The following is a 55,442-nucleotide window of genomic DNA, read 5'->3' as shown; positions in this document are numbered from 1 at the left end:
CCACCGGGTGCGGGAGCGAGGGGGAAGGGGGCGGCGGGGACGGGGGGTCCGGCACCCTCACCCTGGGCTACTTCCCCAACATCACCCACGTCCCGGCCCTGGTCGGCGTGGAGAACGGGACCCTCGCCGAGGCCCTCGGCGACACCGCGCTGGAGACCCAGACCTTCAACGCGGGCCCCGACGCCATCAACGCCCTGTTCGCGGGGGAGGTCGACGCGACCTTCATCGGCCCCAACCCCGCCATCAACGGATGGGCGCAGTCGGACGGCACCGCGCTGCAGATCATCGCCGGGTCCACCTCCCGGGGCGCCGGACTCGTGGTCCGGCCCGGCATCGACGGTGTCGAGGACCTGCCCGGCACCACCCTCTCCACGCCGCAGCTGGGCAACACCCAGGACGTGGCGCTGCGCTGGTTCGCCCAGGAGCAGGGCTGGGAGGTCGACACCGAGGGCGGCGGCGAGCTGTCCGTCCTGCCCCAGGACAACGCCGAGATCATCGACAGCTTCGTCCTCGGCGAGATCGACGGCGCGTGGGTGCCCGAGCCGCACCTCAGCCGCCTGGTCGAGGAGGCGGACGGAGAGCTCCTCGTGGACGAGGCCGACCTGTGGCCGGAGACCGGCGGCGAGTTCGTCACCACGCACCTGATCGTCAGCGCCGAGTTCCTGGAGTCCGACCCGGAGGCGGTCGAGGACCTGCTGCGCGGCCACATCGAGACCGTCGACTGGATCAACGAGAACCCCGAGGACGCCCAGACGGCGGCCATCGCCCACCTGGAGGCCCTCACCGGCGGCGGGCTCTCCCCCGAGGTCGTCGCCTCCGCGTTCGAGAACGTGACCTTCACGGTCGACCCGATCGCCCCCTCCCTCCAGGGCGGCGCCGAGCACGCCGAGGCTGTCGGCCTCCTCGACCCGGTGGAGCTGGACGGCATCTACGCCCTGGACCCGCTCAACGGCCTCCTCGCCGAGGCGGGCCGCGACGAGGTCGCCGGGCTCGGCTGACGGACGGCGGGGGACCGCTGCCGCCCCCGGACCGGGTTCACCGGCCGGGGGCGGCGGGGCAGGGGCCCGCCCCCGAGTTCCCCGGGCCGGGATCCTGTCGGCGGACACCGCGCGGCCCGGGCCGCGCGGTCGCGGTCACGCGCTTGTGGCGACCCTCCAGTGGTGACCGTCGGGATCGGTGAAGCGCCCGGCGTAGCCGCCCCCGCCGGTCGGGGCCGCCGGGGCGGTGACCCGCCCGCCCGCGGAGTCCGCTGCGGCGAGAAGGGCGTCGACCTCCTCGCGGGAGCCGGCGGTGTGCGTGAGGGCGAGCGCGGAGAAGCCCTCGCCCTGCCCGTCGACCCCCGCGTCCCCGGCGAGCGCCCGGCGCGGCAGCAGCCCCAGGCGGCACGCGCCCGCGGAGACGGCGAAGTCGACGAACTTGTCGCCGTAGTCGTGGTCGGCGACCATGCCCAGCGCCTCGTAGAACACCTTGGACGCCTTCGGCCCTGCGACGCCGAGGAAGACGGCGGTCTCGGTCGGCCGAGGTACGGCGGGAACGGGGCCCTTGTCCTTCTTCGAGGCGGCAGCCAGCTTCCAGACGGCCCCGTCCGGCGCCCGGTGGACGGCGGCGAACTCGCCGAAGAACTCCTTCCTTGCCGGTTTGACGACCGTCGCGCCTCCGGCGGTGGCGGCGTCGAGCAGAGCCCTGACCTCGGCGGGCCGCTGGACGATCGAGGAGAGGACGTAGCCCCGGAAGCCTGAGGTCGCGGGGTCAGCCCCGCAGGCCGCAGCGAGCTCGTCGATCCGCCGGAACGCGAGCCGGCCGGTGCCGTGGAGGTCAAGTTCGGCGTTGCGTCCGTCGTCGGCCGCGGCCGAGAACGCGGACGCGTAGAAGGCGTGTGCGGCCGACACGTCCGGTACGCCCACAGTGATGATGTCGGTTGAGAGGGTCATCGGGTGCTTTCCTCGTGCTGTCGGGGGTCTGTCGAATGCGCGGGCGCGGCCCGTCCGGCTCAGGGGAGCTGGTGGACGCGGACGAGGTTGCCCGCGGGATCGCGGAAGGCGCAGTCGCGGACCCCGTAGTCCTGGTCGGCGGGTTCCTGGACGACGTCGGCGCCCGAGGCCCGGACGCGGGCGAAGAACCCTTCGAGGTCGTCCGTGGCGAGCGTGACGGAGGCGTAGACGCCCTTGGCGATGAGTTCCAGGACGGTGCGGCGCTCGTCCTCGGAGACGCCCGGGTCGGGGGCGGGCGGGTGCAGCACGAGGGAGGTGCCGGGCTGCCCGGGCGGTCCGACGGTGATCCAGCGCATGTCCTCGTAACCCACGTCGTCGCGGACCTCGAAGCCCAGGGCGTCGCGGTAGAAGCCCAGCGCGGCCTCGGGGTCGGTCTGCGGCAGGAAGGCCTGGTGGATGGTGACGTTCATGGGCGCCACGCTACGCAGGACTACCGGGGGCGGGCTTCTCGATTCCTGACCGGCCTGTTGACGCGCTTGGCCAGGCAGGGCGGGATCCCCGCGCCGTCCCGGGAGCGGTCGCGCCGGTAGACGCTCGGCGGCACGCCCACCAGTTCGGTGAACCTCGTGCTGAACGTGCCCAGGGAGGAGAAGCCCACCGCGAAGCAGACCTCGGTGACGCTGAGGTCCCCGCGCCGCAGCAGCGTCATCGCCCGCTCGATCCGCCGGGTCATCAGGTACGAGTACGGGGATTCGCCGTAGACGCGGCGGAACTCCCGGCTCAGGTGTCCGGCCGACATGTACGCCCCGCGCGCCAGCGCCTCGACGTTGAGCGGCTCGGCGAACTCGCGGTCGATCCGGTCGCGGACGCGGCGCATCGCGGCGATGTCGCGCAGGCGCTGCGCCTGCGCGCCTCCAGGTTCCATGCCTCCATCGTTCCACGCCGCGCCGACGTTCGGGCGGGTTCGGCCCGCGACCGGCCGGCGCCGGGACGGCGGGGCCGCGCCCGCCCTCTCCGGTCCCGACACACCCGGGCAAGGGTCGGTGATCTGGATCACATTATGCGGAGTGGTGTCGGCCGTGCGGGCGGGGCTCAGGGGAGCGGTGGGCGGTCGATGCCGGGCATCGTGACCGACGCGCCGTTCTGACCTGGGGCTTCTCGGTGGGTGGGATGGCTCGGGATCGTGATCCCGGGTGTTTGGGCTGGTCATTCGGGAAGCGGGGGACGATTCGCCTGCTTCCACAAAACCTACTTATTAAGTAGAGTTTTTCTCGTCCTCCGACGCAGCACGAAAAGGACCACTCCATGCGTGTGCCCTCCCTCCCGCTGAGAACCGCCCTGGCGGCCCTGGCCCTCGGCCTGGCCGCCACCGGGTGCGGGGCGGCCGGCGCCGAGGAGGCCGACGGATCCTCGCTGACCCTCGGCTACTTCCCGAACATCACCCACGCCCCCGCCCTCGTCGGCGTCCAGGAGGGGATCATCCCCGGCGCCCTCGGCGAGGACGTCGCCTTCGACACCCGCGTCTTCAACAGCGGCCCCGACGCCGTCAACGCCCTGTTCTCCGGCGAGGTCGACGCCGCCTACCTCGGCCCCAGTCCCGCCGTCAACGGTTGGGCGCAGTCCGAGGGGCAGGCGCTGCACGTCGTCGCCGGGGCCGCCACCAGGGGGACCGGGCTCGTCGTGCGCGAGGGCATCGACTCACTGGACGACCTGCGCGGCACCACCCTGGCCACCCCGCAGCTGGGCGGCACCCAGGACGTGGCTCTGCGCTGGCTCGCCGAGGAGCAGGGCTGGGACGTCGACACCGCCGGGGGCGGAGACCTGTCGATCGTCCCCCAGGCCAACGCCGAGACCGTGGACGCCTTCGCCCTCGGCGAGATCGACGGCGCCTGGCTGCCCGAACCCCACCTGAGCCGGGTGCTCGCCGAGGACGACGCGCACCTGCTCATCGACGAGGCCGACCTGTGGCCGCAGACCGGCGGCCGGTTCGTCACCACCCACCTCGCGGTCGGCGCCGAGTTCCTCGACCGCAACCCCGAGGTGGTCGAGGACCTGCTGCGCGGCCACATCGCCTCCGTCGACCTGCTCGACGAGGAGCCCGAACGGGCGCGGGCGGCCGCCGGGGACCATCTGGAGTCCCTCACCGGCGCGCGGCTCGACCCCGGCATCACCGCGGCGGCCTTCGACAACGTGGCCTTCACCGTCGACCCCGTCGCCCCCTCGCTGCTCGCCGGCGCCGACAGGGCCGAGGCCGTCGGCCTGCTCGAACCCGTCGACCTGAACGGAATCTACGCCCTCGACCTGCTCAACGGACTCCTCGCCGAGGACGGCCGCGAGCTGGTCGCCGGGTTGGAAGGGTAGAGGCCCATGACCACCGTCACCGAGACGCCCGCGCGCACCGCCGCCGTGGAGATCCAGGACATCTCCAAGGTCTTCGGACACGGCAAGGGCGCCGTGACCGCGATCGACGGGATGTCCGTCACCGTCGGCACCGGGGAGTTCCTCGCCATCGTGGGCGCGTCCGGCTGCGGGAAGAGCACCCTGCTCTCCCTGGTCGCCGGACTCGAACAGCCCACCACGGGCAGCGTGGACGCGGGCGGCCACAAGGTCGCGATGATGTTCCAGGAGGCCGCGCTGTTCCCGTGGCTGACCGTGGGCGCCAACATCGAGGTGCCCATGAAGGTCAACAAGGTGCCCCGGGCCGAGCGCAGGAAGCGCGTCGCCGAACTCCTGGACCTGGTGAGGCTCACCGGCTTCGACCGCAAGCGCCCCCACGAGCTGTCCGGCGGCATGCGCCAGCGCGTCGCCCTGGCCCGCGCGCTGGCCCAGGACGCGGACGTGCTGCTCATGGACGAGCCGTTCGGCGCGCTGGACGCCATGACCCGCGACATCCTCCACGACGAGCTGGAGCGGATCTGGCGCGAGAAGGAGCTGACCATCCTCTTCGTCACCCACAACGTGCGCGAGGCGGTGCGCCTGGGCGACCGTGTCGTCCTGCTGTCCAGCCGCCCCGGGCGGGTGATCGACGCCTTCCCGGTCGAGGGAGAGCGCCCCCGCCGGATCGACTCGGTGCAGATCGCCGAGCAGGCCGCCACCATCACCGACCGACTCCGCGAGGAGGTCTCGCGCCATGCCTGACACCGACGTGCGGGACGACCAGCGCCGCGTCCGCGGTCTCGACGCCCTCGAACTCCAGCCCCGGCGCGGCACGGGGGAGCGCAGCGCCGCCGAGACCGCGGGGAGGATCTGGTCCGCCACCTGGCCCAAGCTCGCCGCGGTGGCCCTGGTGCTGCTCGCCTGGCAGGCGGTCGTGTGGTCCGGGTGGCGGACCGAGTTCGTCTTCCCCGGGCCGGACAGGGTTCTGCCGACCCTCTTCCGGGAGATCACCACACCCGAGTTCTGGGAGGCCGTCCAGGTCACCATGAGGCGGGCCCTGACCGGCTTCGCCCTGGCCCTGGTCGTGGGCGTGGTCATCGGCATCGCGGTCTCGCAGTTCAAGCCGCTGCGGGTGGCGATCGGCTCGCTGATCACCGGGCTCCAGACGATGCCCTCCATCGTGTGGTTCCCGTTCGCGATGCTGCTCTACGGCATCAGCGAGTCGGCGATCATGTTCGTGATCGTGCTGGGCGCGGCCCCCTCCATCGCGGGCGGGCTGACGTCGGGCATCGACTACGTGTCCCCGTCGCTGCTGCGGGCCGGCCAGGTGATGGGCCTGCGGGGGGTCCAGCGGTACACGGTGCTGATCATCCCGGCGGCCCTGCCGATGTTCGTCACCGGCCTCAAGCAGGGCTGGGCCTTCGCCTGGCGCTCCCTGATGGCGGGAGAGCTGCTGGTGATCATCAACCAGCAGAACTCCATCGGGTGGGCGCTCAGCCAGGCCCGCCAGCTCAACGACGCCGAGCGGCTGCTCAGCTACATCATCATCGTGCTGGTCGTCGGCATCGTCATCGACGTCTTCTTCAACTGGGCCGACCGGGCCCTGCGCCGCCGCTGGGGCATCACCGGATCCTGACCCGACCGCCACGGGGGCGGGGGAGCGGCCGGGGAGGACGCGCGCGGGGGCGCGCGTCCTCCCCGTTTTCGGCGTGCGGGGCACCGCGGGGCGCCATCCCAAGCAAAGCCAAACAAAGCCACAAGAAGCCAACGAAAAAGCCACACAAACCTGGTTTTTGACGGCTGGTGTGTGATTGACTGCGTTGCGCCACTACCCCCGGCACGTCCCGGTCCCCGCTCGGCCGGCCCGTACCCCCTATGGTTCTTGGAGACGCACATGTCCATCTTCCGCAGAGGCAAGGCCCTGACCTCGTCGGTGCTCGCCGGCCTGCTCCTCACCTTCGGCCTCGCTCTCGCGGCCGCCGCGCCGGCCTCCGCCGCGGGCACCTTCCGGCTCTGCAACGTCGGCTCCGGCTACAGCGCCACCGCGCACTTCCCGGACCGCGGCGGCTTCTCCACCTACGTCGTCAACTCCGGCCAGTGCACCAGCGTGAGCACCAACGGCAACGAGGGCTACTACGTGCAGATCAGGAACAGCGGCGGGCGCCTGAAGTCGACCGGGGGCTACCGCATCCCGAGCGGCCGCAGCGTGGACTTCTCCACCGGCGGCACCTTCGCCGCCCCGCAGTTCCACGCGCAGGTCTACTAGAGGACCGCTCGTACCGGGGCCGGGCCGCGCAGCGCGGCCCGGCCCCGGCGTCGTCGGGCGCAAGGGCCGGCGCGCCAGGTCCCGGTCCCGCCCCCGGCGGCCTCAGGGCAGCAGGCCGGCCAGGTAGACCACGCCGGTGACCGTGATGAGCGCGCCGAGCAGGAAGCGCAGCGGCTGCTCCCCCACACGGCGGGAGAGCCCGATCCCCACCAGGGAGCCGAGCGCGCCGCCGAGCCCCAGCGCCAGGCCCACGCCCCAGTCGGGGGCCGCCGGGGCCGCGCCGAAGCCGATCCGGTCGAACACCGCGTAGGCGGTCAGGCCCACCGCGGACGTGGCCAGGGTGGTGGTCAGGGCGACCACGGCGGCCCGCGAGGTCAGCCACCCGGCCACGCCGATGAGCAGCGGCGACAGCAGGGAGCCGCCGCCGATGCCCACCGCCGCGCCGAACAGCGCCGCGCCGCCCGCCGCGAGCGCGAGCAGGGCGCGGCCCCCGCGCGGGGCCCGCGCGCCCCCGGCCCCCGCCGGCGGGGCGGAGGCCCGTGTCCGGCGGACCGCGAGGAGGCGTGCCCCCATGGCGAGCATGAGCACGGCGAGCAGGCCGCGGAAGAGCACGGGATCGGAGAGCCAGGTGACGCGCACGGCGGCGCCCCCCACCGCGCAGGGCACGGCGGCGGCCGTGGCCACGAGCATCTCCGCGCCGTGGCCGCGCGCCGACCGCGCCAGGCGGCTCAGGCCCAGCGGCGTGGCCACCACGTTGTAGAGCAGGTTGGTGGCACTGACCGCGGGCCCGTGCATCCCCAGGGCGCTGAGCTGTACGGGGAGCAGGAGGACGGCCCCGGAGATTCCCACGGGGGCCGTCACGGCCGCGACGGCGAATCCGGCCATGACGGCGACGAGGATCTCCATGCGGCTAACTCTACTGAACAAGTTGGTTTTAGGGGGATTGAGGGGCTTCCTCCGCGGATGTGCGGTGCTGGCGGTGTCCTGGCCCCGAGGCGCCCCGGGCCCCCGCCCCGCCCCGCCCCGGGACGCTACAGGGGTTCCACCGCCCGGGACGCGCGCTCGTCGTAGGCCGCTCGCGCCGAGGCGATCTCGTCCATGTGCTCCTCCGACCACAGGCGGATCGACCCCATCAGCGCCTCCACCTCGGCGCCGAGGGCGGTCAGGCTGTACTCCACGCGCGGCGGGGTCGTCGGGTACACCCGGCGGTCGACCAGCCCCGCCCGCTCCATCTCGCGCAGGGTCTGGGTCAGCATCTTCTGGGTGATGCCGTCCAGCCGGCGGCGCAGCTCGCCGAAGCGCGCGGGCCCGGGGGAGAGCACCCCCACCACCAGGCACAGCCACTTGTTGGACAGCAGGGAGAGGACGTTGCGGGACGCACAGTTCCGCAGGTAGACATCGGCGCCGCCGAGTTCTCGCAAGTCAGGAGTGGTATACACCAGGTACCTACAGATGGGGAAAGTGCCTTCTATACAGGGGATACCTTAGACGGGAAGCTGGGCGCATGACAGAGCACATACGCACCGTCCGGCAGAAGACCGTCGGCGGCCCCGAGGTCCTGGAGATCGTCGAGGCCCCCGTGCCCGAGCCCGCGCCCACCCACGTCCGGGTGCGGGTGCACGCGGCCGGCGTCAACCCGACCGACTGGAAGATGCGGACCACCGGCTACTGGCACACGCCCCCCTTCGGCCAGGGCTGGGACGTCTCAGGGGTCGTCACCGCCGTCTCCCCGGGGGTCACCCGCTTCGCCGTCGGCGACGAGGTCTACGGGATGCCGAACTTCCCCCACACCCCCGGCGCCTACGCCGACCAGGTCACCGGCCCCGCGCGGCACTTCGCCCCCAAGCCCGCGGGACTCGACCACGTCCACGCCGCCGCCCTCCCGCTCGCCGCGCTCACCGCCTGGCAGGCCCTGGTGGACACCGCGGACGTCGGAGCCGGCCGGCGCGTCCTCGTCCACGCCGCGGCGGGGGGCGTGGGCCACCTGGCCGTCCAGATCGCGAGGGCCCGGGGAGCCCACGTGATCGGCACCGCCAGCGCCGCCAAGCACGACCTCCTCCTGGGCCTGGGGGCGAACGAGGTGGTCGACTACGCGGCCGAGGACTTCGCCGAGACCGTCGGCGACGTGGACGTGGTGCTCGACGCCATCGGCGGCGACTACCTGGAGCGGTCGCTGCGCACCCTGCGCCCCGGCGGGCTGTACATCGGCCTGACCGACCCCTTCGACACCGAGGGGGTCGCCCGGGCCGCGGAGAAGGCGGGCGCCGGGGTCCGCGGCGTGACCCTGATGGTCGAACCCGACCACAAGGGCCTGGAGGCGGTCACCGCGCTCGTGGAGGAGGGGCGGTTGAAGCCGCTGGTCGCCGCCACCTTCCCCCTGGAGGAGGCCGCCGAGGCGCACGAGCTGGGGGAGACGGGCCGCACCACCGGAAAGATCGTGCTGACCCTGACCTGACCCGGCCGCGGGGCGCCGGAGGCGGGCACACGGAGAGGGGCCGGGGAGCAGTTCGCCCCGGCCCCTCCCGGACGCGGCCGGTTCCCGCTCCGGGGGCCGGAAGGCCCCGAGCGGCCCGGGGCGCGCACCCCCGGCGCCGGGGCGGACCCGTCCCACGCGAACCGCTGACGGCGCCCGCGGGCCCCGCACGCCGTCCGGCGCGGGGCCCGGACGCCTCAGACGTGGACGAGCGGGGTGTCCACCAGGTGCTCGGCCACGAACCAGGCCTGCAGCTCGTTGACGCGGATCACCTCCGACACCAGGAGGTCGTTCGTCCCGTCGTCGCCCATGTCCTGGGTCCGCGCGGCGGCGTCGTGGCAGTCCTCCAGGATGGTCTCGTGCGCCTCCAGGAGGCGGGAGAGCATCGCCGGGACCTCCTCGACGCCGTTCGGCGGACGCGGCACGTTGGTGATCTCGGCGACGTGCCGCGGGTCCCCGACCGCCACGCCGCCCAGGGTCTGGACACGCTCGGCGATGGTGTCGGTCAGCTCGGTCTGCTCGTCGGCGTGCTTGTCCATCAGCAGGTGGAGCTGGTAGAACGTCTGGCCGCGCATCAGCCAGTGGTGCTTCTTGTACAGGTCGTGCAGGATGCGGGTGTCGCACAGCACCTGGTTGAGCCGCTGGCACGAGTACATCCGCGCGTCGTAGGAGAGGCCGACCGGAAGCTGGCGAACCGTGCCGAACTCCTGGATCTCCTTGCCCTTCTGGTGCAGCCACGGCTGGCTGCTCCTGGGCTTGGGCGTCGTTCCGGCCTTGCGGTCTGCGGTCGTCACTCTGGTCCCCCTCCAGTCGGTGTGACTCGTCTCGCAACGGGAGCGCACACAGCGGTGCGCTCCGTGTGTCAGTCTCGGCTACCCACCGGCGCCGGGCGGCTAACCTCCCGCCAACCGGGGGTAAGTTTTCTGTGCTTTCGCCGGTTCCGGTGCGGGAGCGGAGGAGACCGCCCGCGACGGGCCCCGACCGCCGCTACCTCCCCGTACGCACGGGCAGGGAGAACAGGCCGTGCATGATCATGCTCGGCCACCACCGCAGCTCGGACTCGTCCACCGCGAGGCGGAGTCCGGGGAACCGGTCGAGGAGGGCGCCGACCGCCACCCGGGCCTCCATCCGCGCCAGCTGCGCCCCGACGCAGAAGTGCGCCCCGTGCCCGAACGCCAGGTGCGCGTCCCCGCGCCCGGGCCGGAACCCGTCGGCGTCGTCGTAGCGCTCGGGGTCCCGGCCCGCGGACAGCAGGGAGACCAGGACCGGCTCGCCCGCCTCCAGCGCGACCCCGCCCACGGTGGTCGGCTTGCCCGGGAACCGCCAGGTCGCGTTCTGCAGGGGGCTCTCCAGGCGCAGGGACTCCTCGACCGCCGGGCCGAGGAGGGCCGGGTCCGCGCACAGGCCCTCCCAGCGCTCCGGGCGGCGCAGCAGGGTGAAGAGCATGTTCCCGATCAGGGCCACCGTGGTCTCGTGCCCGGCGACCAGCAGCAGGAACGCCGTGGACGTCACCTCGTCGCGGCTCAGGTCCCCGGCGCGGTGCGCCTCGACCAGGTCGCCCAACAGGTCGTCGGAGGGCTCGGCCAGGCGGGCGTCCACCAGTTCCCCCAGGTAGCGGTCGAACCAGTCGGTGGTCGCGGCGACGGCCTCCCTCTCCTCGTAGGACGAGGAGTCGATGACCACGGCCCGGCGGTGGAACTCGGGCCGGTCCGCCTCGGGAACGCCGAGGATGTCGCAGATGATCGCGATGGGCAGCGGATAGGCCAGGTCCCGGACCAGGTCCGGCCGGTCGGAGGCCGCGATGCGGTCCACCAGGTCCGCGGTGACGCGTTCGGCGCTCTCCTCCAGGGCTCTGACCCTGCGCGGGGTGAACGCCCCGCCCGCGACCCGGCGCAGCCGCGTGTGGTCGGGCGCGTCCACGTTGACCATGCTGCGCACCAGGCTGGGCCGGTGGTCGTAGGGGAGTCCGAGGCCGGCCGCGCGCCAGACCGCGTCGCCCGCCGCGGGGTCCTTGAGCATGTCGGGGTCGGCGAGAACCTGCCGCGCGTCGGCGTGGCGGGTGACCAGCCAGGCCCACGCGCCTCCGGGCAGGTCCATGCGGTGCACGGGGGAGTGCTCGCGCAGCCACCGGTAGGCGGGGTGGGGGTCGGACTCGAACTCGGGGCCGTGCAGCTGCGGTGGGGAAACGGACATGGCGTGCCTTTCGTACCGGGGGGTGCTCCGGGTGCTTCCTACCCCCGCGCCCCACGGGGCTACGCCGAAGGGCCCCGGCCGGTGGCCGTTCCGGGGGGCGAGGAGGAGTGCTACGGATGTGGCGCCAGGCCTTCCCGGGCTCACCGGTCGGTGGTGAGCGCCTCCAGCGCGCGGGCCTCGTCCACCTCGCTCGGCAGGGTGTAGCGGCGAGTGGTGTTCAGGTCCGCATGGCCCATCAGCTCGGCCACCGGCACCACGTCGACCGGCGCGGTGGCCACCTCGCCGCGGCCGCGCACCGGGTCGGTGCCGAAGGTGTGGCGCAGCACGTGCGGTCCGAAGGCCTCGCCGTCGTCGGCCGGGCCGATCCCCGCCGCGGCACCCAGGTTGGTGACCACGACGGTGTCGGCGGCGCGGGTGGACGGCGCGCGGCCGTCGCGGTCGCGGATGAGAGGCCCGGAGGCGGGACGGCCGAGCTCGCCGAGGAGTTCGGCCAGGGTGGTGCGGGCCCGGGCGTGCAGGGGGACGGTGCGGTCCCTGCCGCCCGACCGTCCCTTGCCGCGCACCCGCACGCTCCCCTTCCTCGCCGAGAGGTGGGGGGCCGCCGCGCGGGCGTGCGGGGCATCCGGAATGTAGAGCGGGTCGCGGACGGCGCCGGGCGCCGAAGGCGGTGAAATCCGGATGGTGCGAAAGGAGCAGCAGCGCTAGCGTGCGCGTATGAATCTCGAACCCGGAAAGACCGTGCCCGCCGTTCCCGTTCCTCTCGATGCCGAACTTCGGGTCGCTTATGACGCCTACCTGGCGGAGGAGGCGGACTCGGCGCCGATGAGCCCCGAGAAGCTGTCGGTGATCCGCGCGGAGACCGACGCCGCAGTGGCGGCGCTCGGGGACCTCAGCCATGGCGGGCGCTTCACCGTCTCCCAGCCTTCGGTGCCCGGGCCGGACGGCGCCCCCGAGATCCCGCTGCTGGTGTGCACACCCTCCGGCGCGCCCGCATCACGGCCGGCGCTCTACTCCATACACGGCGGCGGCTTCTACTGCAGCGATCACCGCACGGAGCTCGACGAGATACTCGAGACGGCCGAGCGGTTCGGGGCCACGCTGATCTCGGTCGGCTACCGGCTCGCGCCCGAGCACCCCTACCCCGCCCAGATCAACGACGCTTACGCCGGTCTGCTGTGGGTCGCCGACCACGCGGACGAACTCGGCATCGACCCGGAGCGCATCGTCGTCACGGGCTTCAGCGCTGGCGGCACCCTCGGCGCCGCGCTGGCTCTGACCGTGCGCGACAAGGGCGGCCCCCGCCTGCTCGGCCAGCTGCTGATCGCGCCGCTGCTCGACGACCGCAACGACAGCGCCTCGGCCCTGCAGATGGACGACGTCGAACTCTTCGACCGCAGCCGCAACAGGTTCGCCTGGAGCTCGCTGCTCGGCGACGCCCAGGGCGGACCTGACGTGCCGCAGTACGCTGCGCCCGCCCGCGCCACCGACCTGGCCGACCTGCCGCCCACCTTCCTCGACGTCGGCTCCGCCGAGTGTCTGCGCGATGAGATCCTCGCCTACGCCGACCGGATCTGGCAGGCCGGCGGCGAAGCCGAGCTGCACGTGTGGCCCGGCGGAATCCACGGTTTCGACCGGAAAGCCCCCGAGGCGCGGATCAGCAAGGCCGCCGTCGCGGCACGCCGCAACTGGCTGGAGCACCTTCTCGCCACCAACTGACGGTCTCCTCCGGCGGTAGTCGGTCGCGGGATGGCCAACGTGCCGGCCAGGCGTCCGTAGCAACGAGGTCGAGGAGCCTCGCGACGGAACCCAGGCGGATAGCCGCGTGACACGGAGCCCTCCACGGTTCTGGACCGACAAGTGTCCGGCATCCCGGCTCCGTCGAACCCCGAGGGCATGCGTCGGCCTCCGACGAGACGTTGTGGAGGTCACGCGGCAAGTGCTCCCAGCTGCGATGCCTCGATCTTCGGCAAGTCGGATCATCACAGCTCAGGGAGCACTTCTGCGTTCCGACACCAAGATCCGGACCCGCCCGGTGAACGCGTCAGGCCGGTAGTTCTACGGAAGGCCCCCGTGGTCGGGGACGCCATGCTGTGAGGCATGCAGAACGTGAGCATCTGGAGTGAGGGGTTCGGCGCCGACGTCGAGCCGGTGAACGCGCTGCACCGGGTGCGGGCTCCCACGCTGGTCGTGGAGGGCACCCACGAGCCGGTCAAACCGGGGCACGGCGCGGTCATCGCGGGGCGGGTCCCGGGGGCGCGGCTGATGCGCGTGGCGGGCATGGGGCACACGCTGCCGCCGCAGACCCACCAGGAGCTGGCCGAGGCGATCCTCGCCCACACGGCCGAGTGAGGAAGTCCGTTGCAGAATCCCTGTGTTTCCGCCATCGAAGTGGCGGACCTGACGCAGCGCTTCGGCGCCAGGCTCGCCGTCGACCGGCTCAGCCTGAGCATTCCGCCTGGAATGTTCTACGGCATCGTGGGCCCCAACGGCGCCGGAAAGACCACCGCCCTGACGGCGATGTGCGACGACGAACAGTTGCCGTGCGGCCGGGTGCACGGCCACGACGGCCCCGCCCGGGCCCGCTGCCGCACCAGACGCACACCGCTCCGGTCGGCCGGCCGTTGGACGGACCGCTGCTCGACATCGCCGGCTGGCGGCCGGAAGAGAGCGAAGACGGCGTCGCCCCGATGACCGAGCGGGGGCGGCGGCCCGGCGGCCGGTGAGGCGCCCCCCGCCTGCCACGCTTGTGCGGCGAGCTCCCTGGTGTCGCCCCGCAGAAGTTCGTGAAGGGTATTCAGCGTGATGGCGGCTTGAGCAGGGTCCCGCCGGTCGTCGACGGGGGCGGGGGTTTCGAGGGCGAAGAGGACGGAGCGGCCGGGGCAGCCGGAAGGGTTGATCAGCCGCTGACCGTGCGCAGAAAGTGATCGGCGTCTTCCGGCTCGCCGAGTCGGCCCAACTCCAGCCAGGAACCGTCGGCGAACGCGAGCCGGAAGGTGGCGTACCCGCGCGGCTGGCCCGCCTCACCGTCGATCCGGGCCTGGTCGAGGGTGAACTCCGTGACGGTCCGGAAATCGTCGGCCTTGGTCGGCGACAGCCGACGGCGAGGGGACGCCGCCACGCAGATGCGGTCGCGGGCCAGCATGACCAGGCGCTTGGGGTTGGGCGAGTACCCGTACCAACGCAGCAGCAGCTGGCCCGCGGTCAGGTTCCAGTCCCCGTCGAAGACCCCGTTGGTCGGGTCCTGCCCGCGATCCCGCTCACGAGAGCGGCCACGGCCGGAACGCTGTGTGTCGGGTGGACACGGCTGTCCGGTCTGACCGTCACGGCTCCGTCCCGACAGCCGTTGGTCGAGTCTACGGCTGAGACTGTCCAGCAAGATCATCGGTACGACCACGAAGAAGAACACCACGGCTCCGGCGTACCACAACCAGTGGTGGCGCGATTTCAGGCGTCCTCTGCCTGCAGCACGGTGAACGTCCTTGGGCGGTGCGGGGATGGGCTTGTGGATCTCACACCAGACCAGGGCCACGGGTTGCTCGCCCAGGATCTTCCGCGCCCGCCGCTGCACCTTGCCCTTCGCCATGCCAAGATCCTAGCGTCGGCCCTCTACCGGTGGGCGGGCAGTTGGCGGCTGAGGCCCCTCTCCCTCGGCGGAACCGGCCGACGCCGCCGTCCGGGTTGCCGTTCGCGTCGAGCCGGTCGAGTGGAGCCGGGATCGCGGCGGTTCCAGCGACCTACGCTCACGGCGAGGCCGACCAGAGGGTCGAGCAGCCGCTCGCCGCCGGTGCCGTCGGCGACGACGACCGAGCGGCGCCCGTCCGCGCAGGGCCGCCCCGCGCCAGGCCCTCCGCCGGACGCGCACGGCCTTCGGGCGCGGACCGGGTTCGCGGCTCCGGGCCCGCTCCCGTTCCGTGGGAGCCCCCGGCGCCGCCCGGGGGCGCGGGCGTCCGCCCCGGGACGGTCCGCCCCGCGTCAGGGGGCGATGGCGCAGGCGGTCTCCAGCACGAAGCGCGGCCAGGGCCGGTGCGGGTCGTGCCCGGTCAGCTCCCGCACCCGGCGCAGCCGGTAGCGCAGGGTCTGGGGGTGGACGTGCAGGGCCTCCGCCGCGGTGGTCGCCGCCCCCTCCCGGAAGTAGGCGCGCAGCGTCTCCAGCAGGTGCGCGTCGCCCGCCGACAGGAGCGGGCCGAGCACGGCGCGGCGGACCGCGGACGGGGTGACCGGTCCGCCGTTCAGGAGGGCCAGCACGCACGCATCGGAGTCGCGCAGCAGCCCTTCGGGGCCGAACGCGTGCGGAGGCGCGGTCTCCAGGGCGTCGTCGGCCAACCGGTAGGCGGCGGACATGTCGGCGAGGGCGCGCGGCGCCAGGACGCACCCCCGCCAGGGGTGGGCGCCGAGCACGGCGGCCACCCCGGCGGCGTCGGCGGGGGAGACCAGCAGCACCACCCGGCCCGCGCGCGTGGTGAGCAGCGGGTCCGCGCCGACCGGTTCGACCAGGCCGAGCAGCGCCATCCCCGCCGACACCGTGTCCCCCTGCGGGGCGCCGCCGGGGTGAGCCCCCTCCGGCTGCGCCACCACCAGGACCGCGGGGTCGGGCGGGGTGATGCCCAGGGTCCTCGCCCGGTCGCGGATCGCCCCCCGGGAGGCCTGCCGCCCGATGAGGAGGTCGTCCAGGAACGCCCGCCGGGCCCTCTCCAGGTCGGCGTCCAGCCGGTGGGCCGTCTCGGCGTGGCCCACCGCCAGGCTCTCGGAGATCTGGTCGATCGAGGTCAGCAAGAGTTCGCCCAGAGCGAACACGTCCGCCGCGTCGAGTCCCTCGGCCGCCAGCTCGGAGACGGCGCGCACCGCCGCCGCCGACCCGACCCGGTGCGCCCGGACGACGGCGCCGATCGAGCGCCCGTCCGCGGCCCGGGAGCGCCCGATCCCCCGCAGCCGCTCCACGTCGTCCGGGGGCAGCCGGGTCTCCCCGGCCGCCCACAGCTCCATCGACCGGGCCACCAGCCACCCGGCGATCGCGCGCACCTCCTCCAGCTGCGACCCGTGCAGCGCGCGGTAGGCCGGGACCTCGGCGTACACCTCGGCGACGATCCGCTCCACCAGCCCCGCGCGCTCCCGCGCCAGTCCGGCGCTGACACGGGCGCGCTGTTCGTGCCCCACCGGCCCACCTCCCGTCCCGGGCCGGCAGCCTACCGGGAGGCCGCGCGGCGACACGCCGGGCGCGGCGGTCCGGCCCGGGGCCGCCCCCGGCCCCGGGCAACGGTAAAAAGCCCGCACACGAGCGGCGCAGCTTCGGGGCGCCACCCGTGTTGACATGGCAGTATGCGACTGCGGCACGGGGAATGCCGTGCACTGTACGACAGCAGGGCCGTTCAGGGCCGACGGGGGATGAAAAAAGATGACGGTTCCGGGCATCACACTGGCCAATGGTGTGCGCATTCCACAGCTGGGCTACGGGGTGTGGCAGGTGCCCGACGACGAGGTGGAGCAGGCGGTCTCCACCGCGCTGGAGGCGGGCTACCGCAGCATCGACACCGCGGCCGCCTACGGCAACGAACGCGGGGTGGGCGAGGCCCTGCGCAGATCGGGACTGGACCGCGACGACCTCTTCGTGACCACCAAGCTCGCCAACCCGGACCAGGGCTACGACACCACGCTGCGGGCCTTCGACGCCAGCGCCGACCGCCTGGGCATGGAGACCGTCGACCTGTACCTGGTCCACTGGCCGCTGCCCCGGCGCAACCTCTACGTGCCGACCTGGAAGGCGCTGGAACGCCTCTACGCGGAGGGGCGGGTGCGCGCCATCGGGGTGTGCAACTTCCAGGTGCCGCACCTGGAGAGGGTCATGGAGGAGGGCGGGATCACGCCCATGGTCAACCAGGTCGAGCTGCACCCGCTGCTCACCCAGAAGGCCGTGCGCGACTTCGACGCCGAGCACAACATCGCCACCGAGGCGTGGAGCCCCCTGGGGCACGGAAAGCTCCTCGACCACCCCGACGTCACCGAGGTCGCCGAGGAGCACGAACGCACCCCGGCCCAGGTGCTCCTGCGCTGGCACGTCCAGCTGGGCAACGTGGTCATCCCGAAGTCGGTGACCCCCGAGCGCATCCGCTCCAACTTCGAGATCTTCGACTTCGAGCTCTCCGAGGAGGAGATGGACCGGATCAGCGGACTCGACTCCGACACGAGGTTCGGCCCCGACCCGGACGAGTTCGACGGCGACTAGGGCGCGGCCGGAGACGGCCCCCGGCCGCCGGCGGCCCGAAGCGGGGGCCGGACCGGACGGATCCGGGCTAGCCGCGCAGCTCCCGGTGCCTGCGGGCGCCGGCCAGGACGGACTCGGTGCCGTTGCGGCGGACACGGCCGACGTAGACGGCGCCTCCGATGAAGATGGCGGCGAACAGCGCCAGCACGGCGACGAGGGCCAGGGCGGACAGCAGCAGTGAGATCGACATGCGCTCATCGTAGCCGCACGTCCTCGGAACACCCTCCGGGGGACCGTTCCGGGGCGGGCGACGGGAGCCGCACCAACCCGGAGGGCACGCCGATGGACCGGACACCGCACGAGATCGTCAACCCGCTCTCCCTCGCCGATCCGGTGGGGTACTCCCACGCGCTCGTGGTCAGACCCGGGCGCCTCGTCCGCGTCGGCGGACAGACCTCGCGGCGCCCCGACGGCAAGGTGGTCGGGGACTCCGTGGCGCAGCAGTTCGACCAGGCGCTCGCCAACCTGGTGGAGGCGCTGCGGGCCGCCGGCGCCGAGCCCGCCCACGTGGTGGACATGTGCGTGTACACCACGTCGATGCACTCCTACCGGGTCAACAGCGGCACGATCGGGTCCGTGTACCGCCGCCACATGGGCCGCTACTACCCGCCGATGACGGCGGTGGGCGTGACCGACCTGATGGACCCCGACGCCCTCGTGGCGCTGACGTGCACCGCCGTGATCCCCGAGGACGCCGCGGACGACCTCCTGCACAGGGCCGAGGCGCGGGAGCTGGTCGAGGAGGCCGAGGAGACGCTGGCGGCCGACCCCCTCGCGGGACGCGGCCCGGGCGGCCGGCCCGGGCGCACCCGGCCCTAGGTGCATCGACCTGAGACGTTGGTGACGCGGGAGGCGGGAGGGCCGCCGACGGCGGTGTGGAACCGGTGGTGATCGTCGTGGTGCAGCCATCCGGTGCGTTCACCGCGAGGCCGGAGAAGGCGTCGGGACGGGGTCCCGTCGACGGAGGAGAACGCCGCGAGGGGCGTGCCGGGGCGACGCGCGGCAGGGCGGGTGTCCGCCGAACACGTCCTGGCCCCGGGCGGCCGGCGCCCGTCCGGGCCCGACGCCCGCCCGCCGTGCCCCGGCGGCCGGGGCCGGGTCCCGCGGGCGGGGGCGGCGTTCACTGGTAGCCGAGCCGGGACAGCTCCACGCCCGCCACCTCGTGCATGTCCGTGTGCTGGTTCCGGGACAGGCGCTCGCGCCACGAGCCCACGCCCCACGCATGCTCGGTCAGCAGCTCCGAGGCCGACACCCGCGCCCCGCAGAACTCCCGCAGCCGCTCCGCCGTCTCGACCTCGCCGCCGTGCACGTCCTCGTAGCGCAGGGTCAGCAGCCGGTCGGCCCCGATCTCCCGGCGCAGCAGGGCCGACATGCGCACCGCGCCCCGCCAGCGCATCGCGCACTTGGCGGCCGTGGAGCCCTCCGTGAACGCGTCCAGGTCCGACTGGTCCTCCAGCCCGAAGAAGTGGTTCGGGAACTCGTGGTCCAGTTTCATGAAGCTCGGCTTCAACCAGGCCAGGGAGCGCTCGTCGTCCATCATGTCCGCGATGACGTCGCGGCCGTCCCGGATGATCTGGACGAACAGCGCGTCCGGGAACGCCGCGTTCAGGGCGTTCGCGGCGAACAGCAGGTCGGGGCTCGCGTCGCCGTAGCGGAGGGCGTCGGCGCTGTGCTCGCACGGTTCCGCGGAGGCGTTCGCGGGCACGCGGGCCCACGGACCGGGACACCTGGGACAGGTCAGCGGGGTGAGCTGCCAGGCCTCGGCGTAGGCCTCGCGCAGGAGGCTCGCCGTTCCCGCGACCTTCTCCCTCGCCAGCGAGGGGCGTCTGGCCACGGCGTAGACGGCGTTGAGCACGCCCGGGGAACCCGCCCCCAGGTGGAACCCGGGTGCGCGGGACAGGGCGCGGGCGACCTCGGAGATCCCGGAGTGGGGCGCGCCCAGGACGAACACCGGGCGTTGGACCTTGGTCCCGTTGACCACGAGGATGTAGGACGGCTGCTTCATTTGTGTCGATTTTTGCACCCTTTGCCCCTCTCGTGTGCATCGGCCGCGCGTTTCACGCCCCGCGTCCGCGAGTTCCCGGCGCCACGGCCCTCCTGAGGGGGCGCGCCGGGGCGGGGGAGAGCCTCGGGAAGCCCCGGCCCGGCGCCGCTGCAACAATGGGGTATGGCCTCGATGAGCACCCGTTCCGCGCCCTTCGCCGACCCCGAGGAGTTCGAGCGCGCCGCCGACCTCCTCTCCTCCGCCGGGAGCATCACCGTGCTCACCGGCGCCGGCGTCTCCACCGACTCCGGCATCCCCGACTTCCGGGGGCCGAAGGGACTGTGGACGACGAACCCGAGCGCGGAGGCCATGTCGGACATCGACTCCTACATGGGCGACGTGGACGTGCGCCGCGAGGTGTGGTCGCAGCGCCGCGTCCACCCGGTGTGGGAGGCCGAGCCCAACGCCGCGCACCGGGCGTTCGCCGACCTGCGGGCCATGGGACGGCTGCGGGCGCTCATCACCCAGAACATCGACGGCCTCCACCAGCGCGGCGGTGTGCCCGACGACGCCGTCATCGAGGTGCACGGCACCATGCTGCGCATCATGTGCATGGCGTGCGGGCTGCGCACCCCCGCCCCCGTGGTGCTGGAGCGGCTGGACGAGGAGTCCGACCCCCACTGCCTCGCATGCGGGGGGATCCAGAAGGCGGACACCATCTCCTTCGGCCAGCGGCTCGACCCCGACGTCATCGGCGAGGCCACCCGCGCCGCCCAGGAGTGCGACGTGTTCATGGCCGTCGGCACCTCGCTGACCGTGCACCCCGTGGCCGGGCTGTGCGACGTGGCGATGATGGCGCGCGCCGCCCTGGTCGTGGTCAACGCGGAGCCCACCCCCTACGACGACTTCGCGGGGGCGGTCCTGCACGACCCCATCGGGGAGGTCGTCCCGGCCCTGGTGGGCCGCGTCCGCGGGACGGCGTCGGGGGACTAGCCGACACCGCCGCTGCCGTACTGGTTCGCGGCGGACTCCACCCGCCGGAGGGGGAGGGCCGCGTCGACGGGCGGGGGATCGGACGGCGACGGCGCCGCCCCCGGACCGGCCGCGCGCAGGAGCCCCAGGACGTGTTCCCTCACCTGGTCGGTGACGACGTCCCCGGGCAGGGAGGCCAGGACCGGCATGACGAAGTCCGCCCCGAGCAGGGGACCGGGGACGACCTCCTGCAGGTGCGCGAAGTAGCGGCGCAGCAGCTTCGCCAGCTGCTCGGGCAGCGCGGTCGGGAAGGGCGCCGTCGAGGCCGCGGCCAGGTCGGCGGCGGCCTGGGTCAGGGCGATGAGTTCGAGGCGTCCCAGGCTCGTCTGGGAGAGCAGCCTGCGGTAGCTGTCCAGGCGCTGGTGGGGGTTGAGCTGCGGGGGCTCCATGCGCAGCCGCTGGACCTCGTGCAGCTCGGCCCAGACCCGCTCGTCCTTCGGGTCCTGGTACCAGGTGCCCAGGTCCTCGGAGACGTGGCGCAGGTACGGCACGAGCCCGAGCGCGAAACGCGCCGCCGTGCCGTTGACGCGGATCGCCATCGACCGGATCAGGCGGGAGGTGACCGAGTCGTAGGGCACGGTGACGCCGTAGGGGTCCATGACCGCCGGGCCGGGGTGCCGCCGCCTGCTCAGCTCGAACCCCATGCACTCCCCGACGTCGACGGGCGAGCCGTCCTCCCGCTCCAGCACGGTGACCACCCCGTCCTCCGACCAGCCGTCCAGGTGGCGGACGCGGATCGCGGACATGATGCTGTACCACTCCGCGCCGGGCAGCAGGCGCCACATCGAGGTCGTGCCCCGCAGGAACTGGTCGGGCTCCTCGGCCCCGGGGAACAGCTCCAGGGCGTTCACCGGCTCCTGCCTGACCAGGACCAGCAGGATCATGAGGTTGGCGGTGTAGTTCGCCTCGCGGTGGGACAGCCGCAGCCGGGCCGGCTCGTACTCGGTGTAGGACCGGTTGGAGGCCGGGAACGGCGCCTCCTGGAACAGCTCCACGAGCAGCCCGGCGTAGTCCTCGCGGGCCTCCGGCTCCTCCGCGAACCGCCGCTCCAGCATCTCCGAGAGGAAGTCCACCACCTTGTCGCGCCCGGCGTAGCTCGCGAACGACGACAGCGCGAACAGCTCGCCGTCGTCCGTGCGGACGCTCCTGCCCCGGCGGCGCGACGAACGCGCCCGGGCGTCGTCCAGGTCGGCCAGGGCCGCGTCCACGGCCCTGGCCACCAGGTACTCGCCGAAGGTGGCGTGCAGGAACTCGAACACGCTCGCGGAGCCCTCGCCCACCCGGGCGCGGGACTCGTGGACGAAGAAGAAGCGCCCCAGCACCTGGTGCGCGGCGTCGATCCGCCCGTGCAGGTCCGGGTCCTCGGGCCGCACCGCCGCGTCGGGCATGAGGACCGCGAGGTCCTCCTCCAGCTCGTCCGCGGTGACGCTCTGCTTGCGCCGGGTGAACATCGCCAGAGCAGCGACCTCCAGGCGGCGCAGCTCGTCCTCGACCGCCGCGGCGAAGTCGCGCGTGCCCAGCCCCGGCCGGTGCTTCTCCACCTCGCGCCGGGCGAACATGGTCAGCAGCCGCTCGTACAGCTCGCCCTGCCCGAGGGCGTCGCCCGCCCGGCGCAGGGCGTTGCCCTCGCCGTCGTACACGAGCAGCATCAGCAGGAGGAGGGGCTGCTCGGCCAGTTCCGAGTACGGCGCCAGCACCCCGGGCGTGAGGGGGGCCAGGCCGGAGGCGGCGAAGGCCCGCGCGTTCGCCCCGTTCCACACCTCCAGCATCTGCCCGATCCGCGGCTCGTCGAAGGGCTCCAGCCTGATCACGGTGGTGCCCTCGGGGAAGCGCGCCCGGTCGGCCACCACCGTGCGGCTGGTCACGACGACCACCACCGGCCGGCCCAGGGCCTCCTGCTGGAGCTGGAACTCCTGCACCCGCTCCAGGTAGTCGGAGCGGTCCACCCCGGTCGCCTGGAGGAGCTCGTCGAAGCCGTCCAGGATGACGACGGGGAGCGCGCCGTCCGCGGACTCCGCGAGTTCGCGCCAGGACACCCTGGTGTGGAGGGTGGCGGCCAGCCCCTCCTCGATCTGGACGTGGATGGGGGAGTTGGGCAGCACCGAGCGCAGCTCCACCCGGATCGGGAGGAAGTCGGACTCGGGGAGCCTGGCGGAGAGCATCTCCGTGAACTTGGACTTGCCCGCCCCGGGGTGGCCGAGGACGACGGTGGGGAACCCGGTGCTGTCCGTGTGGACCAGGTGGGCGGCGAGGAACCCCTGGAGGTCGTCGAACAGCGTCTGCCGCTGCCACCACTCCTCGGTCGAGGGCGACACGCCGCCGTGGATCCGCGCGATCCTGCCGCGCGGCGGGATGTAGGCCTCTTCCAGGGGAGGCAGGACCAGCCCCGGCGCGGTGTCGTTCGTCCTCAGGACGGGCTGCCGCAGGACCGCCCGGTAGGAGGCGGCCAGCTCCCTGCGCCGGACGTCCACCCCGCGCCGTGACGCGATCGCCGAGAGCTGCCGGTGGAGCTCGCCGAGGCCGGTGTCCAGGCTGCGGCGCGTGTGCTCGTGCGCCTCCAGCTGCGCCCACATGCCGAACTCGGGGATCTCCGAGGCGAGCCTGCGGTAGTTTTCCCGGTAGCGGTCGTGCGCGCGCCGGGGCAGGTCCAGCGCCAGCAGCTGGAGGGAGGGGTGGTCCAGGGACGTGACCCCGTGCTCGGCGGCGGCGGGCGCCTCCGGGATCCCCCGGACGAAGGCCTCGGCCGCGCCCGGGTAGAGCACGTCCCCCTCATCGGACCCGCCCGTCTCCTGGAGGTGCGCGGAGGTCAGGGCTCCCGGCGGCGCGGGGTCGGCCGGATCCCCCTGGAGGACCGCCGCGAGCTGTCCCTCCGAGGCCGGTCGCAGGTCCTCCAGGGGGAACGGCACCGAGGCCGACTCCCAGGACTCCTCGACCGCCTCCAGGAAGGAGACGGTCAGGAGGATCCGGTGGGCGGCCGCGATCCTCTCGGTCCGCGACATCCGGCTCTCGCCGGTGAGCTTGTCCCGGATCCCCTCGACGGCCTGCCGCCCCTTGCCGACCAGGTAGGACCGGGCCCCGAAGAGGTCCGGGACCCCCACCAGGCCGAGCCCGCCGTCGGCCAGTCTCTCCGCGAAGTCCAGGAGGTCCGAGTCGTTCTTGCCGAGGATCTTCAGCGCGTCCGCGTAGGAGAGCCTTTTCGCCATGGCCAGGGGGCCTTTCCGCTTTCGGGGGTGGAACGCGGTCGGACCCGACGCCGGGGGAGGCGCCGAGTCCGCAGGTCGACGGGGGGAGGGGTGGGGCCGGTGGCGCTAGGGCAGCTGCCAGTCGACCGGCTCGGCGCCCTGCTCCTCCAGCATCGCGTTGGTCTTGCTGAACGGCCTGGAGCCGAAGAAGCCGTTGCGCGCCGACAGCGGGCTGGGGTGGGCGGACTCGACGCACGGCACGCCCGGCATCATCGGGCGCAGGTTGCGGGCGTCGCGTCCCCACAGGATCGCCACCAGCGGCTTGCCGCGCTCGGCCAGTGCCCGGATGGCCTGCTCGGTCACGGCCTCCCAGCCCTTGCCGCGGTGCGACCCGGCACTGCCGGGGGCCACCGTCAGCACCCGGTTGAGCAGCAGCACGCCCTGCTCGGTCCACGGGGTGAGATCGCCGTTGGAGGGCATGGTCGTGCCGACGTCGTCCTGCATCTCCTTGTAGATGTTGCGCAGGCTCGCGGGCAGGCGCACGTCGGGGGCGACGGAGAAGCTCAGCCCCACGGCGTTGCCGGGGGTGGGGTAGGGGTCCTGGCCCACGATGAGCACGCGCACGTCGTCGAAGGGCTGTTGGAAGGCGCGCAGGACGTTGTCCCCGGCGGGCAGGTAGGTGCGCCCCTCGGCGACCTCCCTGCGGAGGAAGTCGCCCATCGCGGCGATCTGGGGTGCGACCGGCTCCAGGGCCTTCGCCCACCCGGCGTCCATGATTTCGTTGAGGTCCTTGGCCATGGCCAGAACCCTAGCGGCAGACAGCGACATCGACGTCCCGTCCGGCCGATCGGCCCCCTCGCGACCCACAGATCTCACCCCCGTGCGCTGAGCTCCGCGCTCGTGTTACGCAGGTAGCTCCGCACCGTGTGCTCTGAGACTCGGTAGGACCGGGCCACGCGTATGGCTGGCAGTACGCCCGCGTGCACCATGCGGTACACGGTCATCTTCGACACGCGCATCAGGGAAGCGACCTCGGCAACGGTGAGGAAGCGCACCTCGCCAGGCGATGGTCGCGAACCTTGTCCCCGCACAGCTGACGGCGGGGGGACGCGGTCGTCGAAGTCGGCGATTTGGGCAGCGAAGACCCGCAGCCATTCGCGGGTCTCCGCATCCGTGTCGGTACCGGACTCCTCCAGTACCTCCAGTATCCCGTTCACGTCGAGCGGCCGTTCCAAGGTCAGTACCTCGATTCCTACCGGCCTGCCGTCGGCGGAGTAGTCCACGACGAACGCCCCGTGGTCAGCCGTTCTCTCCACGGGAGCGTCGGAGATCGTGAGGTAGCCGGCGTCCGCGTCCTGGTCGACGGTCACGTTGCGAGGAGCTGCCATGGGGCCCACGATACTCCCACCGTCGTCCCCGTCACAGGGGCGGCGTTCCGCCCTGGCGGCGGGAGCGGTCCTGCCACTGGCGCAGGTGGGCGCGGATGCGCGCCGTCGCGTCGCTCTGGGCGCCGTGCACCCGCGTGTACCGGGCGAGCAGCGCGTGGTACCGCAGGGCGGCCTCCGCCGGGCGACCGGCGTGGCCCAGGTAGGCGGCGTGGTAGTGGAGGGCCCGCAGCGTCGCGGCGTCGTCCTCGCCCAGCCGCCGGGTCAGGTCCGGGACCAGCTCCTCCAGCAGCTCCACGGCCCGCTCCGGCCGACCCGCCTCGCCGACCTCGAACGCCAGGTACAGGCGCGTGGTCAGGACCCTCTCCGAGCCGGGCCCGTGCACGGCCACCAGGTCGGGCACCAGCTCCTCGTGCACCCTCGCCGCCAGCGCGTGGTCGCCCGCCCGCCCCGCGTTCGTGGCCAGGTAGTACCGGACGGCCAGCGTCTCCGGGTGCCGGGCCCCGTGGACCCGCAGCAGGTCGGACAGGAGGGAGTCCAGCAGGACCACCGCTCGCCGGTGCTCCCCGCTCTTGCCGGTCAGGTACGCCTCCCGGCGGCGCGCCCGCAGGGTGTCCTGGTGGTCGGGGCCGAACGTCGCCCGCAGCCGGGGCAGCAGTCCGCGCAGCTCCCGCGCGGCCGCCGCGAACTGCCCCGTGTCGGCGGACGCACGGGCCTCCTCCACCAGCGCCAGGAGGCGCGCGGGCTCCTCCGGGCCGACCGCCTCCGGACGGGTGTCCCCCGCCCGCGTGTACGGCCGGGTGCCCGGGACCGGCCCGACCGGCCCCGGCAGGGACCGCGGCCGGGACGGCCGCCCGGTGCGGGAGGGGAGGAAGGGCGCCAACCGGTCCCGCACGTCCTCGGCGCTCGCGGGCCGGTCCTCCGGGCGCTTGGCCAGCATCGACGCCACCAGCGCCGACAGCGGCGCCGGAACCTCCGGTCGTAACTCGGCGGCGGCCACGGGGGTGTCGACCAGGTGCATGCGCAGCACGGCCAGCGGGTTGTCGGAGTGGAACGGGGGCCGCCCCGTCAGCAGCTGGTACAGGATCGTGCCCAGGGCGTAGAGGTCGCCGGACCGCTCGACCTGCTCGCCGCGGACCTGCTCGGGCGGCATGTACAGGGGAGTGCCGATGACCTGGCCCGTCTGGGTGATGCGGCGGCTCTGGGTGGCCGCCGTGATGGCGGCGATCCCGAAGTCCAGCACCTTCACGGTGCCGCCCCCGGGACCCTCCCCGACCACCATCAGGTTGCCCGGCTTCACGTCCCGGTGCACGACCCCCGCCGCGTGCGCCGCCCCCAGCCCCGAGGCGGCCTGCGACACCAGGTCGGCGGCGCGCGGCACCGGCATCGGGCCGCTCTCCCGCAGGACCGCGGTCAGGGAGCGCCCGGACACCAGCTCCATGACCGCGTACACCGAACCCGGGGCGCCGGGGGTGTCGTCCCGGCCGAAGTCGTGCAGGATCACCACGTTGGGATGGCCCGCCAGGCGGGCGGTGATCCGCGCCTCGCGGCGGAACCGAGCGGAGACCTCCTCCGACCCCGCCCGGCCGGGCCGGATCAGCTTGACGGCCACATGCCTGTCCAGGAGTTCGTCGACGGCCCGCCAGACCTCGCCCATCCCGCCCCGGCCCAGGAGGGAGAGCAGGCGGTAACGGCCGCCGAGGACCCGTTCTCCGGTCACCGCGGCCCCCGTCCGTGTTCGCGTGCGAGACGGCCGGCGGCCACTTACGGCCTTCCGGTCGTACAGGGCGTAAGAGTACATCCGCCCGCGTTACTGTGGTCTCCCGCCCGAGGGCGGATCCCCTGCGCCCCGGAAGCGCCTACCCCCCCGTGTGGAATGAGTGTCAGAGAGTGAGCCTTCATCTCTACGTCGGTCCGGACGCACAACCGGACAAGTACCGCCTGGTGCGATCGGTGGGGCGCGGCGGCGAGGCCACGCTCTACCTCGCCGAGGTGACCCTGGCGGGACAGACCGAGCCCGTCGTGGTCAAGGTCCTCAACTCCGACGTGACCGCGAACGAGGAGCAGTTCGCCGAGCTCAGCGCCAGGTGGGGCGAGCAGGCGGAGCTGCTGCGCTTCATCAACCGGCTCGGGGTGGTCGGCGTCCGCGAGTACTTCGAGGGCGCCCCGGAGCACCCGGCCGAAGGATCGGGCGAGTACACCGACCGCGCGCTCTACCTGGTCATGAACTACGTCCAGGGCGTGGACCTGCGCGACTGGCGGGCCGAGCACGCGGTGGAGGGTCCGCGCGGCCAGCGGGAGGCGCTGCGCCACCTGGAGCAGGTCGCCCTGGTGCTGGACGTGCTGCACTCCGGCCGCGCCACCCCCTCCAAGCGGGTGGTGGTGCACGGTGACCTGTCGCCCGGCAACATCATGATCAGCGACGAGGGCCAGGCGACGCTGGTCGACTTCGGGCTGAGCCGGATCGCCGCCCGCCACATGACCGCCCGCCCCTGGTTCACCCCCGGGTACGCGGCCCCGGAGATCTTCACCGGCGAGTACTCGGCGGCCACGGACCGGTACGCGTTCGGCGCCATCGCCTACTTCACCCTCACCGGGGAGGACCCGCCGCCCGCCCCCGAGCAGCTGCGCGAGCGCTTCGGCGCGCTGCCCCTGGTCGCGAACGCGGGGGAGCGGCAGCGCGAGCTCGTCATGGCCATGTTCTCGGCCGAACCGGGCGCCCGCCCCGAGGCCGCGGACTGGATCCGGGCCCTGCGGTCGCTGGCCACGTCGGCGCCGTGGACCGGGCCGGCGTCCGACCCGGGCGACGCCGTCCCGGCAGCGGCCGTGACCGAGACCCCCCACGGCGGCGTGGAGCCGTCCGCGCCGGAGCCCTCCGCCGGGGACGCGTCCGGCGCGCCGGAGGGCCGTGCGGCTGTTCCGTCGGCGGGGGACCCCGCCGCCGAGGGGGCCGCGCCGCCGCAGGGCGCCCGGTTCTCCGGCCCGCCCCCGGTGAGCGCCCCGGCCGGGGGCCCGCCCGCGCAGCAGGAGCGGCCCGGGGCCGTGGGACCGTCCGCGCCCCCGGAGGCGCCCGCCGCGCAGGGGCCCGCCCCGTCCGGGTCCCCGTCCGTCCCGTCGGTGCCGGACGCCGACGACATGCCCCCGCGTCCCGTCGGCGGGCTGCGCGGTGCGCCCCAGGCCGCCCCGGGGCCCCAGCGGTCCCGGGCGGCGCAACCGTCCACCAGCGGCCCCCGGGGCGCGGGACAGGGCACGGCCTCCCGGGGGCCGGGGCGGACCGGTCCGCAGCCGGGGCAGCCGCCCCGCGGGCCGCACCCCGGCGCACCCGCGCAGGGCATGCCGAACCGGCCCCCGTCCGCCGGCGGCGCACAGCCGGGGTCCGGCGCCCGCTCGGGCCCGGTCCCCCCGCCCCACCGGGCGACGGCCGGCCCGCGGCCCGGCTGGAGCGTCCCTCCGCACCCCGACGCCACCGGGGCCTTCGCCCCCGCCGCGCACGTGTCCGCGGGCGCCGCGGCGCCCGCCCGGCGGAAGTCGCGCAAGCCCAAGCTGATCGGGCTGGCGGTTGTCATCGTCCTCGCCATGCTCGCGGGCTCCGCCGGCACCTACTACGTCATGGTCCGGACGGCCTCCGCGACCGCGGCCGCCGGGGAGCCGGACGGAGCGGGAACCGGTGACCCGGAGCCGTCCGGGAACGCCGGGAGCACCGCACCCGAGCCCGTCGGGGAGGAGACCGGGCCGGTTCCGGGCGACGCCGATTCGGGCGGGGGCGGGGCGTCCGACGCCCCGAACGGCGGGGACACCACCCTGCTCACGCAGGTGGTCCCCGTCGACCAGGAGGGGAGCTGGGAGCCCGAGACGGGCCGTGCGCAGGTCGACGGCCAGGTGTACACGCGGGCGCTGGCGCCCGGTTCCTGCGCGGAGTCCGAGTACACCGAGTGCACCGGCTGGGTCGACTACGACCTCGGCCGCAACTGGACGACCTTCACCGCCCTCATCGGGGTGCAGGACGATTCGCGGGCGGACGCGGCCACCACGTTCATCGTCAACGTGGACGGGGAGCCGGAGCTCACCGAGACCCTGGGCCTGGGCGAGCCCCTGGAGATCGAGGTGGACGTGCGGAACGCCCTGCGCCTGCGGATCGAGGTGGAGAGCGACGACTACAGCGTCCACCCGGTGTGGGCGGACCCCGCCCTCGCCAGGGACTGACCCGGACCGGCGACGCCCCCGCGACCGTGCCGGTCGCGGGGGCGGGCGGTTGCCGGGGCGGCGGGGGCGGGGACCCGTGAGGGGCCCTACTCCGCGCGCCAGCCGCCCTGCCGTGCGGACAGGTTGAGGGCGGTGGTCACCAGGGGCACGTGGCTGAACGCCTGGGGGAAGTTCCCGACCTGGCGCCCGGCCCGCGGGTCCCACTCCTCGGCGAGCAGGCCCACGTCGTTGCGCAGGGACAGCAGCCGCTCGAACAGCTCCCGGGCCTCGTCCTGGCGGCCGATCGCCAGCAGGGCGTTGGCCATCCAGAAGCTGCACGCCAGGAACGCGCCCTCGTCGCCCGGCAGCTGGTCGGCGGAGCTCTCCAGGTCGGTGCGGTAGCGGAGCACGAACCCGTCGACCATGAGGTCCTCGCGGACGGCCTCGATGGTGCCGACGACGCGCGGGTCGTCGTAGGGGAGGAACCCGACCTCGGGGATGAGGAGCAGTGCGGCGTCGAGCTCCTTGCTGCCGTAGTACTGGGTGAAGGTGTTGCGCTGGGGGTCGTAGCCGTACTCGCACACCTCGGCGTGGATGGTGTCGCGCAGGGCCCTCCACCGCTCGATGGGGCCCTCCTTGCCGAACTCCTCGATGCTGCGCACCGCCCGGTCGGCCGCCACCCACGCCATCACCTTGGAGTGCACGAAGTGCTGGCGGGGCCCGCGCACCTCCCACAGCCCCTCGTCGGGCTCGTCCCAGCACCACTCCAGGTAGTTGACCAGGGAGCGCTGCAACCCCCAGAGGTAGTCGCCGCCGCGGATGTTGTGGCGGCGGGCCAGGTGCAGCACGTCCATGACCTCGCCGTACACGTCCAGCTGGTACTGGCCGACGGCGGCGTTGCCCACCCGGACCGGGCGCGAGGCCTCGTAGCCTGGCAGCCAGTCGGCCTCCCACTCGGTGAGCCGGCGCTCGCCGCGGATGCCGTACATGATCTGCATGAGCTGGGGCTCGCCCGCGACCGCCCGCACCAGCCACTCGCGCCAGGCCAGGGCCTCGTCCTTGTACCCGGAGCGGATCATCGCCTCCAGGGTGATGGTGGCGTCGCGCAGCCAGCAGTAGCGGTAGTCCCAGTTGCGGACCCCGCCGATCTCCTCGGGCAGGGACGTGGTGGGGGCGGCGACGATGCCGCCGGTGGGCCGGTAGGTGAGGGCCTTGAGCACGATGAGGGAGCGGATGACCGCCTCGCGGTAGGGGCCCTCGTACGTGCACTGGTTGACCCACTTCTCCCAGAACCGCTCGGTCCGGGAGAGCGCCTTCTCGGCGTCCAGGTGGTCGGACTCCTCCACCTGGGAGGGGTGCCAGGTCATCACGAACGGCACGCGCTGGCCCGCGGTGACGTCGAAGGTGGCGTCGTGGGTGAAGTTGTGGCCCTGGAGCTCGACGGGCGTGCTCAGCCAGACGGCCTCGGGGCCCGCGATCGCGACGAGTTCGGCGCCGGTGCGGTGCACCCACGGCACGACGTGGCCGTAGTCGAAGCGGATGCGCATGGAGGTCTCCATGCGCACCGATCCGCGCAGCCCCTCGACGATGCGGACGATGTGGGGGGCGCCGCCGCGGGGCGGCATGAAGTCGATGACCCGCACCGAACCGGTGGCGGTGTCCCACTCCGTCTCCAGGATGAGGGTGTCGCCCCGGTAGCGCCGGCGGGTGGCCCGGGGGTCGCCCTCGGCGGGCCTCAGGGTCCAGCTCCCGTTCTGGTCGTCGCCCAGGAGGGCGGCGAAGCAGGCCGAGGAGTCGAAGTCGGGCAGACACGCCCAGTCGATCGAACCGTCACGCCCGACCAGCGCGGCGGTCTGCATGTCGCCGATCATTGCGTAGTCTTCAATCCAGCCGGGCACGCGGCTCACCCCCATCACGTCGTCCTGGTTGCTGCGGTCGGCGCCGATGACTCGCGGGGGTCTGCCGCACCATCGCGGACGGTTTCGCGCACGACCGCGTGCACGCCCCTCCGGGGTCCTTCCCCCGCCCGCCAGCGGATGGGAACCCGCTGGTGGGACAGGGCGCCGTTCGGGCCACGCGCATCCTCCGGCCAACCTGTCCTTCGCCCTCGTACCCGGGTATGTGCCCAGGTAAGGGCAGCCGAAAAGGCCGGTCGCCGAGGAACCGTGCCGAAGACGGTCCTTCCGTTCACCGCGGTCCCATCTTCCCCCCTCCACCGGGCCCGCGCTACCCGCAAGTGCACGTGCATCTGAAGGTGCAGCGAAGTATGTGGGGTATTGGGGGAATTTGGTGAGCAGAAGTTATGACGCGGTGATCAACGACCGGTGACGAAATGGCTAAGGACCCTGCGGGGCCGGGGTTTCGGGTGTCTCGTCCGGCATGCGCAGCAGTGGCAGGAACAGGTGCGCGAGGGGACCGATCGCCACCGCGAAGACCACGGTTCCCACCCCCACCGTGCCCCCCAGGAGCACCCCGGTCACCACGACCGCCACCTCGATCACGGTTCGCGCCAGCCGCACCGACCACCCCCGCGCGGCCAGTCCGGTCATGAGACCGTCCCGCGGGCCCGGGCCGAGCCCGGCCCCGATGTAGCACCCCGTCGCGATCGCGCACACCAGCACCCCGAGCGCCAGCAGCCCGACCCGCGCCGCCAGGGAGTCGGTCGCGGGCAGCAGCCACAGGAACAGGTCCACCGTCATGCCGACCACGACCACGTTGCTCAGCGTGCCCAGGCCGGGCTTCTGCCGCAGGGGGATCCACAGCAGCATCAGCAGGGCGCCCACCAGCACGCTCCAGGTGCCGATGGACAGGCCCGTCTGCCGGGCCAGGCCCTGGTGCAGCACGTCCCAGGGCATGGAGCCGAGACCGGAGTGGACCAGCAGCGCACCGCTCAGGCCGTAGAGGGTCAGTCCCGCGTACAGCCGGACCAGGCGGCGCAGCCGGGGGCGCGGCAGGACCGGGGTGATCATCACCCGGGCGAGCGGGCCGGCCGCCGTCGAGCGGACGGGGTGCTGTTCTGCGGTCACTGGGCTTCCTGCCCTTCGGTCGGGGAGGCGCTCCCGGCGCGGTCGGACCGCGCGGGCCCCGGCGGCGCCGGGGCGCTCTGGGGAACGCATTCCTGGGATCATCGGACGAAGTGCCGCGGGGCGGGGCGGCACAGGGGCGGGGCCCGGCGGCAGGCCGCCGGGCGCTCGCGGCGCGGTCCCCCACCGGCTCGGCCGGACCGGGAGCCAGAGGGGGATCCACCTCGGTATCGTGACGGAGGTGGCGCTGGAAATGAAGTGCCAATCCAGTCAACTGGCCCGATTCGTGACGCGGGGGAAGACGGGGGAACGGCATGGCGAGGCAGAGCGGCCGCCGTCTGGAGCGCACCAGCGGCGGGAGCGGCACCAGGCGGATCAACGGGCGCCTCCTGGCGCGCCTCATCGGCGAGGCCCCCGTCGAACGCCCCTACTACCTCGCCATCTCCCGGGCCGTCAGCGCGCTCGTCCTGGACGGCCGGGTCCCCACCAACACCCGTCTGCCCGCCGAACGCGACCTCGCCGCCGCCCTCGGCGTCAGCCGCAACACCATCACCGCCGCCTACGCGTGGCTGCGCGACAACCGCTTCCTGGAGAGCCGTCAGGGCGCCGGCAGCTGGACCGTCCTCCCCGACGCGGCCACCGGCGAACCCTCGCCGTTCTCGCACGCCTCCGAGCACATCGACCTCGGCGTGGCCGCGCCGCCCGCCGTGGAGGGGCTGCGAGCCGCCGCCGTCCAGGCCGCCGAGCAGCTCTCCGCGCACGTCGGCGGACTCGGCTACTACCCCTACGGACTCCCCGAGCTGAGGCACGCCATCGCCCGCCGCTACGTCGAGCGCGGCCTGCCCACCACCCCGGAGCAGATCTTCGTCACCAACGGCGCCCAACAGGGCATCGCCCTGATCATGGACCTGCTGGTCCAACCCGGCGACGAGGTGCTGGTGGAGTCGCCGACCTACCCGCACGCGCTGGACGCCGCCCGCCGCACCGGCGCGCGCGTGCGCACCGTCGGGGTGACACCCCAGGGGTGGGACATGGAGTACCTCACCGACGCGTTCCGCCAGTGGAGGCCCGAGCTGGCCTACCTCGTCCCCGACTTCCAGAACCCCACCGGCGCCCTGATGGACGACGACGAGCGCCGGGTGGTGGTGCGCGAGGCGCGCAGGGCCGGCACCCACCTGATCGTCGACGAGTCGGTCTGCGAGCTGGCCATCGACTCCGGGGACCTGCCCGCCCCGGTGGCCGCCCACGACACGGACGGGCGGGTCCTGACCGTGGGGTCGGTGGCCAAGCTGCTGTGGGGCGGCCTGCGGGTCGGATGGGTGCGGACCACGCCGCCCATGGTCGCCAGGCTGATGGCCACCCGCCAGCGCTTCGACCTGGCCGGGGCGGTCCTGGACCAGCTCACCGCCACCCACCTGCTCGCCGACGTGATGCGCGTCCGGGCCGAGCGCAGCCGCCAGCTGCGCCGCAACCGCGACGCGCTGCTGCACGCGCTGCGCGAGCGGCTGCCCGACTGGCGTTCCAGCGTGCCCGGCGGGGGACTGGTGCTGTGGACGACCCTGCCCCACCCCGTCGCGGGAGCGCTGTCCGCGGCCGCCGCCCGGCACGGGGTGCACCCGGCGGCCGGCCCGGTGTTCGGCGCGGACGGCACCCTGGAGCGCTACCTGCGCCTGGCCTACACCCAGCCGCCGGACGTCCTCGCCGACGCGGTCGACCGGCTGGCCACCGCCTACTCCGAGACCCTCGCCCACCCCCTCCAGCCCCGCGGCCGGCTGTACGTGTAGCCCGCCCTCCGGAGGCCCGGGCGGCCGTTCGCCTCTCCTGGACCGGTCCCCGCCGGCCCGAGGCCGCCTGCCGTCCCCGTCGGGCCCCGTGGGACGGAACCCTCCGCGGCGCGGCCCGGGGCAGGGGCGGCGGCTCCCGGGGGGGCGGAACCCTCCGCGGTGCGGCCCCGCGCGGGGCCGGCGGCGCGCCCCGGGAAAGCGGCGGCGGTGGCGCCGTTCGCGGCTGACGCGCGGCCGTGCGCGCCCGCGGCGCCGCGGTTCCGCGCAGGTGAGCGGGGGCGGCGGGCGCGGGAGCAGGGCGGGGAGACCCCCGGCCCTAGAGGGTGACGTTCGCGACCGCGAACCGCTGGGCGAAGCGGACGACCTCGGCCATCACCTCGTCCCGGTTGGTCTCGTTGAACACCTCGTGCCGTGCGCCGGGGAAGATCCGGGCGGTGAAGTCCTCGCCCGCGATCGCCTCGATGCCGACCCTGGTGTCGGCCACCGGCACCAGGCGGTCCTCGGCCCCGTGCACCCACAGGAGCGGCAGCGACCCCAGGCTCCCGGATCTGACGCCCCACTCCAGCTCGGCCAGCAGGGCGTCGACGGTCTCCCGCTTGAACGGGCCGTGCCACACCAGCTCGTCGGCCACGTACGCCTCGCCCACGGCGGGGTCGCGCGAGAGCGTGGCCGGGTCGATGGGGGCCTCGGGGATCCGCTCGGCCGCGGCGATCTGCTCCAGGGCCGTCCAGCGGCCGAGGACGGGGCCGGAGAGCACCAGCGCCTGGAGCGCCTCGGGGTGGACCTGCGCGTAGCGCGACGCGACCAGCCCTCCCATCGAGTGGCCGATCAGGACCAGCGGCAGCGTCCGGTAGGCGGTGCGCGCCTGCGTGATCAGGCGGTGCACGTCCTCCACCACGCTCGCGTAGTCGTCGATCAGGACCCGCTCCCCGGACGACAGCCCGTGGCCCCGGTGGTCGGCCCCGTAGACGACGGCGCCGGCCGCGACCAGGTCGGCGGCGACCTGCTGGTACCGGCCCAGGTGCTCGCCGTAGCCGTGGACCAGCACGGCCAGCCACGTCGGCTCGCCCTCGGTCGGCGCCCAGGCCCTCGCCGCCAGCTTCCCGGACCCGTCGGGTCCGCCCGCCAGGGCCCACTCGCGTGTGGTGATCACCGTGTCCTGCCTCCTCGTCCGCGTCGTCGTCCGCGGCGGCCGGTCCCGGCCGCGGCGACGGGTGCCGCCGGGACGCTCTCTGGGATGGTCACCCTAAGGGGCCGCGGAGCCCGTGTACACGAGGCCGGGGCGGGCCGGCGGGGCCGCCGGGCCCGGGGCGTCCCGGGTCACGGCCCTCCGGAACCGGGCCCGTACCTGTGCGATCGCCCTACCAGCCGCTTCAACTTCGTGTTCGACAACGAAATGCGTCATAGGGTGTGATCAGGATGTCTGGTAATGAAAGGGATCTTCTACGCTGATCTCTGCCGAACCCCGCGGGCGGGTATAGCCCAGAAGACAAGCCCGATGACTCGGACTGGAGAGGGTGGGGCCCGTGCTGGCCGATTCCTATGGGCGACTGGCGACCGACCTGCGTGTGTCGCTCACCGATCGCTGCAACCTCCGATGCACCTACTGCATGCCCCCCGAGGGCCTGGAGTGGCTGCCCAAACCGGACCTGCTCACCGACGACGAACTCCTCCGACTCATCGGGATCGGGGTGACGCGGCTCGGCATCACCGAGGTCCGCTTCACCGGCGGCGAACCCCTGCTCCGGCGCGGCCTGCCCGGCCTCGTCGCGGGAACCACCGCCCTCGCCCCCCGTCCCCGGACCGCCCTCACCACCAACGGCATCGGCCTCGCCCGTATGGCGCCCGCCCTCGCCGAGGCCGGGCTCGACCGGGTCAACGTCTCCCTCGACACCCTCGACCCCGACGTGTTCGAGACCCTCGCCCGCCGGCGCAGGCTCGACGACGTCCTCGACGGACTGGCCGGCGCCGCCCGCGCCGGACTCACCCCGGTCAAGGTCAACGCCGTCCTCATGCGCGACGTCAACGACGCCGAGGCCGCCGACCTCCTGCGCTACTGCGTCGAACGCGGCTACGAGCTGAGGTTCATCGAGCAGATGCCGCTCGACGCCCAGCACGGATGGCGGCGCGACACCATGATCACGGCCGAGGAGATCCTGGGCCGGCTCGAGGCGGAGTTCACGCTGGAGCCCGCCGACGGCGACGCCCGCGGCAGCGCCCCCGCGGAGCTCTTCCACGTGCGCGGGGCCCGCTTCCCCGACGGCGAACCGGCCACCGTCGGCGTCATCGGCTCGGTCACCAGGCCCTTCTGCGGCGCCTGCGACCGGGTCCGGCTCACCGCCGACGGACAGATCCGCAACTGCCTCTTCGCGCGCGAGGAGTCCGACCTGCGCTCCCTGCTGCGCGGCGGCGCCACCGACGACGAGATCGCCGAGCGCTGGACCGCGGCCGTCTCGGCCAAGCTGCCCGGACACGGCATCAACGACCCCAGCTTCCTGCAGCCGTCCCGCCCGATGTCGGCCATCGGCGGCTGACCGCCCGCCCCTCCCGGCCCGGAGCCCCGTCCGAAAACCCGTTGCCGCCGCGCCCCCGTTCTGGCTTGATGTCCGGGGGCACGGCCACGTGCCCGGACCGACGACGCACAGGCCAGATCTGGAAAGGGAGGTGGCCTGACCATGCCCTACACCGAAGTTCCCGGTGATCGCGTTCCCATCCGTATGTGGGCCGCGCCCGACGGGGTCGAGGCCGCGGCGATGGAACAGCTCCGCAACGTCACCCGCATGCCCTGGGTGCACGGGCTCGCCGTCATGCCCGACGTGCACTACGGCAAGGGCGCCACGGTCGGCTCGGTCATCGCCATGCGCGACGCCGTCAGCCCCGCCGCCGTCGGCGTCGACATCGGCTGCGGGATGACCGCGGTGCGCACCGACCTGACCGCCGAGCGCCTGCCCGACGACCTCGGGCGGCTCCGCTCCGCCCTGGAGGCGGCCGTCCCCGTCGGGTACCACGCCCACGACGAACCGGTCGACCCCGCCACCGTCCCCACCGTGCGGGAGACCGACTGGGCCGGGTTCTGGCAGGGGTTCGACGACCTGGCCCCCGCGGTGCGCCCCCGCCGGACCCGCGCCCGGCGCCAGATGGGCACCCTGGGCGGCGGGAACCACTTCCTGGAGGTGTGCCTGGACGACGGCGGGGCCGTGTGGCTGGTGCTCCACTCCGGGTCGCGCAACATCGGCAAGGAACTGGCCTCCCACCACATCGAGCAGGCCCAGGCGCTGCCGCACAACCAGGACCTGCCCGACCGGGACCTGGCGGTGTTCGTCACCGGGACCCCGGAGATGGACGCCTACCGCCGGGACCTGTTCTGGGCCCAGGACTACGCGCGCCGCAACCGCGACGTCATGATGGGTCTGGCCTGCCGGACCCTGGCCGAGCAGGTCCCCGGCACCCGCTTCGAGCAGTGGATCTCCTGCCACCACAACTACGTCGCGGAGGAGACCTACGACGGGGTGGACGTCCTCGTGACCCGCAAGGGCGCCATCCGCGCGGGCTCCGGCGATGTGGGGATCATCCCGGGGAGCATGGCCACGGGCACGTACATCGTCCGCGGGCTCGGGAACCCCGCCTCGTTCAACTCCGCGTCGCACGGCGCGGGACGCAGGATGAGCCGGAACAAGGCCCGCAAGACCTTCACCGAGGCCGACCTGGTCGAGCAGACCCGGGGCGTGGAGTGCCGCAAGGACCGGGGCGTGGTCGACGAGATCCCGGCCGCCTACAAGGACCTGGAGTCGGTGATCGCGGCCCAGACCGACCTGGTCGAGGTGGTCGCCCACCTGCGCCAGGTGGTCTGCGTCAAGGGCTGACCTCCGGGCCCCTCCTCGCCGGAGGGGCCCGCCGTGGTCCATCCTGGGGGCATGGACACCCCGAGCACACGGAGCACGCCGCCGCGCCAGGACCGCCCCGGGGCGCTCGACGCGGTGATCCTCGCCGGGGGCGGAGGGCGCCGCATGGGCGGCGTCGACAAGCCCGGGCTGGCCGTGGCCGGGCGCACGCTGCTGGAGCGCGTGGCCGACGCGGTCCGCGCCCACGGCGCGGCGGGAAGGGGGGCCGGCCCCCGCCTGGTCGTGGTCGGCCCGCACCGGGAGAGCCCCCGCGCGCTCTACGTGCGCGAGGACCCGCCGGGCTCGGGGCCGGTGCCCGCCCTGCGCGCCGGGATCGCCCACGTGCGCTCCGGCTGGTTCGCCCTCCTCGCCGCCGACCTGCCCCACCTGGCCCCGGAGCACCTGGACGCCCTGGCGGGGGCCGCGGTCCGGGACGGGTCCGGGGCCGTGTTCGTGGACCCCGCGGGCCGGGAGCAGTGGCTCACCGGCGTGTGGCGCACCGACGCCGTCCGCGACGCCCTCGCCGGGTACACGGGCCGTTCGCTGTACGGGCTGCTCGGTCCCCTGGACCCGCGTCCGGTCCCCGCCGACGACCTCGCCGCGGCCGACTGCGACACCCCCGAGGACCTCGCCCGGGCCCGGGGGCTCCTGGAGCCGCCGGCCCCCTGACGCGGCGTCCGCGCCCGGCCCCTGCCGGCCCGACGCCCGCCTGGGCGCCCCGCGTCGACGTCCGGACCGCCCCGACCGGCCGGAGGGGGCGCCGAGGACCTGATCGAGGCAGTGGACCCGCGTTTCGGGCGCGACCCGGTCCCGCGGGAGACGCTGGCCTCGGTGGCGCAGCACGTGTTCGAGGCCGCGGCACGGACGGAGGGTCCGGCGGGGGAGGCGATGGGCCTGGTCGGCCTCGGCATCGTGGAGCGGGCGGGGAGCGCCGACGGCTGGCCCGCCCCCTGGCCAGGGCTGCTCTCCCGGGCAGGGGAGCTCGGCCACGGCCGGGTGCGCCTGGCCGCCTGGCGGCTGGCCGTGGAGTGAGCCCTCCGGGGCGTGGGCGGCGGCGTGGGTCCGGTCCCGCCCCGAAGACGCGGGCGGGGCCGGACCGGGAGAACGCGGTCCGGCCCCGTCTCAGCCCTCGAACTCCGCCATGGGGACGCACTCCCGCAGGAATCCGCGCACCTCCAGGAAGCCGGACAGGTACTCGCGGTGCTCGTCGCAGGCCAGCCACACCTTGCGGCGGTCCGGGGTGTGTAGCTTGGGGTTGTTCCACACGAGCGCCCACGCGGCCTCGGCGCGGCAGTCGCGCCGGGAGCACCGCGTTGGGGCGGCGGAAGCGGTATTACCCAATGGTGACCCCCAGGGAGCGGAACGGCCGCCCCGGTCAAGCCGGGGCCATGATCGGGTCGGTGCACCGATCGAATGCGAACAAAAGGCGACGCCGGGTGGTTACGGGGGCAAACCACCCGGCGTCGCGCGCGATGTTCCAACGGGGGCTCGGAACATCGCTCCCGCGCTTCGACGGGGGACCGAAGCGCTAGACCCAATGTACACCGACGCCCCCCGGTGTACGTCAAGAGTCAGTTACGACGTTGTCTCGGGAGAGTCTTGTAGGGCAGGGGGCTTCGGTCGCAGCTCAGGACTTTCCTGACACGCCACTCGGGGAAAAGGCCGCTTTCCGGGCGGGGTTTCGCGCCACCCCGGTCACGTGCGTCCCACGCGTGTACAAAGCGCTCCCCGGTCGGGGGTAAAGCGCCCCGGGGGCGCTCCGACCTCGGAACGAGCCGGCCGAGGGCCGTCCTGTGTGGCTCCTGAGGAATCAGGGGAGGCAGTGAAACGGGGGTCGCGCCGTGCGCGACCGCGCAACCGACTACCCAGGGGGTCCCACATGTCCCACCACACCTACCGCGTCACGGAGATCGTCGGCACCTCCCCGCAGGGGATCGACCAGGCCATCCGCAACGGGGTCGACCGCGCCTCGGCCACGCTGCGCGGCCTGGACTGGTTCGAGGTCACCGAGATCCGCGGGCACATCGAGGAGGAAGGCGTCGCCCACTACCAGGTGGGGCTCAAGGTGGGGTTCCGCCTGGAGGACTGACGCCCCGGGCCCGCACGCGCCGGCGGCCGGGCCCGGTCAGCCGGGCCCGGCCGCGCGCGGTCCTCCGTCAGTCGCCCCGGGACTCCTCGCCCCGTTGGACGTCCACGTGGACGTGGTCCAGGTGCCGCAGGATCTCGTTGTCGGGGTCCGCCTCGTAGTCACGCCATCCCAGCGACGGGTAGTAGGTGCTCCAGATGCGGTCGTCGAAGATGATCACGTCGACGGCGTAGTCCGGGGCGTGCGCGATCAGCCAGTGCGCCATCACCCAGCCCTCGCGCCGGTTCTCCTCGTCGACCGGCCGGTAGAAGACGTCGATCGCCCGGCCCTCGTAGTGCGCGGACCCCTCGCCGTGCCCCGTGTCGTAGCCGCCCGGGTAGTACCCGCCGAGGCTGAGGTCGGAGAAGTGCTCCTCCATCCCGTCCTTGAGCTCCTCGGCCCGCGGGGTCAGGCCGGAGGGCTCCAGGTCCTCCTGGACCCGCAGGTCGGGGTCCTTGACGGACCGGCAGGTCAGCGAGGGTCCCGCGTCCTCCTCCGGGCCCTCCTCCAGGACCGTCATGACGGCGTCCGGGATGTCGTCGGTGTCGGGGGCCTCGACGGGGGCCGAGTCGCCCTGGGCGGAGACGGCGGCGGCCGTGGTCGCCCGCCGGGCCTGGTCCCGGTCCAGGCGCACCTGCTCCTCGCCGGTCCACACCGAGCACTCCGGGCCCCACGGGGTCGACACGGGGAAGACGTCGGTGTTGCGGGCCAGCCAGCGGGCGCCCACGACCGCCACGAGGGCGAGGACGGCCAGGATCGCCACGGCGGCCAGGAGCCCGTGCCAGCGGCGCCCGGGCCGCGCGCTTCTGTGTGTCATGCCCCTCCGCCCCTCCGTGTTCGTGCCCGGCGGCGTGCGGATGCCGCCGACGCGCGGTCGAGAGTGGTCAGTCTCCGAATATTCCATCAGATTTCAGGCACTAGGGACATATTGCCCACATCGGTTTCCGTCCTACCGTCGCGGCGCGCGGCGGGTCACCGGATCGACCAGAGGACGAACAGGCCGCCCAGGACCAGGGTCAGCGCCCAGATCCGGTCCATGGTCACCCCCTTCCAGCGCAGGGCGTGCACCCCCAGGAAGTCGTAGGCGATCAGGGCCGCGACCCCCGAGGCGAACAGCATCGCCGCCGTGTGCACCCCCGTCGCGGCCAGCCCGGTCAGGGTCGCGTCCCACAGGGACCACCCCCCGTCGGGCGCACCGGGCGCGGCTTCCGCCGGGGCCGCCTGCGCGGCCGTGTCCGGCGCCGTCCCCCCGTGCCCCGCGTGGCCGCCCCCCTCCGCGTGCGAGAGGCGGCCGGCCAGGACCGGCATGAGCATGAGTCCCGCCCCGTGCGCGGACGACATCAGGAACGACCAGGCGGCGACCTGCCACAGGGGGAGGCGCACCTCCCGCCAGTGGAAGTGCCGGCGCGACAGCAGCATCAGCAGCCCCGCGAGGACGACCACGGACCCGCCCACCACGGGGAACAGCACCGAGGCGGTCACCGAGCCGGTGACGGTGACGGCGACCGCGGCGACGGCGACGCTCCCCGCGTGCCCGGCCGCGACCGCGGGGAGGGAGCGGAGCACCTCGGAGCGGCCCCCCTCCTGGAGGCCGCGGGACACGGCCAGCAGCCAGCCCATGCCCGGGTGGAGGCCGTGGAAGGCGCCCAGCGCGACGAGGGTCCAGAGCTGCGCGGTGGTCACCGCGTCAGAGTCACACGGCCCGGGCGGGGCGGCAACGCTCCCCGGTGCAGCTGACCGACTCCGGTCAGTCACGGTTGAGCGGGACCGCGGCGGGGCAGCGGGGACGTCTTCCGAGCTCCCGGCGGGGTGGGCCGGTGCGCGGTCGGCGGGCCCGGTCGCCGCAGGGCCCCAGGGACGCGACGGCGCCCGGGAACCCGCAGGGCTCCCGGGCGCCGTCGCGCTCCTGGTCGGATCAGGGGCAGATCGTGTTCAGGTCGGTGGCCTGCGAGCCCACCTGGCGGCCCGGGTCGGCGGGCTCCTCCTCGTCCAGACCGGTGTACTCCTGCCACTCGGTGCGGCCGTCGCCCTCCCCGGCGGCCTCCTCCGTACCCTCGCCGCCCTCCTCGGGCGAGGCGGAGGGGGAGGCCTCGTCGGGCATGTCGTCGCTCTCCCCGCTCCCGGCGGCGATCGCCTCGGCGACCAGGTCCCTGACCTCGTCCCAGTCGGGGTTGGCCGTGTTGACCTGGGGCGGGGACAGCTGGAACGTGCTCATCCGCCCGGTGTCGGTGACCAGGTCGGCCAGTTCGACGAACGCGGGCACCTTGCTCTGGGGGATGTCCGTGCTCAGGGTCCGCTTGGTGGCGCCGGCGAGCCTGCGGTAGCTCGTCAGGATGGTGGTCGGCTCGACCTGCTCCGTGACGTACTTGATCAGGCAGCCCTGGCGGCCCATCCGCCCGTAGTCGTCGCTGTTGACCCGGGACCGCCCGTACCAGAGCGCCTCGTGGCCGTCGAGCCTGCGCAGGCCCGGCTCCAGGACCCCTCCGTGCACGCCGTAGGGGATCGGCTCCTCGATGCGGACCTGCACGCCGCCGATGGCGTCGATCAGGTCGCGGAAGCCCATCATGTCGACCATCGCGTAGTAGCCGATGTCCAGGCCGACGTTGTAGCCGATCACCTTCTTGAGGGTGTCGGCGGACGGGTCCCCCACGACGGGGTTGAGCGCCAGCTCGTCCGGCTCCTCGGCCACCGTCTGGTACACGTCGTTGAGGAGGAGGTCGAAGCCGTACGGCTCGGGGTAGCGCTCGGCGAGGGCGCTGTCCTCCGGGAACCGCACGTTCTCCAGGTTGCGGGGCAGGCCCACCAGCACGGCGTCGCCGGTCTCGGGGTCCATGCTGGCGACCATCATGGTGTCCGTGCGGACCCCGTAGCGGTTGTCCGCCGAGTCCGCGCCGATGAGCAGGACGTTGACCCGCTCCGCCCCGTTCCAGGGGTCGGCCGCGTCGTGGGGTGGTAGTTCGGGGTCCTCGTCGCCGCTGAACACGTCGGCCAGGGTCTCGTGGGCCGTGTACCCGCCGTGCAGGGCCAGGGCGGAGGGCGCCGCGATGGCCAGGCACAGGACCAGCACCACGGCCCCGCTGAGCAGCCGCCGCCCCCAGGGCATCCCCGTGGGTCTGGTGATCGTCCAGGAGTGGAGGACGACCGCCAGCCACAGGACCGCGGCCACGAACACCAGGCCCATGGCGCCCAGCAGCCAGCGGCTCTGGACCGCCATTCCGGCGAGCAGGGCCATGGGCCCCGACTCGTGTGCGCCGATGCGCCAGGCCGAGAAGGCCAGGGCCGCGATCCCGGCCAGGTACAGGCCGAGGATCACCGCCCCCGCGACCCTGCGCCGCATGCGCAGGTGGGCCAGGCCCGGGAGGGGAACCGACGCCGCGGTCCACAGCAGCGCCCGCCCCGTACTCAGGCGCGCGGGCGCCTCGTCCCGCTGATCGTCCTCCGCTGCCACCGACGATTCCTCTCCAGCATCGGGACGGCTGGGTCCGCCCCGTTCGGTTGTCCCCCGTCGCCCTCGCCGCGCGACGGTCACGCCCCGGGGCCCGGCTCCGTGTCCGGGGCCCCTGTCGGGTCCGCGTCCGGCGGGCGCCGCCGGGAACCCTCCCCGGCGGCGCCCCTCACGTCGGACGCTCGGTGCGGTACGCCTCCCGATCCGGGGCACGTGTGCCCTGCCGGAGCGGTGTGCGAGGGTCCGCACGTTCAGTGTGGCGCTTTGTGAGAGTTGTGCGCACGACTACTCACTCAAGAGGGATGTTCTATACAAGTCTGTTATGTGGTCTCGACGCTGTGCTTGGGGGATTGGATGACGCTTTCGGGCCGATCAAAGGGGTGAATCAACCGATTTCTTTCGCGATCAGTAGTGAACGGGCTCCGCAGCTGCGATGATCTGGCCGCAGGAGGGGGCGTCGTCCGGGGGAAGGGCGGCGTCATGGGAACGAAAGGCACCATCGTGCTTGATGCGGTTGACGCCGCGCTTATGCGCGCGTTGCAGGGGGACGGCAGAGCGACGTTCCAGGCGCTGGCCGACGGAGTCGGCCTGTCCCGGACGGCGGTTCGCGCCAGAGTGCGCCAGCTGGTCCAGTCGGGGGCGATCCGGATCGTGGGGGTGCTGCACGCCGGAGTCGTGGGCATGGAGGTCCTCGGTCATGTGTCGTTCCGGGTCAGCGGTCCCGTGGGGCCGCTGCTGGAGGCGCTGGGCGAGCGCGAGGCGGTGACCTTCGCGGCGCAGTCGGCCGGGAGGTTCCCGGCCGTCGCGCAGGTGCGGGTGGCCGACGACGGGGCCCTCGCCAAGGAGCTCACCGACCTCCGCTCGCTGCCGGGGGTGGAGGGCGCGGAGGTCTTCCGCGCCAACGCCGTCTTCAAGGACGCCCACAGCAGTGTGCGGGAACTGCGCGACATCGAGTTGGACGCCCTGGACTGGCGTCTGGTTCGGCAGTTGCTGAAGGACGGCCGGGCCTCGTACGCGGACCTGGCCCGACAGGTGGGCCTGTCGCAGGCGGCGGCCCGCTCGCGGGTCGTGCGGCTCCTGAACTCCGGTGTGGTGCACGTGACCGCGCTGGTGGAGCCGTCGGCGGTGGGGGCCAACGAGCAGCTGGGCTTCGGCCTGCGCTGCCGGGGCGACGCCGACGCGCTGGGCTCCGCCCTGGCGAGCATGCCCCGCGTCTCCTTCATGGCCAGCGGCTTCGGCCGCTACGACGTCATCGGCACCCTCACCGCCCCGGACCGCTGCCAGCTGGTGGAGGCGCTGGAGTCGGTGCGGTCCGCGCCGGGCGTGGGCTACGTGGAGACCTGGGACCACCTGTCCGTGCGCAAGGAGCGCAGGGGCGGGGAGCGGCCGGTGGAGTGGATCCCCGGCTGACCGGGGCCGTCCGGGCCGACCGGCCCCGACCAGGCACGGGCCCGGTCGGGGCCGGCCCCGTGCGTGACGCAGGGTGGGAGGCCGCGTGCGCTTCGGGCTCATCTGTAACCATCGGTAGCATTTTTACGTGTTTCCGCCGCGCATGCCTTGCGTCACGCTTAAGTTACCCGTGAGTATGGAGGGGGTCGGTCCGAGCCGGCCGCACCGGGCGCGGGTGTAGTGGGAGGCTGACGTGGCGCTTGCGAAGACGTTGACGGCTGTGGGAACGGTGGCACTGGCCCGCTGCGGCGGCCGGCCCTTCGGCACGCACCTGTTCTCGGTCTGGCCGGGGGCAGCGTTCGCCGCGACCGCCTTTCCCGTGCGCTGTACGCCGGGGGACAACCTCGCCCTCCACGTGGCGGTGGCCCAGGCGCCGCCCGGGGCCGCCCTTGTCGTGGACGTGGCGGGGGAGGCCGAGTACGGCTACGTCGACGAGATCCTCGCCGTGGCCGCCCGGACCCGCGGCGTGAGCGGCATCGTCCTGGACGGGTGCGTCCGCGACATCGCCGCCATCGCGCGCTGCGAGCTCCCCGTGTTCGGGGCCGGGGTCGCCGTCCGCGAGGCGGGCCACGAGGCGGGCGGCTCCGTCGGCCGGGAGATCAGCATGACCGCGAGCGGCCCGGCGCCCCTGCCGGTGCGCCGCGGCGACTGGATCGTCGCCGACGACGACGGCGTGGTCTGCCTGCCCCGGGGGCAGGTGAGCGCCATCATCGCCGAGACCATGAGCAGCCTCTCCCGGGAGCAGGAGATCATCGACGCCGTGTACGCGGGAGAGAGCACCCTGGACCTGCTCGGCCTGGACCCGTCGCGGGTCTCGGGCTGGGAGGGGGCAGCCGGGGGCGGGGGCCGGCCCGCCACGGGGCGCTCCCGTGCCCTGGGCGCGGTGCGCCGCGACACCGCGGCGCTCACGGCCGAGGGCCACCCGGCGGCGGGGCGCCCCCGTGTGGGGCCGCGCCCGGCCGTGGGCGAGGCCTACCGGGGCGACTGAGCCCCGGTCGCGCGCGAGCGCCAAACCGGCGCCCTCGAACCCGCGCCCGCCGTCGCCCCGTCCCGGCCGCGCGAACGCCCGGACCCGCCCGGAGGGGACGGGGCCGGGCGCCCGCCACGCGCGGTGGCACCGGGGACGCGCGGGGCGCGTTCGCGGACGTCAGTCCTCGGTGAGGGACAGCAGCTCGTCGATGTAGCAGGTGGCCTCCCGGGCGGCAGCCGCCGGGTCCGCGGAGCGGATGGCCTCGGTCAGCTTCGAGTGGTCCACGCCGTCGGTCTCGGACGAGGGCTGGTCGGTGGCGCCGTCGTTCTGCTCGTACGCCGTGTGCGCGATGCTGGCGTACACGACCTGGGCGATGTCGTCGTACAGGTCGATGAGCAGGGTGTTGTGGGTGGCGTTGACGACCGAGCGGTGGAACGTGAAGTCGGCCTCGACGAACGCGCTCATGTCGCGGTCGCGCCAGGCGGCCTCGCGCAGGGCCATCGCCCGGTCGATGTCGGCCATGTCCTCGTCGCTGTGGCGCAGCGCCGCCAGTCTGGCGGCCTCCACCTCCAGCGCGCGGCGCACCTCCAGGTTCTCCCGCAGGCGGGAGCGCTCCAGGCGGCGCCGGAGCGCGCCGCCGAGCTCGCTGGAGGCGCGGACGAAGGTGCCCGCGCCCTGGCGGATCTCCAGCAGGCCCGCGTGGGCGAGGGCGCGGACGGCCTCACGCACGGTGTTGCGGCCCACCTCGAGCTGGTCGGAGAGCTCCGACTCGGTGGGGATGCGGTCGCCGACGCCCCATTCACCCGAGTCGATCTGCGCTCGTAACTGACTGATGACCTGGTCTACGAGACCGGTCCGGCGTGTCGAGGCGAGGGGCACGCGTTTACCTCCTAGGGGCGGGTCGCCGGATGACAGGGCCAGCGCACAGGTACGGAACGGTTAAGGCCGGAGCTTAGACCAGTTACCGTCGGGAATTGGCCTCGAACGGCAATGCGTTATCCTCATGAAGTACATCCGGTCATCCTACGAATCTGCGAGTCGCCTTCCATGAGCGCCGGATCAGCGCCCCACACGCCCCTGACGAGCGGTCCCCCCGCAGACACGACCGCCCCCGCAGGCACGACCCCCGCCCGACCGCCGCGGGCCGTCCTCCTGCTCCTCGCGGCCGGCATCGCCCTCGCCGCGCTCAACCTGCGCACGGCGATCACCAGTGTCGGTCCCGTGCTCGGCGAGGTCACCGCCGGACTCGGGATGACCGCGGTCGGCGCCGGCCTGCTCACCACGCTCCCCGTCCTGTGCTTCGCCCTCTTCGGCGGCCTCACCCCGACCCTGGCCCGCCGACTGGGGGAGCACCACCTGCTGGTCTACGCGCTGACCGCCGTCACCGTCGGCCTCGCCACCCGCGCGCTGGCGCCCGAGCCCTGGATGTTCCTCGCCCTGAGCGCCGTGGCGCTCTCCGGCGGCGCGGTCGGCAACGTCATCCTCCCCGCCCTGGTCAAGCAGCACTTCCCCGAGCGCGTCGGCCTGATGACCACGGTGTACACCACCGCCCTGGCCCTGGGCACCACCATCGCGGCCGCCTCCACCGTCCCCCTGGAGCAGTCCACGGGGGAGTGGCGGATCGCCCTGGGCGCCTACGCCCTCTTCGGCGTCGCCGCCGCCGTGCCCTGGCTGCTGGTGCTGCGCCACGAGCCCGCCCCCGCAGATCCCTCCCAGGCGCTGGGCTTCCGCCAGGTGCTGGGAACCGGCATCGGCTGGCAGGCCATGCTGTACTTCGGCACGCAGTCCTCGGTGGCCTACATCATGTTCGGCTGGTACGCGCAGATGCTGCGCGACCAGGGCATGTCCCCCCAGACGGCGGGGCTGGCCCTGTCCTACCTGACCGTCCTCGGCATCCCGATGTCCCTGGTGCTGCCCACCCTGCTGACCCGGCTCCGCGACCAGCGGCCGTTCGTGGTCGTGTTCGCCGCCGCCTACCTCGCGGGCCTGGCCGGGCTGTGGTTCTCCCCGCTCTCGGGGGTGTGGGCGTGGACCACCCTCGTCGGCATCGGCATGGGCAGCTTCGTCTTCGCCCTGACCTCCTTCGCGCTGCGCACCCGCACTGGCGCGGGGACCGCCGCCCTGTCGGCCTCCAGCCAGAGCCTGGGCTACCTGATGGGCGGCGCGGGCCCCTTCCTGTTCGGCCTGCTGCACGAGGCGAGCGGGGGCTGGCACGCCCCGCTGCTCCTGGTGGTGGCCCTGGTCGCGGTCAACCTGGGCGTGGGCCTGCTGCTGGGCAGACCACGCCACCTGGAGGACGCCATCCGGGACCGCGCGCTCAGAAGGGAAGCCAGTCGATCCGGCCGATGAGGTACACGGAGCCGACGAAGGCCACGATGTCGATGACGGTGTGCGCGACCACCAGCGGCATGACCCGCCCGTAGCGCAGGTAGAACCAGCCGAAGACCAGCCCCATCACCAGGTTGCCGAAGAACATGCCCACCCCCTGGTAGAGGTGGTAGAAGGCGCGCAGCACCGAACTGGCGAGCACCGCCTTCCACGGCGCCCAGCCGAGCTGGCCCAGCCGGTGCAGCAGGTACCCGACGACGATGACCTCCTCCAGGACGCCGTTCTTGGCGGCCTGGAGGACGAGGACGGGCACGTCCCACCAGTTGCCCTCCAGGGTGCTGGGCACGATCGTCAGGGTCAGCCCCAGGTTCCAGGAGACGACGTACACGGCCAGGCCCCCCGCGCCGATCAGCGCGGCCAGGGCGGCGCCGGTGCCCAGGTCGAAGCCCGGCCTGCGCACGTCGAAGCCGATCGTGCGGGAGGACTCCCCCGAGCGGCGCATGAGGTAGGCCACCAGCAGCACCGGGGCCAGCGAGAAGACCAGCGCGTACAGCTGGCGGGACAGGTCCAGCCAGGGGCGGGCGTCGGCGCGCGGGTTCACCAGGCTCGCGGTCTGCTCGGCCAGGCCCCCAGGCGCCGTGAGCACGCCCGCGAAGGAGATGATCGCCGAGACCGCGGACGCGCCCAGGGAGAGCGCGAGGACGCACACGACCTCCCATCGCAGCAGGCCCCGCTCCGGCGGCGCTGTGGGGGAGGACGGCGTCCCCGCGTCCTCGGCGGTGTGCGGTGCTCGGATCTTGTCGGTCACGCGTCGCAATCTACGCGCTGTGCGCCGGACGCGTGACCGGGGGGTTCAGCGACGGGGCTCCCCGGCGTCAGTTCTCGCCGTCGTCGTCCTGGTCGTCCTGGTCGTCGCCGCCGTCGTCACCGTCATCGTCCTGGTCGTCCTGGTCGTCCTGGTCGTCGCCGTCACCGTCGTCGCCGCCGTCGTCATTGCCGTCGTCACCGTCGTCGTCCTGGTCGCCGTCGTCCTGCTGTTCCGTGTCCACGTCCGGCAGGACGTCGTCGCAGGCGGCGGTGCCCAGGACCACGAACGCCGACAGGGCGCCCACGGCGAGGACGCGGCGCAGGACGGGAAGGGTCGCGAGGAGCGGGTCGAGGAGTTTCACGGGTGCCTCCTGGTCTCGTGGCGGGCCGGCGGGCGCCGACCCCGCGCGGTCGCCAGCCTAGGTCCCGGTACGCCGGGCGGCCAAAGCGACGCGGGCCCGAACGCCCGTCGGAGGACGCCCGGAACCGGACACGGACAGGCCGCCGGCCGTACGCGTGTGACACGGAGCGCGTACGGCCGACGGCCAGGGGGCGGGGTCCGTCCCGCCCCGCCCCAGCCACGAAAGCGGGGAGGGACGGACCCCTGGGAACGAAGACCAGGTCAGTGAGCCGCTGAGAACTGGTCTTCTTCGGTGGAGCCGGTGAGAGCCGTGGTGCTGGCCTCGGGGGAGATGGTCGTGCTGATCGCGTCGAAGTAGCCGGTGCCGACCTCGCGCTGGTGGCGGGTGGCGGTGTAGCCGTCGGCCTCGGACGCGAACTCGGCCTCCTGGAGCTCGACGTACGACGTCATCCCGTTCCGGGCGTAGCCCTTGGCCAGGTTGAACATCGAGTGGTTGAGCGAGTGGAAGCCCGCCAGGGTGATGAACTGGAACTTGTAGCCCATGTGGCCCAGCTCGCGCTGGAACTTCGCGATGGTCGCGTCGTCCAGGTGCCGCTTCCAGTTGAAGGACGGCGAGCAGTTGTAGGCCAGCATCTGGTCCGGGTACTCCGCCTTGATGCGCTCGGCGAAGTCGCGGGCGACCTCCAGGTCGGGGGTCGCGGTCTCCATCCAGAGCAGGTCGGAGTGCGGGGCGTAGGCCAGGCCGCGGGCGACGCAGGCGTCCACGCCGTTGCGGAAGCGGTAGAAGCCCTCGGCGGTGCGCTCGCCGGTCACGAAGGGCCGGTCGCGCTCGTCGATGTCGCTCGTGATCAGGGTCGCGGCCTGGGCGTCGGTCCGCGCGATGACGAGGGAGGGGACACCGGCGACGTCCGCGGCCAGGCGGGCGGCGTTCAGGGTCTTGACGTGCTGGCCGGTCGGGATGAGGACCTTGCCGCCCAGGTGGCCGCACTTCTTCTCGGAGGCCAGCTGGTCCTCCCAGTGCACGCCGGCCGCGCCGGAGGCGATCATGCCCTTCATCAGCTCGTAGGCGTTGAGGACGCCGCCGAAGCCGGCCTCGGCGTCGGCCACGATCGGGGCGAGCCACTCGGGAGCGGTGTCGTCGCCCTCGGCCCAGGTGATCTGGTCGGCGCGCAGCAGGGCGTTGTTGATGCGGCGGACCACGGCCGGGACCGAGTTGGCGGGGTAGAGGCTCTGGTCCGGGTAGGTGCTGCCGGAGAGGTTCGCGTCGGCGGCGACCTGCCACCCGGAGAGGTAGATGGCCTTCAGGCCGGCGCGGACCTGCTGGACCGCCTGGTTGCCGGTGAGGGCGCCGAGACTGTTGACGTAGTCCTCGGTGTGGAGCAGGTCCCAGAGGCGCTCGGCGCCCCGGCGGGCCAGGGTGTGCTCCTCGGTGACCGAACCGCGGAGCCTGACCACGTCGTCGGCGGAGTAGGTGCGCTCGATACCGGCCCACCGGGAGTTGGTCTCCCAGTCGCGCTGGAGTTCGGCGCTGGCTTCCTGACGTCGAGCGCTGGTGCCCATGTTCGTTCCCGCCTTACGTGTAGTCCCCAAGGTGTTCGCACCGGTCGAGGGGGTTCCTGCTCAGGGCCAGGGGGCTGAGCCCTGGGCGTATGTTCCCCGCCGGTAACTATGATTCTTGGTGAAGTTCCAGAGCTTTTCCACTTGAAATCGTGTGAAGATCATCGATTCTTTCCGTAAGATGAACCCATGGCGTACTTTGGTGCTGAAGAAATACCGTCTTTGACAGGTGACCTAGATCTCGTCACCTTTGGGCAGCGGCTCCGTCATCTGCGGCGCGCGCGAGGTATGACCCTCTCCGACCTGGGAGAACGCGTCGGCAGGGCCCCCTCCCAGCTCTCCCTGCTGGAGAACGGCAAGCGCGAGCCCAAGCTCTCCCTCCTCACCTCCCTGGCCTCCGCCCTCGGCGTCTCCGTCGAGGAACTCCTCTCCAAGCAGCCCCCGAGCCGGCGCGCGCAACTGGAGATCTCCGTGGAGGAGGCCCAGCGCGACTCCCTCTACCAGGAGCTCAACCTCCCCCACCTCAAGGTCGGCAAGAGGGTCCCCAACGACGTGCTCGAACACATCGTCGGCCTCTACGAGGAGCTCAAGCGGCGCCACGCCAAGCCCACGGCCAGCCCCGAGGAGGCCAGGCGGGCCAACGCCGACCTGCGCCGGCAGATGCGCGAGCGCGGCAACTACTTCGAGCAGATCGAGAAGGCGGCCACCGAGACCCTGGACGCCGTCAACTACACCGCGGGCGCCCTCTCCCAGGGGCAGATACTCGCGATCGCGACGCACCACGGGTTCAGCCTCAGGTACGTGCAGGACCTGCCCCGCTCGGTGCGCTCCCTCACCGACCACGTCAACCGGCGGATCTACCTCAAGCGCGAGACCACGCTGGGCATGCACAGCCCGCGCACGATCCTCCTCCAGACCCTCGGCCACGTGGTGCTCGGCCACGGCCAGCCCCGGGACTTCGGCGACTTCCTGCGCCAGCGGGTCGAGGCCAACTACTTCGCGGCGGCCGTCCTCATCCCCGAGAGCACCGCCGTCACCTACCTCCAGGAGGCCAAGCACGCCCGCGACCTCTCGGTGGAGGACCTGCGCGACGTCTACTCGGTCTCCTACGAGATGGCGGCCCACCGGTTCACCAACCTGGCCCACCGCCACCTGGACCTGGTCTGCCACTTCATCCGCAACGACGAGACCGGCATCATCTACAAGGCCTACGAGAACGACGGCCTGGTCTTCCCCACCGACGAGACCGGCGCCATCGAGGGCCAGCGCATGTGCCGCCAGTGGTCGGGGCGCCAGGTGTTCGCCTCCCCGGACCGCTACTCGATCTACTACCAGTACACGGACAAGCCCAACGGCACCCACTGGTGCGTGGCGCACGTGGACCCGAGCCGGGAGCGCAACTACGCCATCACCCTCGGCGTGCCCTACAAGGAGTCGCGCTGGTTCCGCGGACGGGAGACCACCAACCGGACCCAGTCCAACTGCCCCACCGGGGAGTGCTGCGTGCACCCGCCCGCCGACCTGGCCGCCCGCTGGGAGGGCAACGTGTGGCCGTCGGCCCGCGCCCACTCCCACGTGCTGTCGGCCCTGCCCTCGGGCACCTTCCCCGGAGTGGACGAGCACGACGTCTACACGTTCCTGGAGAAGCACAGCGCGGAGGACCGCGCCTGAGGCGCCGGAGGAGGACGGGCGGAGAGGGGTCGGGGCCGGGGGCCCCGACCCCTCGGCGCGCCCGTGGCGGGGACGGCCCCGCGATCCCGCGGACGGACCTTCCAGGGGTCCGCGGAGGCGGCCGCGCCGGGGACGGCGGACCCCTGCTGGCGGTTCGTGCGGCCCCGTCGGCGTCGGGGGGAGGGACGGCGCCCTCCCCGGCCCCTCCGCCGGGGTGACCGTCCGCGCCGGGGGACGCCGGACGCGGGTGCGCCCGCCCGGGAACGCCGGCCGTCCGCCGTGTCGGCCGCCGCGGAGGTCCTCGCGACGGGAGCGACCGCACCTCGGGGGCCGGTACCGGGCGTACCAGCTCCTTGTCGTTTGCCCGAACCGCCTGTACCGGTAGTGGTACCGCCTTCGGGCGGTGCGTGTGCCGGTGCTCCGCCGAGGGGGAACCGCTTCGCGTGGTGCGCCGCCCCGTTCCCTGCGACACCCCTGAGAGGGAGCCCATGAACCTGCCCGCGAACATCCGCACCCTGATCCCCGTCATCGTCGGCGTCATCGTCGCCGCTGCCGTCCACTACGCCAGCTCACGGGGGATCGTCATCCCCGAGGGGTCGCTGGCCGAGGTGGTGACCCCGATCGTGTCCGGCGGCGTCACCGTGGCCTACTTCGCGGCGGGCCGGTTCCTGGAGACCCGGGTCCCCGCCCGTGTGCGCACCGTGGGGCGTGTGCTGCTGACGTGGGGGCTCACCCGCCAGACGCCGGCGTACGGTCCGGCCGGGGAGGTGGAGGCTTCCCGCGCTGCCGCGTGAGGTGCCCTGACGCGGCCGCGGAGTGGCACGGGTCCTCCCGGAGCGGCGGCGACGAGCGCGTGGAAGCGCGGGAGCGCGAGCCGGGCGCCGTCGCGCGCGACACCCGGAACCGGGGACGGATCACCTCGCGGCGCCCGCCCCCGAGCGGGCCGTGCGGGTGAACGCGGTACGCGGCCGGTGACGTCACGCGCACGCCGAGAACCGCCCCCGTCCGACCCGGAGACGGGGTGCGGTTCCCGTGGTCGCGCGGGGTCGGGGCTCCCGGCGCGGGCGCGCCGTCAGGACCGGAGACCCCCACCGTGGTCCCGGGTGCTCCGTCCGCGGCCCCCGGCCCCGGCGCACCCGGTCACGCGGGGACCGCCGGCCGGCGCGGATCCGCCGGTCGGCCGGGTGTCGCCGGGAACAGGACCGGCGGCACCCGTGCGGGGAACAGCGGCCCCTCGGGGCGGGACCCGGTCACCCTCCCGCTCCCCCCGCACGAGGCCCGCCCGGGACCCGGGGCGCACCGGCACGACCAGCGTTCAGACCCGCATGGACGTCACCGGACCGGCAGGCCGGTGACGGCGCGGCCGATGATGAGCCTCTGGATCTCGCTGGCCCCCTCGAAGATCGTGAAGATGGACGCGTCGCGGTGCCATCGCTCCACGGGGTAGTCACGCGTGTACCCGTTGCCACCGAGGATGCGCAGGGCGTTCTGGGTGACGAAGGTGGCGGTCTCCGAGGCGTAGAGCTTGCTCATGGAGCCCTCCGCGTTCGTGAAGTCCTTGCCGTTGCGGGCCATCCAGGCGGCGCGCCACACCAGCAGGCGGGCTGCGTCGATGCGGGTGGCCATGTCCGCGAGGAGGAAGGCCACGCCCTGGTTCTCGCCGATGGGGCGGCCGAACTGCTCGCGCTGGGCGGCGTAGTCGCGCGCGTACTCGTAGGCGGCGCGCGCGGTGCCCACCGCCATGACCCCGACGCTCGGGCGGGAGGCCTCGAAGGTCTTCATGGCGGCCTGGCCCTTGGAGCTGCGGCCCTCGCGGGCGCGGGCGAGGCGCTCGTCGAGCTTGTCCTTGCCGCCCAACAGGCACGAACCGGGGACCCGGACGTCCTCCAGGACGACCTCGGCGGTGTGGGAGGCGCGGATGCCGTGCTTCTTGAACTTCTGGCCCTGGGACAGGCCCGGGGTGTTCGGGGGCACGATGAACGAGGCTTGGCCGCGGGAGCCGAACTCCGGCTCGACCGAGGCGACGACGACGTGGACGTCGGCGATGCCGCCGTTGGTCGCCCACGTCTTGACGCCGTTCAGGACCCACTCGTCCTTGGCCTGGTCGTAGACGGCGCGGGTCCTGATCGCCGAGACGTCGGACCCGGCGTCGGGCTCCGACGAGCAGAACGCGCCGAGCTTGACGTCCTCGGCGCTGCCGAACATCTGCGGGACCCACTCGAAGAGCTGCTCCTGGGTGCCGTTGGAGGCGACGGAGACGGCGGCCAGCCCCGTGCCGGTGATGGACAGGGCGATGCCGGGGTCGCCCCAGTAGAGCTCCTCGAAGGCGACGGGGATGCCGAGCCCGCTCGGCTCCAGCCACTGGTTGGCGAAGAAGTCGAGGGAGTAGAGGCCGATCTTGGCCGCCTCCTGGATGATCGGCCAGGGGGTCTCCTCGCGTTCGTCCCACTCGGCCGCGGCGGGGCGGATGACGTCGGCGGCGAACCCGTGGGCCCAGTCCCGGACGTCGCGGACGTCCTCGCTCGGTTCCAGGCTGAAGGCGGGCGCGGTGGCCTCACTCATGCGCTTACATCCTTTGTCGGACCCTCCGGGGGAGGGACGGTCAATGCGTGTTACCAACGGTAACAGCAGGATCTTCCAGGCACAATCGCCCGCCGGGCGCGGGCGGGCCCGCGGCGGCGGGGGCGGCCCCCCCGCCCGGGCGGGCGGGTGCGCCGACGCGCCCGCCGGCCGTGGCCCCCCCCCCCCGCCCCCCGGGCGCGGCGCGCCGGGCCGCCC

General features: G+C 73.5%; 52 protein-coding genes and 1 pseudogene (1 of these 53 cut by a window edge). 24 read left to right on the top strand and 29 right to left on the bottom strand.

Annotated elements, in window-relative coordinates:
• A protein-coding gene (locus ACIRPH_RS12300; RefSeq protein ID WP_402912989.1) for an ABC transporter substrate-binding protein crosses the window boundary here: on the top strand, positions 1-998 show its 3' portion. It extends 61 nt beyond the left edge of the window; only the last 998 of its 1,059 coding nucleotides appear in the window; the start codon falls outside the window, past its left edge; its stop codon occupies positions 996-998.
• A gap of 135 nt (positions 999-1,133) precedes the next feature.
• Here the strand turns inward: ACIRPH_RS12300 and ACIRPH_RS12295 are convergent, their stop codons facing one another.
• The 3 genes from ACIRPH_RS12295 to ACIRPH_RS12285 are packed head-to-tail and all read right to left on the bottom strand — an operon-like array spanning position 1,134 to position 2,856.
• Positions 1,134-1,931, bottom strand: a complete 798-nt coding sequence (locus ACIRPH_RS12295; protein ID WP_402912987.1) for a VOC family protein — start codon at positions 1,929-1,931, stop codon at positions 1,134-1,136.
• Between the two features lie 59 nt (positions 1,932-1,990).
• The gene (locus ACIRPH_RS12290) at positions 1,991-2,401 is read right to left on the bottom strand and encodes a VOC family protein (protein ID WP_402912984.1); all 411 of its coding nucleotides are present in this window, start codon (positions 2,399-2,401) and stop codon (positions 1,991-1,993) included.
• Between the two features lie 20 nt (positions 2,402-2,421).
• The gene (locus ACIRPH_RS12285; RefSeq protein WP_330158330.1) at positions 2,422-2,856 is read right to left on the bottom strand and encodes a helix-turn-helix transcriptional regulator; all 435 of its coding nucleotides are present in this window, start codon (positions 2,854-2,856) and stop codon (positions 2,422-2,424) included.
• A 380-nt stretch (positions 2,857-3,236) separates the two neighbouring features.
• Here ACIRPH_RS12285 and ACIRPH_RS12280 point away from each other — a divergent pair, with 380 nt between their 5' ends.
• The 4 genes from ACIRPH_RS12280 (at position 3,237) to ACIRPH_RS12265 (ending at position 6,573) form a co-directional block, all read left to right on the top strand.
• A complete protein-coding gene (locus ACIRPH_RS12280) occupies positions 3,237-4,292 on the top strand; it encodes an ABC transporter substrate-binding protein (RefSeq protein ID WP_402912980.1) in 1,056 nt (351 codons plus the stop codon).
• 6 nt (positions 4,293-4,298) lie between these two features.
• Positions 4,299-5,069 carry an ABC transporter ATP-binding protein gene (locus ACIRPH_RS12275; protein WP_267945428.1) on the top strand — a complete coding sequence of 257 codons (771 nt, stop codon included), beginning with the start codon at positions 4,299-4,301 and terminating at the stop codon, positions 5,067-5,069.
• Positions 5,062-5,943, top strand: a complete 882-nt coding sequence (locus ACIRPH_RS12270) for an ABC transporter permease (protein WP_402912977.1) — start codon at positions 5,062-5,064, stop codon at positions 5,941-5,943. Before ACIRPH_RS12275 ends, ACIRPH_RS12270 begins: the two co-directional genes overlap by 8 nt.
• Before the next feature lie 258 nt (positions 5,944-6,201).
• Entirely contained in the window at positions 6,202-6,573 is a 372-nt protein-coding gene (locus tag ACIRPH_RS12265) for a hypothetical protein (RefSeq protein ID WP_402912974.1), read from the top strand.
• A 102-nt stretch (positions 6,574-6,675) separates the two neighbouring features.
• On the opposite strand, the gene ACIRPH_RS12260 is transcribed toward ACIRPH_RS12265, so the two are convergent.
• A complete protein-coding gene (locus ACIRPH_RS12260; protein WP_402912973.1) occupies positions 6,676-7,479 on the bottom strand; it encodes a TSUP family transporter in 804 nt (267 codons plus the stop codon).
• A gap of 125 nt (positions 7,480-7,604) precedes the next feature.
• A complete protein-coding gene (locus ACIRPH_RS12255; protein WP_402912971.1) occupies positions 7,605-7,994 on the bottom strand; it encodes a winged helix-turn-helix transcriptional regulator in 390 nt (129 codons plus the stop codon).
• Positions 7,995-8,077: 83 nt separating this feature from the next.
• On the opposite strand from ACIRPH_RS12255, the gene ACIRPH_RS12250 reads away from it, so the two are divergent.
• Entirely contained in the window at positions 8,078-9,028 is a 951-nt protein-coding gene (locus ACIRPH_RS12250; RefSeq protein ID WP_402912968.1) for an NADP-dependent oxidoreductase, read from the top strand.
• 215 nt (positions 9,029-9,243) lie between these two features.
• Here the strand turns inward: ACIRPH_RS12250 and ACIRPH_RS12245 are convergent, their stop codons facing one another.
• The 3 genes from ACIRPH_RS12245 to ACIRPH_RS12235 form a co-directional block, all read right to left on the bottom strand.
• On the bottom strand, positions 9,244-9,840 hold the full coding sequence (locus tag ACIRPH_RS12245; RefSeq protein ID WP_402912966.1) for a Dps family protein: 597 nt from the start codon (positions 9,838-9,840) through the stop codon (positions 9,244-9,246).
• A 193-nt stretch (positions 9,841-10,033) separates the two neighbouring features.
• Entirely contained in the window at positions 10,034-11,239 is a 1,206-nt protein-coding gene (locus tag ACIRPH_RS12240) for a cytochrome P450 (RefSeq protein WP_402912964.1), read from the bottom strand.
• A 140-nt stretch (positions 11,240-11,379) separates the two neighbouring features.
• Positions 11,380-11,868, bottom strand: coding sequence for a tyrosine-type recombinase/integrase (locus ACIRPH_RS12235; protein WP_402913335.1), 489 nt, complete (start codon positions 11,866-11,868; stop codon positions 11,380-11,382).
• Between the two features lie 85 nt (positions 11,869-11,953).
• Here ACIRPH_RS12235 and ACIRPH_RS12230 point away from each other — a divergent pair, with 85 nt between their 5' ends.
• The 3 genes from ACIRPH_RS12230 to ACIRPH_RS12220 all read left to right on the top strand — a co-directional run bounded on the left by ACIRPH_RS12230 (position 11,954) and on the right by ACIRPH_RS12220 (position 13,930).
• Entirely contained in the window at positions 11,954-12,955 is a 1,002-nt protein-coding gene (locus tag ACIRPH_RS12230) for an alpha/beta hydrolase (protein WP_402912962.1), read from the top strand.
• A 381-nt stretch (positions 12,956-13,336) separates the two neighbouring features.
• Complete coding sequence (locus ACIRPH_RS12225; RefSeq protein ID WP_402912960.1) at positions 13,337-13,588, top strand: alpha/beta fold hydrolase; 252 nt, start codon at positions 13,337-13,339, stop codon at positions 13,586-13,588.
• A gap of 39 nt (positions 13,589-13,627) precedes the next feature.
• Positions 13,628-13,930 carry an ATP-binding cassette domain-containing protein gene (locus ACIRPH_RS12220; protein WP_402913333.1) on the top strand — a complete coding sequence of 101 codons (303 nt, stop codon included), beginning with the start codon at positions 13,628-13,630 and terminating at the stop codon, positions 13,928-13,930.
• A 205-nt stretch (positions 13,931-14,135) separates the two neighbouring features.
• Here the strand turns inward: ACIRPH_RS12220 and ACIRPH_RS12215 are convergent, their stop codons facing one another.
• Both ACIRPH_RS12215 and ACIRPH_RS12210 read right to left on the bottom strand, forming a co-directional pair.
• Positions 14,136-14,822 carry a hypothetical protein gene (locus ACIRPH_RS12215; protein ID WP_402912957.1) on the bottom strand — a complete coding sequence of 229 codons (687 nt, stop codon included), beginning with the start codon at positions 14,820-14,822 and terminating at the stop codon, positions 14,136-14,138.
• 389 nt (positions 14,823-15,211) lie between these two features.
• The gene (locus ACIRPH_RS12210) at positions 15,212-16,393 is read right to left on the bottom strand and encodes a PucR family transcriptional regulator (RefSeq protein WP_402912955.1); all 1,182 of its coding nucleotides are present in this window, start codon (positions 16,391-16,393) and stop codon (positions 15,212-15,214) included.
• Between the two features lie 238 nt (positions 16,394-16,631).
• Here ACIRPH_RS12210 and ACIRPH_RS12205 point away from each other — a divergent pair, with 238 nt between their 5' ends.
• Positions 16,632-17,459, top strand: coding sequence for an aldo/keto reductase (locus tag ACIRPH_RS12205; protein ID WP_402912954.1), 828 nt, complete (start codon positions 16,632-16,634; stop codon positions 17,457-17,459).
• 67 nt (positions 17,460-17,526) lie between these two features.
• On the opposite strand, the gene ACIRPH_RS12200 is transcribed toward ACIRPH_RS12205, so the two are convergent.
• Positions 17,527-17,688: a hypothetical protein gene (locus ACIRPH_RS12200; RefSeq protein WP_267945414.1), complete on the bottom strand. Its 162-nt coding sequence runs from the start codon at positions 17,686-17,688 to the stop codon at positions 17,527-17,529.
• Positions 17,689-17,780: 92 nt separating this feature from the next.
• Between ACIRPH_RS12200 and ACIRPH_RS12195 the strand changes: the two genes are divergently transcribed.
• Positions 17,781-18,317 carry a RidA family protein gene (locus ACIRPH_RS12195; protein WP_402912951.1) on the top strand — a complete coding sequence of 179 codons (537 nt, stop codon included), beginning with the start codon at positions 17,781-17,783 and terminating at the stop codon, positions 18,315-18,317.
• A 301-nt stretch (positions 18,318-18,618) separates the two neighbouring features.
• Here the strand turns inward: ACIRPH_RS12195 and ACIRPH_RS12190 are convergent, their stop codons facing one another.
• Positions 18,619-19,503, bottom strand: a complete 885-nt coding sequence (locus ACIRPH_RS12190; protein ID WP_402912949.1) for a sulfotransferase — start codon at positions 19,501-19,503, stop codon at positions 18,619-18,621.
• Positions 19,504-19,665: 162 nt separating this feature from the next.
• Here ACIRPH_RS12190 and ACIRPH_RS12185 point away from each other — a divergent pair, with 162 nt between their 5' ends.
• Positions 19,666-20,475 carry an SIR2 family NAD-dependent protein deacylase gene (locus ACIRPH_RS12185; RefSeq protein ID WP_402912947.1) on the top strand — a complete coding sequence of 270 codons (810 nt, stop codon included), beginning with the start codon at positions 19,666-19,668 and terminating at the stop codon, positions 20,473-20,475.
• On the opposite strand, the gene ACIRPH_RS12180 is transcribed toward ACIRPH_RS12185, so the two are convergent.
• From ACIRPH_RS12180 to ACIRPH_RS12160, 5 genes and pseudogenes are all read right to left on the bottom strand, one after another.
• On the bottom strand, positions 20,472-23,717 hold the full coding sequence (locus ACIRPH_RS12180; protein ID WP_402912945.1) for an NACHT domain-containing protein: 3,246 nt from the start codon (positions 23,715-23,717) through the stop codon (positions 20,472-20,474). The two genes, ACIRPH_RS12185 and ACIRPH_RS12180, sit on opposite strands and share 4 nt — an antisense overlap.
• Before the next feature lie 105 nt (positions 23,718-23,822).
• Positions 23,823-24,494 carry a uracil-DNA glycosylase gene (locus ACIRPH_RS12175; protein ID WP_402912943.1) on the bottom strand — a complete coding sequence of 224 codons (672 nt, stop codon included), beginning with the start codon at positions 24,492-24,494 and terminating at the stop codon, positions 23,823-23,825.
• A gap of 74 nt (positions 24,495-24,568) precedes the next feature.
• The gene (locus ACIRPH_RS12170; protein ID WP_402913330.1) at positions 24,569-24,787 is read right to left on the bottom strand and encodes a helix-turn-helix domain-containing protein; all 219 of its coding nucleotides are present in this window, start codon (positions 24,785-24,787) and stop codon (positions 24,569-24,571) included.
• A 159-nt stretch (positions 24,788-24,946) separates the two neighbouring features.
• Positions 24,947-25,084, bottom strand: a pseudogene (locus ACIRPH_RS12165) (DUF2283 domain-containing protein); the annotation flags it as partial.
• A 31-nt stretch (positions 25,085-25,115) separates the two neighbouring features.
• Positions 25,116-26,801 (bottom strand): protein kinase, encoded by a 1,686-nt coding sequence (locus ACIRPH_RS12160; RefSeq protein ID WP_402912941.1) that lies wholly within the window; start codon positions 26,799-26,801, stop codon positions 25,116-25,118.
• 170 nt (positions 26,802-26,971) lie between these two features.
• On the opposite strand from ACIRPH_RS12160, the gene ACIRPH_RS12155 reads away from it, so the two are divergent.
• Positions 26,972-29,284, top strand: coding sequence for a protein kinase (locus tag ACIRPH_RS12155; protein ID WP_402912939.1), 2,313 nt, complete (start codon positions 26,972-26,974; stop codon positions 29,282-29,284).
• Positions 29,285-29,370: 86 nt separating this feature from the next.
• On the opposite strand, the gene ACIRPH_RS12150 is transcribed toward ACIRPH_RS12155, so the two are convergent.
• Together ACIRPH_RS12150 and ACIRPH_RS12145 are read right to left on the bottom strand one after the other, a co-directional pair.
• Positions 29,371-31,176, bottom strand: coding sequence for a glycoside hydrolase family 15 protein (locus ACIRPH_RS12150; RefSeq protein ID WP_402913327.1), 1,806 nt, complete (start codon positions 31,174-31,176; stop codon positions 29,371-29,373).
• Between the two features lie 423 nt (positions 31,177-31,599).
• Entirely contained in the window at positions 31,600-32,232 is a 633-nt protein-coding gene (locus tag ACIRPH_RS12145; RefSeq protein WP_402913325.1) for a YitT family protein, read from the bottom strand.
• 368 nt (positions 32,233-32,600) lie between these two features.
• On the opposite strand from ACIRPH_RS12145, the gene ACIRPH_RS12140 reads away from it, so the two are divergent.
• Positions 32,601-34,070 carry a PLP-dependent aminotransferase family protein gene (locus ACIRPH_RS12140; RefSeq protein ID WP_402912937.1) on the top strand — a complete coding sequence of 490 codons (1,470 nt, stop codon included), beginning with the start codon at positions 32,601-32,603 and terminating at the stop codon, positions 34,068-34,070.
• A gap of 316 nt (positions 34,071-34,386) precedes the next feature.
• Here ACIRPH_RS12140 and ACIRPH_RS12135 read toward each other — a convergent pair whose 3' ends face one another.
• On the bottom strand, positions 34,387-35,223 hold the full coding sequence (locus ACIRPH_RS12135; protein WP_402912935.1) for a lysophospholipase: 837 nt from the start codon (positions 35,221-35,223) through the stop codon (positions 34,387-34,389).
• A gap of 373 nt (positions 35,224-35,596) precedes the next feature.
• Here ACIRPH_RS12135 and moaA point away from each other — a divergent pair, with 373 nt between their 5' ends.
• The 4 genes from moaA (at position 35,597) to ACIRPH_RS12115 (ending at position 38,983) form a co-directional block, all read left to right on the top strand.
• Positions 35,597-36,604: a GTP 3',8-cyclase MoaA gene (gene moaA / locus ACIRPH_RS12130; RefSeq protein ID WP_402912932.1), complete on the top strand. Its 1,008-nt coding sequence runs from the start codon at positions 35,597-35,599 to the stop codon at positions 36,602-36,604.
• Positions 36,605-36,745: 141 nt separating this feature from the next.
• The gene (locus ACIRPH_RS12125; RefSeq protein WP_402912929.1) at positions 36,746-37,933 is read left to right on the top strand and encodes an RtcB family protein; all 1,188 of its coding nucleotides are present in this window, start codon (positions 36,746-36,748) and stop codon (positions 37,931-37,933) included.
• 51 nt (positions 37,934-37,984) lie between these two features.
• A complete protein-coding gene (locus ACIRPH_RS12120) occupies positions 37,985-38,620 on the top strand; it encodes a molybdenum cofactor guanylyltransferase (protein ID WP_402912927.1) in 636 nt (211 codons plus the stop codon).
• 111 nt (positions 38,621-38,731) lie between these two features.
• Complete coding sequence (locus ACIRPH_RS12115; protein WP_402912925.1) at positions 38,732-38,983, top strand: hypothetical protein; 252 nt, start codon at positions 38,732-38,734, stop codon at positions 38,981-38,983.
• A 90-nt stretch (positions 38,984-39,073) separates the two neighbouring features.
• Here ACIRPH_RS12115 and ACIRPH_RS12110 read toward each other — a convergent pair whose 3' ends face one another.
• Positions 39,074-39,292 carry a hypothetical protein gene (locus ACIRPH_RS12110; RefSeq protein WP_402912923.1) on the bottom strand — a complete coding sequence of 73 codons (219 nt, stop codon included), beginning with the start codon at positions 39,290-39,292 and terminating at the stop codon, positions 39,074-39,076.
• 538 nt (positions 39,293-39,830) lie between these two features.
• Here ACIRPH_RS12110 and ACIRPH_RS12105 point away from each other — a divergent pair.
• On the top strand, positions 39,831-40,040 hold the full coding sequence (locus ACIRPH_RS12105; protein ID WP_402912921.1) for a dodecin: 210 nt from the start codon (positions 39,831-39,833) through the stop codon (positions 40,038-40,040).
• A gap of 67 nt (positions 40,041-40,107) precedes the next feature.
• Here the strand turns inward: ACIRPH_RS12105 and ACIRPH_RS12100 are convergent, their stop codons facing one another.
• The 3 genes from ACIRPH_RS12100 to ACIRPH_RS12090 all read right to left on the bottom strand — a co-directional run bounded on the left by ACIRPH_RS12100 (position 40,108) and on the right by ACIRPH_RS12090 (position 43,524).
• Positions 40,108-40,893: a hypothetical protein gene (locus tag ACIRPH_RS12100; protein ID WP_402912919.1), complete on the bottom strand. Its 786-nt coding sequence runs from the start codon at positions 40,891-40,893 to the stop codon at positions 40,108-40,110.
• Positions 40,894-41,048: 155 nt separating this feature from the next.
• Positions 41,049-41,759 carry a cell wall anchor protein gene (locus ACIRPH_RS12095; protein ID WP_402912918.1) on the bottom strand — a complete coding sequence of 237 codons (711 nt, stop codon included), beginning with the start codon at positions 41,757-41,759 and terminating at the stop codon, positions 41,049-41,051.
• 232 nt (positions 41,760-41,991) lie between these two features.
• The gene (locus ACIRPH_RS12090; RefSeq protein ID WP_402912916.1) at positions 41,992-43,524 is read right to left on the bottom strand and encodes an LCP family protein; all 1,533 of its coding nucleotides are present in this window, start codon (positions 43,522-43,524) and stop codon (positions 41,992-41,994) included.
• 498 nt (positions 43,525-44,022) lie between these two features.
• On the opposite strand from ACIRPH_RS12090, the gene ACIRPH_RS12085 reads away from it, so the two are divergent.
• Positions 44,023-44,931, top strand: coding sequence for an Lrp/AsnC family transcriptional regulator (locus ACIRPH_RS12085; RefSeq protein WP_402912914.1), 909 nt, complete (start codon positions 44,023-44,025; stop codon positions 44,929-44,931).
• Positions 44,932-45,190: 259 nt separating this feature from the next.
• Positions 45,191-45,958 carry an RraA family protein gene (locus tag ACIRPH_RS12080; RefSeq protein WP_402913322.1) on the top strand — a complete coding sequence of 256 codons (768 nt, stop codon included), beginning with the start codon at positions 45,191-45,193 and terminating at the stop codon, positions 45,956-45,958.
• Between the two features lie 159 nt (positions 45,959-46,117).
• Here the strand turns inward: ACIRPH_RS12080 and ACIRPH_RS12075 are convergent, their stop codons facing one another.
• Positions 46,118-46,819, bottom strand: coding sequence for a FadR/GntR family transcriptional regulator (locus tag ACIRPH_RS12075; RefSeq protein ID WP_402912912.1), 702 nt, complete (start codon positions 46,817-46,819; stop codon positions 46,118-46,120).
• A gap of 168 nt (positions 46,820-46,987) precedes the next feature.
• Here ACIRPH_RS12075 and ACIRPH_RS12070 point away from each other — a divergent pair, with 168 nt between their 5' ends.
• The gene (locus ACIRPH_RS12070) at positions 46,988-48,289 is read left to right on the top strand and encodes a CynX/NimT family MFS transporter (protein WP_402912909.1); all 1,302 of its coding nucleotides are present in this window, start codon (positions 46,988-46,990) and stop codon (positions 48,287-48,289) included.
• Here the strand turns inward: ACIRPH_RS12070 and ACIRPH_RS12065 are convergent.
• From ACIRPH_RS12065 to aceA, 3 genes are all read right to left on the bottom strand, one after another.
• A complete protein-coding gene (locus ACIRPH_RS12065; protein ID WP_402912907.1) occupies positions 48,258-49,076 on the bottom strand; it encodes a CPBP family intramembrane glutamic endopeptidase in 819 nt (272 codons plus the stop codon). The genes ACIRPH_RS12070 and ACIRPH_RS12065 overlap by 32 nt on opposite strands.
• Positions 49,077-49,143: 67 nt before the next feature.
• Positions 49,144-49,437: a DNA primase gene (locus ACIRPH_RS12060; protein ID WP_402912905.1), complete on the bottom strand. Its 294-nt coding sequence runs from the start codon at positions 49,435-49,437 to the stop codon at positions 49,144-49,146.
• 260 nt (positions 49,438-49,697) lie between these two features.
• Positions 49,698-50,996 carry an isocitrate lyase gene (aceA, locus tag ACIRPH_RS12055; RefSeq protein WP_402912903.1) on the bottom strand — a complete coding sequence of 433 codons (1,299 nt, stop codon included), beginning with the start codon at positions 50,994-50,996 and terminating at the stop codon, positions 49,698-49,700.
• A 219-nt stretch (positions 50,997-51,215) separates the two neighbouring features.
• Here aceA and ACIRPH_RS12050 point away from each other — a divergent pair, with 219 nt between their 5' ends.
• Both ACIRPH_RS12050 and ACIRPH_RS12045 read left to right on the top strand, forming a co-directional pair.
• Positions 51,216-52,664: a helix-turn-helix domain-containing protein gene (locus ACIRPH_RS12050; RefSeq protein ID WP_402912900.1), complete on the top strand. Its 1,449-nt coding sequence runs from the start codon at positions 51,216-51,218 to the stop codon at positions 52,662-52,664.
• Positions 52,665-53,152: 488 nt separating this feature from the next.
• Positions 53,153-53,458, top strand: coding sequence for a hypothetical protein (locus tag ACIRPH_RS12045; protein ID WP_402912898.1), 306 nt, complete (start codon positions 53,153-53,155; stop codon positions 53,456-53,458).
• Between the two features lie 538 nt (positions 53,459-53,996).
• On the opposite strand, the gene ACIRPH_RS12040 is transcribed toward ACIRPH_RS12045, so the two are convergent.
• Positions 53,997-55,226 carry an acyl-CoA dehydrogenase family protein gene (locus ACIRPH_RS12040; RefSeq protein WP_402912896.1) on the bottom strand — a complete coding sequence of 410 codons (1,230 nt, stop codon included), beginning with the start codon at positions 55,224-55,226 and terminating at the stop codon, positions 53,997-53,999.
• Positions 55,227-55,442 lie beyond the last annotated feature (216 nt).

The organism is Nocardiopsis sp. NPDC101807 (assembly GCF_044766605.1).
Lineage (GTDB): Bacteria > Actinomycetota > Actinomycetes > Streptosporangiales > Streptosporangiaceae > Nocardiopsis > Nocardiopsis tropica.
The sequence above is the reverse complement of the archived record's forward strand: the minus strand, read 5'-3'. Positions and strand labels throughout refer to the sequence as shown.

What these genes read in the sequence shown, in the direction of transcription:
- ACIRPH_RS12145 (WP_402913325.1), bottom strand. Translation starts at nt 32,232, where the DNA reads ATGATCACCCCGGTCCTGCCGCGCCCCCGGCTGCGCCGCCTGGTCCGG.
- ACIRPH_RS12240 (WP_402912964.1), bottom strand. Translation starts at nt 11,239, where the DNA reads ATGTCCGTTTCCCCACCGCAGCTGCACGGCCCCGAGTTCGAGTCCGAC.
- ACIRPH_RS12040 (WP_402912896.1), bottom strand. Translation starts at nt 55,226, where the DNA reads ATGAGTGAGGCCACCGCGCCCGCCTTCAGCCTGGAACCGAGCGAGGAC.
- ACIRPH_RS12140 (WP_402912937.1), top strand. Translation starts at nt 32,601, where the DNA reads ATGGCGAGGCAGAGCGGCCGCCGTCTGGAGCGCACCAGCGGCGGGAGC.
- ACIRPH_RS12185 (WP_402912947.1), top strand. Translation starts at nt 19,666, where the DNA reads ATGGCCTCGATGAGCACCCGTTCCGCGCCCTTCGCCGACCCCGAGGAG.
- ACIRPH_RS12270 (WP_402912977.1), top strand. Translation starts at nt 5,062, where the DNA reads ATGCCTGACACCGACGTGCGGGACGACCAGCGCCGCGTCCGCGGTCTC.
- ACIRPH_RS12285 (WP_330158330.1), bottom strand. Translation starts at nt 2,856, where the DNA reads ATGGAACCTGGAGGCGCGCAGGCGCAGCGCCTGCGCGACATCGCCGCG.
- ACIRPH_RS12205 (WP_402912954.1), top strand. Translation starts at nt 16,632, where the DNA reads ATGACGGTTCCGGGCATCACACTGGCCAATGGTGTGCGCATTCCACAG.
- ACIRPH_RS12190 (WP_402912949.1), bottom strand. Translation starts at nt 19,503, where the DNA reads ATGAAGCAGCCGTCCTACATCCTCGTGGTCAACGGGACCAAGGTCCAA.
- ACIRPH_RS12105 (WP_402912921.1), top strand. Translation starts at nt 39,831, where the DNA reads ATGTCCCACCACACCTACCGCGTCACGGAGATCGTCGGCACCTCCCCG.
- ACIRPH_RS12070 (WP_402912909.1), top strand. Translation starts at nt 46,988, where the DNA reads ATGAGCGCCGGATCAGCGCCCCACACGCCCCTGACGAGCGGTCCCCCC.
- ACIRPH_RS12260 (WP_402912973.1), bottom strand. Translation starts at nt 7,479, where the DNA reads ATGGAGATCCTCGTCGCCGTCATGGCCGGATTCGCCGTCGCGGCCGTG.
- ACIRPH_RS12295 (WP_402912987.1), bottom strand. Translation starts at nt 1,931, where the DNA reads ATGACCCTCTCAACCGACATCATCACTGTGGGCGTACCGGACGTGTCG.
- ACIRPH_RS12045 (WP_402912898.1), top strand. Translation starts at nt 53,153, where the DNA reads ATGAACCTGCCCGCGAACATCCGCACCCTGATCCCCGTCATCGTCGGC.
- ACIRPH_RS12275 (WP_267945428.1), top strand. Translation starts at nt 4,299, where the DNA reads ATGACCACCGTCACCGAGACGCCCGCGCGCACCGCCGCCGTGGAGATC.
- ACIRPH_RS12215 (WP_402912957.1), bottom strand. Translation starts at nt 14,822, where the DNA reads ATGGCGAAGGGCAAGGTGCAGCGGCGGGCGCGGAAGATCCTGGGCGAG.
- ACIRPH_RS12125 (WP_402912929.1), top strand. Translation starts at nt 36,746, where the DNA reads ATGCCCTACACCGAAGTTCCCGGTGATCGCGTTCCCATCCGTATGTGG.
- ACIRPH_RS12150 (WP_402913327.1), bottom strand. Translation starts at nt 31,176, where the DNA reads ATGGGGGTGAGCCGCGTGCCCGGCTGGATTGAAGACTACGCAATGATC.
- ACIRPH_RS12120 (WP_402912927.1), top strand. Translation starts at nt 37,985, where the DNA reads ATGGACACCCCGAGCACACGGAGCACGCCGCCGCGCCAGGACCGCCCC.
- aceA (WP_402912903.1), bottom strand. Translation starts at nt 50,996, where the DNA reads ATGGGCACCAGCGCTCGACGTCAGGAAGCCAGCGCCGAACTCCAGCGC.
- ACIRPH_RS12280 (WP_402912980.1), top strand. Translation starts at nt 3,237, where the DNA reads ATGCGTGTGCCCTCCCTCCCGCTGAGAACCGCCCTGGCGGCCCTGGCC.
- ACIRPH_RS12180 (WP_402912945.1), bottom strand. Translation starts at nt 23,717, where the DNA reads ATGGCGAAAAGGCTCTCCTACGCGGACGCGCTGAAGATCCTCGGCAAG.
- ACIRPH_RS12200 (WP_267945414.1), bottom strand. Translation starts at nt 17,688, where the DNA reads ATGTCGATCTCACTGCTGCTGTCCGCCCTGGCCCTCGTCGCCGTGCTG.
- ACIRPH_RS12175 (WP_402912943.1), bottom strand. Translation starts at nt 24,494, where the DNA reads ATGGCCAAGGACCTCAACGAAATCATGGACGCCGGGTGGGCGAAGGCC.
- ACIRPH_RS12230 (WP_402912962.1), top strand. Translation starts at nt 11,954, where the DNA reads ATGAATCTCGAACCCGGAAAGACCGTGCCCGCCGTTCCCGTTCCTCTC.
- ACIRPH_RS12225 (WP_402912960.1), top strand. Translation starts at nt 13,337, where the DNA reads ATGCAGAACGTGAGCATCTGGAGTGAGGGGTTCGGCGCCGACGTCGAG.
- ACIRPH_RS12290 (WP_402912984.1), bottom strand. Translation starts at nt 2,401, where the DNA reads ATGAACGTCACCATCCACCAGGCCTTCCTGCCGCAGACCGACCCCGAG.
- ACIRPH_RS12195 (WP_402912951.1), top strand. Translation starts at nt 17,781, where the DNA reads ATGGACCGGACACCGCACGAGATCGTCAACCCGCTCTCCCTCGCCGAT.
- ACIRPH_RS12100 (WP_402912919.1), bottom strand. Translation starts at nt 40,893, where the DNA reads ATGACACACAGAAGCGCGCGGCCCGGGCGCCGCTGGCACGGGCTCCTG.
- ACIRPH_RS12250 (WP_402912968.1), top strand. Translation starts at nt 8,078, where the DNA reads ATGACAGAGCACATACGCACCGTCCGGCAGAAGACCGTCGGCGGCCCC.
- ACIRPH_RS12265 (WP_402912974.1), top strand. Translation starts at nt 6,202, where the DNA reads ATGTCCATCTTCCGCAGAGGCAAGGCCCTGACCTCGTCGGTGCTCGCC.